The 57671-nt window shown below is 58.4% G+C and carries 47 protein-coding genes (1 of these 47 running past the window's edge); 16 read left to right on the forward strand and 31 right to left on the reverse strand.

What is annotated here, in order from left to right; translation table 11 throughout:
* Positions 1 to 119: 119 nt before the first annotated feature.
* The 3 genes from OKC27_RS09305 to OKC27_RS09315 all read right to left on the reverse strand — a co-directional run bounded on the left by OKC27_RS09305 (position 120) and on the right by OKC27_RS09315 (position 2048).
* The gene (locus OKC27_RS09305; protein WP_182970919.1) at positions 120 to 590 is read right to left on the reverse strand and encodes a GNAT family N-acetyltransferase; all 471 of its coding nucleotides are present in this window, start codon (positions 588 to 590) and stop codon (positions 120 to 122) included.
* 114 nt (positions 591 to 704) lie between these two features.
* Entirely contained in the window at positions 705 to 1145 is a 441-nt protein-coding gene (locus OKC27_RS09310; RefSeq protein ID WP_182970918.1) for an acetyltransferase, read from the reverse strand.
* A 57-nt stretch (positions 1146 to 1202) separates the two neighbouring features.
* A complete protein-coding gene (locus OKC27_RS09315; RefSeq protein WP_182970917.1) occupies positions 1203 to 2048 on the reverse strand; it encodes a DUF5718 family protein in 846 nt (281 codons plus the stop codon).
* A gap of 339 nt (positions 2049 to 2387) precedes the next feature.
* Here OKC27_RS09315 and OKC27_RS09320 point away from each other — a divergent pair, with 339 nt between their 5' ends.
* Complete coding sequence (locus OKC27_RS09320; RefSeq protein WP_270806183.1) at positions 2388 to 2780, forward strand: NUDIX hydrolase; 393 nt, start codon at positions 2388 to 2390, stop codon at positions 2778 to 2780.
* A 74-nt stretch (positions 2781 to 2854) separates the two neighbouring features.
* Here OKC27_RS09320 and pdxY read toward each other — a convergent pair whose 3' ends face one another.
* The 3 genes from pdxY to OKC27_RS09335 all read right to left on the reverse strand — a co-directional run bounded on the left by pdxY (position 2855) and on the right by OKC27_RS09335 (position 5334).
* Positions 2855 to 3718, reverse strand: a complete 864-nt coding sequence (gene pdxY, locus OKC27_RS09325) for a pyridoxal kinase PdxY (RefSeq protein WP_270806184.1) — start codon at positions 3716 to 3718, stop codon at positions 2855 to 2857.
* Positions 3719 to 3892: 174 nt separating this feature from the next.
* On the reverse strand, positions 3893 to 4669 hold the full coding sequence (locus tag OKC27_RS09330) for a DUF429 domain-containing protein (protein ID WP_234601666.1): 777 nt from the start codon (positions 4667 to 4669) through the stop codon (positions 3893 to 3895).
* Between the two features lie 83 nt (positions 4670 to 4752).
* Complete coding sequence (locus tag OKC27_RS09335) at positions 4753 to 5334, reverse strand: VC2662 family protein (RefSeq protein ID WP_270806185.1); 582 nt, start codon at positions 5332 to 5334, stop codon at positions 4753 to 4755.
* Positions 5335 to 5594: 260 nt separating this feature from the next.
* Here OKC27_RS09335 and ybcJ point away from each other — a divergent pair, with 260 nt between their 5' ends.
* Positions 5595 to 5828: a ribosome-associated protein YbcJ gene (gene ybcJ / locus OKC27_RS09340; protein WP_005361116.1), complete on the forward strand. Its 234-nt coding sequence runs from the start codon at positions 5595 to 5597 to the stop codon at positions 5826 to 5828.
* Between the two features lie 33 nt (positions 5829 to 5861).
* Here ybcJ and OKC27_RS09345 read toward each other — a convergent pair whose 3' ends face one another.
* The 4 genes from OKC27_RS09345 to OKC27_RS09360 all read right to left on the reverse strand — a co-directional run bounded on the left by OKC27_RS09345 (position 5862) and on the right by OKC27_RS09360 (position 12958).
* Positions 5862 to 6335, reverse strand: a complete 474-nt coding sequence (locus tag OKC27_RS09345; protein WP_270806186.1) for a DUF4442 domain-containing protein — start codon at positions 6333 to 6335, stop codon at positions 5862 to 5864.
* 166 nt (positions 6336 to 6501) lie between these two features.
* On the reverse strand, positions 6502 to 8253 hold the full coding sequence (locus tag OKC27_RS09350) for an ABC transporter transmembrane domain-containing protein (protein WP_182970913.1): 1752 nt from the start codon (positions 8251 to 8253) through the stop codon (positions 6502 to 6504).
* Entirely contained in the window at positions 8250 to 9986 is a 1737-nt protein-coding gene (locus OKC27_RS09355) for an ABC transporter transmembrane domain-containing protein (RefSeq protein WP_182970912.1), read from the reverse strand. The genes OKC27_RS09350 and OKC27_RS09355 overlap by 4 nt, the downstream gene beginning before the upstream one ends.
* Before the next feature lie 167 nt (positions 9987 to 10153).
* The gene (locus OKC27_RS09360) at positions 10154 to 12958 is read right to left on the reverse strand and encodes a hybrid sensor histidine kinase/response regulator (protein WP_182970911.1); all 2805 of its coding nucleotides are present in this window, start codon (positions 12956 to 12958) and stop codon (positions 10154 to 10156) included.
* A 188-nt stretch (positions 12959 to 13146) separates the two neighbouring features.
* On the opposite strand from OKC27_RS09360, the gene trxC reads away from it, so the two are divergent.
* Positions 13147 to 13581 (forward strand): thioredoxin TrxC, encoded by a 435-nt coding sequence (trxC, locus tag OKC27_RS09365; RefSeq protein WP_182970910.1) that lies wholly within the window; start codon positions 13147 to 13149, stop codon positions 13579 to 13581.
* A gap of 161 nt (positions 13582 to 13742) precedes the next feature.
* Positions 13743 to 15125 carry an SLC13 family permease gene (locus tag OKC27_RS09370; protein WP_270693897.1) on the forward strand — a complete coding sequence of 461 codons (1383 nt, stop codon included), beginning with the start codon at positions 13743 to 13745 and terminating at the stop codon, positions 15123 to 15125.
* A 66-nt stretch (positions 15126 to 15191) separates the two neighbouring features.
* On the opposite strand, the gene OKC27_RS09375 is transcribed toward OKC27_RS09370, so the two are convergent.
* Positions 15192 to 17666 carry a glycogen/starch/alpha-glucan phosphorylase gene (locus tag OKC27_RS09375; RefSeq protein ID WP_075112373.1) on the reverse strand — a complete coding sequence of 825 codons (2475 nt, stop codon included), beginning with the start codon at positions 17664 to 17666 and terminating at the stop codon, positions 15192 to 15194.
* 375 nt (positions 17667 to 18041) lie between these two features.
* On the reverse strand, positions 18042 to 18239 hold the full coding sequence (locus OKC27_RS09380; RefSeq protein ID WP_182970909.1) for a DUF4250 domain-containing protein: 198 nt from the start codon (positions 18237 to 18239) through the stop codon (positions 18042 to 18044).
* 229 nt (positions 18240 to 18468) lie between these two features.
* On the opposite strand from OKC27_RS09380, the gene OKC27_RS09385 reads away from it, so the two are divergent.
* Positions 18469 to 18954, forward strand: a complete 486-nt coding sequence (locus OKC27_RS09385; protein ID WP_182970908.1) for a cell division inhibitor — start codon at positions 18469 to 18471, stop codon at positions 18952 to 18954.
* Positions 18955 to 19125: 171 nt separating this feature from the next.
* Here OKC27_RS09385 and OKC27_RS09390 read toward each other — a convergent pair whose 3' ends face one another.
* The 3 genes from OKC27_RS09390 to sixA form a co-directional block, all read right to left on the reverse strand.
* On the reverse strand, positions 19126 to 20043 hold the full coding sequence (locus OKC27_RS09390) for a DMT family transporter (RefSeq protein ID WP_182937618.1): 918 nt from the start codon (positions 20041 to 20043) through the stop codon (positions 19126 to 19128).
* A 164-nt stretch (positions 20044 to 20207) separates the two neighbouring features.
* Positions 20208 to 20414 carry a DUF1107 domain-containing protein gene (locus tag OKC27_RS09395; protein WP_005336998.1) on the reverse strand — a complete coding sequence of 69 codons (207 nt, stop codon included), beginning with the start codon at positions 20412 to 20414 and terminating at the stop codon, positions 20208 to 20210.
* A 133-nt stretch (positions 20415 to 20547) separates the two neighbouring features.
* Positions 20548 to 21015, reverse strand: a complete 468-nt coding sequence (gene sixA, locus OKC27_RS09400) for a phosphohistidine phosphatase SixA (RefSeq protein ID WP_111808517.1) — start codon at positions 21013 to 21015, stop codon at positions 20548 to 20550.
* A gap of 162 nt (positions 21016 to 21177) precedes the next feature.
* Here sixA and OKC27_RS09405 point away from each other — a divergent pair, with 162 nt between their 5' ends.
* Positions 21178 to 23964, forward strand: a complete 2787-nt coding sequence (locus tag OKC27_RS09405) for an insulinase family protein (protein WP_270693894.1) — start codon at positions 21178 to 21180, stop codon at positions 23962 to 23964.
* Between the two features lie 331 nt (positions 23965 to 24295).
* Here OKC27_RS09405 and OKC27_RS09410 read toward each other — a convergent pair whose 3' ends face one another.
* From OKC27_RS09410 to guaB, 6 genes are all read right to left on the reverse strand, one after another.
* Positions 24296 to 24943: a thiopurine S-methyltransferase gene (locus OKC27_RS09410; protein ID WP_042062827.1), complete on the reverse strand. Its 648-nt coding sequence runs from the start codon at positions 24941 to 24943 to the stop codon at positions 24296 to 24298.
* 283 nt (positions 24944 to 25226) lie between these two features.
* Complete coding sequence (locus tag OKC27_RS09415) at positions 25227 to 26597, reverse strand: leucine-rich repeat-containing protein kinase family protein (protein ID WP_270806187.1); 1371 nt, start codon at positions 26595 to 26597, stop codon at positions 25227 to 25229.
* A 230-nt stretch (positions 26598 to 26827) separates the two neighbouring features.
* Positions 26828 to 29779: a KAP family NTPase gene (locus OKC27_RS09420; protein ID WP_270694441.1), complete on the reverse strand. Its 2952-nt coding sequence runs from the start codon at positions 29777 to 29779 to the stop codon at positions 26828 to 26830.
* Positions 29780 to 29939: 160 nt separating this feature from the next.
* Entirely contained in the window at positions 29940 to 30110 is a 171-nt protein-coding gene (locus OKC27_RS09425; protein ID WP_234662772.1) for a hypothetical protein, read from the reverse strand.
* A gap of 480 nt (positions 30111 to 30590) precedes the next feature.
* Positions 30591 to 32180, reverse strand: coding sequence for a glutamine-hydrolyzing GMP synthase (gene guaA, locus OKC27_RS09430; RefSeq protein ID WP_139409208.1), 1590 nt, complete (start codon positions 32178 to 32180; stop codon positions 30591 to 30593).
* An 84-nt stretch (positions 32181 to 32264) separates the two neighbouring features.
* Complete coding sequence (gene guaB / locus OKC27_RS09435; RefSeq protein ID WP_075112381.1) at positions 32265 to 33728, reverse strand: IMP dehydrogenase; 1464 nt, start codon at positions 33726 to 33728, stop codon at positions 32265 to 32267.
* A 644-nt stretch (positions 33729 to 34372) separates the two neighbouring features.
* Here guaB and OKC27_RS09440 point away from each other — a divergent pair.
* A complete protein-coding gene (locus OKC27_RS09440; protein ID WP_182970900.1) occupies positions 34373 to 35011 on the forward strand; it encodes a cold shock and DUF1294 domain-containing protein in 639 nt (212 codons plus the stop codon).
* A gap of 238 nt (positions 35012 to 35249) precedes the next feature.
* Positions 35250 to 36617, forward strand: coding sequence for an exodeoxyribonuclease VII large subunit (gene xseA / locus OKC27_RS09445; protein ID WP_182970899.1), 1368 nt, complete (start codon positions 35250 to 35252; stop codon positions 36615 to 36617).
* Between the two features lie 140 nt (positions 36618 to 36757).
* Here xseA and OKC27_RS09450 read toward each other — a convergent pair whose 3' ends face one another.
* Both OKC27_RS09450 and OKC27_RS09455 read right to left on the reverse strand, forming a co-directional pair.
* Complete coding sequence (locus tag OKC27_RS09450) at positions 36758 to 37747, reverse strand: D-alanine--D-alanine ligase (protein WP_182970898.1); 990 nt, start codon at positions 37745 to 37747, stop codon at positions 36758 to 36760.
* 204 nt (positions 37748 to 37951) lie between these two features.
* Positions 37952 to 38560: a 2OG-Fe(II) oxygenase gene (locus OKC27_RS09455; protein ID WP_270806188.1), complete on the reverse strand. Its 609-nt coding sequence runs from the start codon at positions 38558 to 38560 to the stop codon at positions 37952 to 37954.
* A 336-nt stretch (positions 38561 to 38896) separates the two neighbouring features.
* Between OKC27_RS09455 and OKC27_RS09460 the strand changes: the two genes are divergently transcribed.
* Positions 38897 to 39373 (forward strand): glutathione peroxidase, encoded by a 477-nt coding sequence (locus tag OKC27_RS09460; RefSeq protein ID WP_182970897.1) that lies wholly within the window; start codon positions 38897 to 38899, stop codon positions 39371 to 39373.
* A 182-nt stretch (positions 39374 to 39555) separates the two neighbouring features.
* Positions 39556 to 40956, forward strand: coding sequence for a DEAD/DEAH box helicase (locus tag OKC27_RS09465; protein ID WP_075112386.1), 1401 nt, complete (start codon positions 39556 to 39558; stop codon positions 40954 to 40956).
* Positions 40957 to 41056: 100 nt separating this feature from the next.
* Here OKC27_RS09465 and hutW read toward each other — a convergent pair whose 3' ends face one another.
* Positions 41057 to 42418 carry a heme anaerobic degradation radical SAM methyltransferase ChuW/HutW gene (gene hutW, locus OKC27_RS09470; RefSeq protein ID WP_182970896.1) on the reverse strand — a complete coding sequence of 454 codons (1362 nt, stop codon included), beginning with the start codon at positions 42416 to 42418 and terminating at the stop codon, positions 41057 to 41059.
* A 254-nt stretch (positions 42419 to 42672) separates the two neighbouring features.
* Between hutW and OKC27_RS09475 the strand changes: the two genes are divergently transcribed.
* Entirely contained in the window at positions 42673 to 44268 is a 1596-nt protein-coding gene (locus OKC27_RS09475) for a methyl-accepting chemotaxis protein (RefSeq protein WP_058051793.1), read from the forward strand.
* A 114-nt stretch (positions 44269 to 44382) separates the two neighbouring features.
* On the opposite strand, the gene aroG is transcribed toward OKC27_RS09475, so the two are convergent.
* The 5 genes from aroG to OKC27_RS09500 form a co-directional block, all read right to left on the reverse strand.
* On the reverse strand, positions 44383 to 45438 hold the full coding sequence (gene aroG, locus OKC27_RS09480; protein WP_139708301.1) for a 3-deoxy-7-phosphoheptulonate synthase AroG: 1056 nt from the start codon (positions 45436 to 45438) through the stop codon (positions 44383 to 44385).
* 220 nt (positions 45439 to 45658) lie between these two features.
* Entirely contained in the window at positions 45659 to 46942 is a 1284-nt protein-coding gene (gene aroA, locus OKC27_RS09485; RefSeq protein WP_182937634.1) for a 3-phosphoshikimate 1-carboxyvinyltransferase, read from the reverse strand.
* Between the two features lie 226 nt (positions 46943 to 47168).
* Positions 47169 to 48257 (reverse strand): 3-phosphoserine/phosphohydroxythreonine transaminase, encoded by a 1089-nt coding sequence (gene serC, locus OKC27_RS09490; RefSeq protein ID WP_270693381.1) that lies wholly within the window; start codon positions 48255 to 48257, stop codon positions 47169 to 47171.
* A gap of 225 nt (positions 48258 to 48482) precedes the next feature.
* Positions 48483 to 49409 carry an electron transfer flavoprotein subunit alpha/FixB family protein gene (locus OKC27_RS09495; RefSeq protein WP_270693380.1) on the reverse strand — a complete coding sequence of 309 codons (927 nt, stop codon included), beginning with the start codon at positions 49407 to 49409 and terminating at the stop codon, positions 48483 to 48485.
* Positions 49406 to 50158 carry an electron transfer flavoprotein subunit beta/FixA family protein gene (locus OKC27_RS09500; protein WP_270693379.1) on the reverse strand — a complete coding sequence of 251 codons (753 nt, stop codon included), beginning with the start codon at positions 50156 to 50158 and terminating at the stop codon, positions 49406 to 49408. Before OKC27_RS09500 ends, OKC27_RS09495 begins: the two co-directional genes overlap by 4 nt.
* Positions 50159 to 50327: 169 nt before the next feature.
* On the opposite strand from OKC27_RS09500, the gene OKC27_RS09505 reads away from it, so the two are divergent.
* Positions 50328 to 51971, forward strand: coding sequence for an electron transfer flavoprotein-ubiquinone oxidoreductase (locus OKC27_RS09505; RefSeq protein WP_182970892.1), 1644 nt, complete (start codon positions 50328 to 50330; stop codon positions 51969 to 51971).
* Positions 51972 to 52107: 136 nt separating this feature from the next.
* Here OKC27_RS09505 and OKC27_RS09510 read toward each other — a convergent pair whose 3' ends face one another.
* Positions 52108 to 52290 (reverse strand): hypothetical protein, encoded by a 183-nt coding sequence (locus OKC27_RS09510; RefSeq protein ID WP_075112394.1) that lies wholly within the window; start codon positions 52288 to 52290, stop codon positions 52108 to 52110.
* Between the two features lie 82 nt (positions 52291 to 52372).
* On the opposite strand from OKC27_RS09510, the gene corA reads away from it, so the two are divergent.
* The gene (gene corA, locus OKC27_RS09515; RefSeq protein ID WP_005337059.1) at positions 52373 to 53320 is read left to right on the forward strand and encodes a magnesium/cobalt transporter CorA; all 948 of its coding nucleotides are present in this window, start codon (positions 52373 to 52375) and stop codon (positions 53318 to 53320) included.
* Positions 53321 to 53468: 148 nt separating this feature from the next.
* Entirely contained in the window at positions 53469 to 53930 is a 462-nt protein-coding gene (locus OKC27_RS09520) for a DUF2919 domain-containing protein (RefSeq protein ID WP_182970891.1), read from the forward strand.
* 13 nt (positions 53931 to 53943) lie between these two features.
* On the opposite strand, the gene OKC27_RS09525 is transcribed toward OKC27_RS09520, so the two are convergent.
* The gene (locus OKC27_RS09525; protein WP_419370270.1) at positions 53944 to 54663 is read right to left on the reverse strand and encodes a hypothetical protein; all 720 of its coding nucleotides are present in this window, start codon (positions 54661 to 54663) and stop codon (positions 53944 to 53946) included.
* Positions 54664 to 54958: 295 nt separating this feature from the next.
* Here OKC27_RS09525 and OKC27_RS09530 point away from each other — a divergent pair, with 295 nt between their 5' ends.
* Positions 54959 to 55510 (forward strand): lipoprotein, encoded by a 552-nt coding sequence (locus OKC27_RS09530; RefSeq protein ID WP_139708309.1) that lies wholly within the window; start codon positions 54959 to 54961, stop codon positions 55508 to 55510.
* A gap of 199 nt (positions 55511 to 55709) precedes the next feature.
* Positions 55710 to 57671, forward strand: the 5' portion of a protein-coding gene (locus OKC27_RS09535) for a hypothetical protein (protein WP_182970889.1). The gene runs 36 nt beyond the window's last position; only the first 1962 of its 1998 coding nucleotides appear in the window; its start codon is at positions 55710 to 55712; the stop codon falls past the right edge of the window.

Genomic DNA, 57671 nt, shown 5'->3' on the forward strand with positions numbered 1-57671 from the left:
CGAAACCAATCAACAGGTTTCGGATTTTTACACATCAGGAGGATCGGTCAATGGATCCTTAACTGATCGGCATTAGGCCTTACGACCTCCCGTTTTTTCTAATTCACCCGCACCCAGTATCACACATCCGGGCATACGCTATTTTCCTGCGGCCGTTTGATCACGAATCCCCGCTCGATTCCGGCCTTGAATCCCAGCTTCTCGTAAAGCCGATGGGCAGCCTCGCGCCCCTCCCCCGAGAGCAGCATCACCTTGTAGCACCTCTGCTCCCACGCGAGGGACAACGCCTTCTCCAACACCCGCTGACTCAAACCACGACGGCGAAACCGCTTGGCGGTGATCACGTGCTCTATGATACCAAATGGCCTACCCTCGTTGGTCAGCGTCGGAACGATCCCCAGCTGACAGGTCGCTGCCAGCTGACCATCCACCTCGGCAACAATAAGCCGAATGCGGGGATCGCTCAGCAGTGACTCAAGGGTCGCGATAGCCATGTCGGCTGCCAGCGGAGGATCATCGGGTCGCAGCTCCCCGTAGAGCGCCAGCAACCCGGCCAGGTCAGTCACTCTGCACGTTCTGATCATCTCCATCCCTTCTCTCCATCCAGACCGACGATATCCACACGGTGTCAGCGCAGACACGAACGGGAGCATTCACGGCGATTCCCCGCTCGTTATATGGATCCTGCAACTCAACAGGAGCGATCAGCTCGGTGCCAGCGCCATATGCAGCAGCGGATAGGGCTTGCCCTGCCCATCCAGCGGTGAGCGGCCCGTCACGGTGAATCCCATCTTCAGATAGAAGCCCACCGCCTGTTCGTTCTGCTCGTTGACGTCAACCTGCGTCGCACCGCACTGGCCGATGGCATGTTCCACCAGCTGGCGACCGACGCCGTAGCCCCGCGTCTCGGGGGCCACAAACAGCATCTCCAGCTTGCCATCACATAGCCCGCAAAACCCGGCAATGCTCCCCTCTTCTGTGCAGGCACAGTGCAGTGCCACCGCATCGAAGTAGTGGTCGAAAATCAGCAGCTTGAGAGCGAGGATCTCGGCCTCGGGCAGGAAGTGGTGGGTCGCCCGCACCGAGGCCTCCCACAGCTCGATCAGGGCCGGATAATCGGCCCGGGATACAGGGACAATCTTCATTAAATGGCTCGATATGATAACCAGCGGGAAAAGATATCTCCCCGCTGACAAAGGTGATTAGCGTACCTGCACCGCCTGCAGCAGCACCGACACATCGGCGCCAAAACTGCGGCTGCGGATCGCTTCGCGGATATCCGCTTCGCTATAACGGCTGCCCGGGTAGACCACCACACAGGAGGTGTCGCCGGGTTTGAGGAAGTGGGTCTCGCCAAACGGGGTATAGCGGGTGGCACCGATGCTGATCAGCGCGTGTGGAGGATGCCCCGCCTGCGCCAGCAGCCCCTGAATATGCTCCGCCGGCCCCTCGTCCTGCTGATGGTTGAACTTGTCGATGGCCCAGTCGAGCAGCTGACCGTGGAAGTAGCTGTAATCGATGGCAGCGCTGTCTACCCCGTAAGCGTGCAGCTCACCATCGCGCTCCAGATAGCAGGCGATGCGATAGTCATCAAGCTCGCAACCGGCGGCAAAACCGGAGAGCGGCAGCAAGTTAGCCGCCAACCCCTTGCTCTCTTCGCCCCAGTTCTTCTTCTCGCTGATCTTCTTGGCGTTGGGACGACGGATGGAGCAGTCGTTGTAGGCACCAAAGGCGCGGGGATGGATCGCCACCACCTGCTTGCCGGCATACTCCAGCTCGCACCAGAGCGCCACTTCAGGCTCGATCTGCACCTTCTCGTCACCGCTGACCGCCGCCTCCGGCAAGAAGATCGCCTTGTCGCTCAACGGGAATACCCCGAGCTGACCCGGATGACCCGGCACGAAGAAGGGGAACAGCGCCTTGGGCGCCGTGGTATCGCGCACCACGACCGCCACGAAGTCCGACGCTTCGCCCGCCTGCTCCAGATGACCGGCGAAATTGCCCGCCACCCCGAGTCCGATAAACTTGCTCTCTGCTGTCACTTGCATCTTGCTCACCTGCATCTTGCCCACGCAAAGTAGCAGGCTCGTCGCCCACTACCGCTAAAGTGGCAAGATTAAACCACAAGGGCCCCGCCTTCGCCCAGTCCGACCCTGTCATGGTGTGCGCCAGTCCGCTTTTTTAGCGGTCGAAAAGTCTGTGGCGAACCAGCCCTTGTGCACTCTTTCAGCTACGCGCTCACCGCGCTGGAAACTGTGCGTTTCCGGCCTATCCCCTCTTTCTCCTTGGGACTCAACTTCATCTTTGTTAGGCTGCCTGCATGCAAAACAGCGGCGCGCTTGAGTGCGCCCCGGCTCATTACGGCAACCCCATCGGAGAGAAAACGGATGATCGACAAACTCGCTTGGCTCACCTTTAAAGATCAGCAACTGCTCTGCGCCCGCTCCCACGGCAAGGATATCTATTACATCCCAGGCGGCAAGCGCGAACCGGGCGAGAGCGATGAGGCGGCGCTGATCCGCGAGATTGAGGAGGAGCTGGCCGTCACCCTGCAGCCCGATACCCTGCGCTTTGCCTGTGAGTTCAGCTCCCAGGCAGATGGCAAACCGGCAGGGGTCGAGGTACGGCTGCGCTGCTACACCGGCGACGCGAGCGGTACTCCGGTCGCTTCGGCCGAAATTGCCGAGCTGTGCTGGCTCGACAGCAGTCAACTCGATGAGCTCTCCCCCGTCTCCCGTCTGCTGTTTGCCTGGCTGGTTGAGCAAGGGCTTATTCGCTAATCCCACAAACGAGAGCGGTGCAAACAAAAGAGGTGAGCCAATGGCTCACCTCTTTGCATCACACGTTGCACAACTCAGGGCAGTTGCACCGCTCGCGCCTGAACTTCCGGCAAAGCGAAGGCATCTTGCGCAGCGATCAGCTGCAACTCGTAAGCCTGCTGGCGCCAGGTCTCTTGCAGCACCGCATCTACCGAGGCGTTGGTACGCTCGAATGCGCTCACCGCATCGTGGCCTGCCAGCAAATTCGCCAGCATCAGGGCGCTGATAAGATCGCCCACACCCACCGGCTGACGGGCAAAGTCATAGAGCGGGCGGGCAATCAGGTAATCCCCTTCCGGGGTCGCCAGCAGCATCTCGAAACGGCTGGAGTCTTGCGCCGCACGACCCAGATGCTTGACCAGCACCAGCTTGACGCCGCGAGCCAGCAGCTGATGGGCAGCGGCGCGGGTTTGATCCAAATCCGCCAGATGGGTATCGCAGAGGGTCTCCAGCTCCAGCAGGTTGGGCGCCATCATATCGGCCACCGGCAGCGCCTGCTCGGTCAGGAAACGGGTGACGCCGGGGGCAACGATACACCCCTTCTCAGGATGGCCCATCACCGGGTCGCAGAAGTAGATGGCATCGGGGTTGGCCGCCTTGACGGCGTTGACCACGGTCAGGATCTCGTCACCCTGCTCGGCGGAGCCGAGATAGCCACTCAGCACGGCGTCACAGCCGCTCAACACCTCGATATTGCCCAATCCTTTCACCAGCGCGCTGATATGACCCGCTGGCATCGCCATCCCCTGCCACCCCTGGGCATATTGGGTATGATTGGAAAATTGCACCGTGTTGATGGGCCATACATCCATACCAAGGCGGCGCATGGGGAAGACAGCCGCGCTGTTGCCGGCACAACCAAAGACCACGTGGGACTGAATAGAGAGAACGGATTTCATCGGGAATACCACAGCAAAGGATCAGCAAGGTGGGCAATATATCGGATGAAGATAACGATGCGCCACCTTGTCACGGGATGAACAGGCAATTTCCTGACTAAAGACAGGTTTTTTGCTCCATTTGGCCAGCGTCGGCAGGGTGAGCGGCGCCATGATGCGCCGCGCCCCCATCCATCACATCCCGTTACGTTCAACAGCCTGACGGGCAAAGTGATAGACCCATCCCTCATCACGGGGCATGTCACTGGGTGGCTGAACCAGCTCGGGCAACGCCGTCACCTTGCCACCAGCGGCATATTGCAGCGCCATCAGGGCACAGAGCGCCGCATCGTAGCGATCGGTGCCAACCAGCAGATCCTCGGGCAGCAAGGTCGCCAGCTCGGGGCGTGCCGGGGAGGCCTTGCCACCGACTTTGGCCAGGGCCGGATAGACCTCCAGCACGGCGCGGCTGGCCTGCTCCTGCACCTTGGGCACCAGTTGCAGATCCGAGAGCTGCGGCAGCATGGAGAGTGCCAGGGTGGCGTTGTTGCCGAGCCGATCGAAGGTGGCCGACAGCGGCTTCTTGCCGTATTGCTGATACAGCCAGCGCTCGCAGTCGCGATATGCGTAGGGGTTGTCTATCTCCCGCTCGGGCACGGCGCAGCTGTGTGGCTGGCCGTTGAGCAGATCACGCAAGGCGCGGGGAAAGGCGAGTGGCGCATCGATACCGAGCGCCAGTTGCGGGCAGGCTTCTACCTGCATCAGGGTCAGCTCGTTTTGCAGGGCTGGACGCAACAGAGCGGCCAGATCCGGCGCCACCCGCGAGCTCAGGCGAAACAGCGGCGACACCCCGAGCCAGTGCAGGCAGTTGGAACCTACCTGCCAACCCACCACGGCCACCGCCTGGGCGCTGCCCTGCCAGCCACGCACATCCCAGCCGATCCCGATTGCACTCATCTGCCCTGCCGTCATCAATTACCTCTGTTCGCCTGTCACAAGTTGCAAGAGGCACAGGGTAATCAGCAGAGGCCCTTAACGCAAAGCGAACCGCCCACTCAGAACGATTTCTGGAAGTTCACCAGCGGCAAAATGGGGAACACGCCGTTGGCGGCATAGTTGGCCAGCCCGATCTGCAAGCCATCGAGATGCTGGGTGGCATTGATAAAGCCAATCTGGAAGGTGGTACGCTCGGCATAGTTGACGAAGCCGACGTTGGCCAGCGCATTGCCCTTGGCGATATTGACCGCCCCCCAGTTAAGCCCCTGCACATTGTTGGTCAGGTTGACCAGCCCCAGATTGACGCCGGTATCCTGCCCCTCATGCCAGTTGAGGGCGTTGATGGCGACCCCGCCAAACTGGTGGCGCACCCGACCGGCACCGAGGAAGATACCGACCTGCAGACCTGTGAGCTGATCCACATCGGAGAGGGCAAAGATCGGCAGATCAATGCCCTTCACCTGACCGGTCCGACCGTAGAGCAGCGAGGCGCGCGCCCCTTCCACCTGATGGGACGCGGGCAGGTTGACGCCGGGCAGAGAGACCTGCACCGGAGTACTGGCCTGCGCGACACCGCACAGAGTAAGGGCGCTGCACAGGGTAAGGGCGCTGCGCGTCAGCAGCAGGCGGGAGAGTGTCATGGGAAGTTCCTTGGGCCATTGAGAGTGACCCGATCCTAACAGTCAGGGGAGAGTGTGGGCACACCGGCGGGGACGAGGTGCGTCACGATACGTCACGGGTGGCCCTCTCACCTGCATGTCAGGTCTTTTAAATTCACCAACTCAAGGGCAATCGGCTACTTTTTCGCAGCGAGTGGCCCCTCTTCCTTTCTTTGCCTGAGCGAACTGCCTAAAATAGTCGCCCTGCTGTATCCGGCATTCATCCATCTAGAGGATTTCCCATGGAGACGTTTCTGCTCGAAGGTCACCCCTTCGTTGCCTTGTGTGACCTTATCAAACATCAGGGGTGGGCCGATTGTGGCGGCGCCGCCAAAGCCCTCGTTGCCGAAGGGCTGGTCGAGGTGGACGGTCAGGTCGAGACCCGCAAGCGCTGCAAGATCGTGGCCGAACAGGTGGTCAACTTCAACGGCATGAAGGTTGTGGTCAAAGAGGGCGTCAGCCCGGAGATTGGCTAAACCCGTCTTGGGGAGCCACGCTCTGGCAACCCGTTAGCTGGCCTTGATCGACAGGGTCAGCACAAAACGCGCCATCGCCTCATCCCCGTTCAATGACGGACAAGTGGCCACCACCTGGATGGGGCGATTGATGCGCTGACCGCTTGCCAGCGACTCGTCGATCATGGCATCGATCTCCTCCCCCGCTGCACAGTCGAACTGCACATCCCCCTCCGGTCGTTTCAAAAACTCCCCCTGCACATCCTTGAAGGCGAAGTGCACCTTCTTGCACCGCTGCCGCCCCTTCTCCATCACCAGCAGACCGCCCACCAGATCGGCGCCGGTCGCCAGCGCGCCAAAATACATGCTGCCCAGGTGGTTGCGGGTACGCCAGCCAAGGGGAATGCGAATGCGCAGCGCCTTGGCGTTCATCTCTTCGATGATCGGGGCACAAAACCCGATGACGGGAATGTAGCGCCAGGCAAACAGCCGAAGCGCCAGATTGGCTTTGAAGCGTTGCAAATCCATATGCGAACTGATCCGATGAGTTAATGTAAACAACATGTTGCCTGCATCTGTGGCATTCGACAAGCACAGGGATCACGGTTACGACCTTTTGATCGGCGCAAAAAAAGAGGGAACCGCACCGGTTCCCTCTTCTCGTTTATCTCACGGTTAACAGCAAATCTGCCGCTCAGGCGCGCTTCTCTTCCAGCCAGGCACCCTGACTCTGCATCTCGAACAGCTGGGCATAGTGACCACCGAGGGCCATCAGCTCGCTGTGGCTGCCCCGCTCGCTCACCTGACCGCGGGAGAGCAGCAGGATCTCGTCCGCATCGACGATGGTCGAGAGGCGGTGGGCGATGGCGATGGTAGTGCGGCCACGACGGGCGGCAGAGATCGCCTGCGACAGCGCCAGCTCGGTCTGGGAGTCCACGCTCGCCGTCGCTTCATCCAGAATGAGGATGCGCGGATCTCCCACCAGCGCACGGGCAAAGGAGAGCAGTTGCCGCTGCCCAGCGGAGAGGTTCTTGCCCCCCTCCTCCATCAGGGTGTTGATCCCCTGTGGCAGGCTGCGGACAAACTCGGCCAGCTGCACCTCGCTCAGCGCCTGCCAGAGCCGCGCTTCGTCTATTCCGGCGCGGCCGAGACGCAGGTTCTCCGCCAGGGTGCCGACGAAGATAAAGGGATCCTGCTGCACCAGCCCGATGCTGCGGCGCACCGCCGCCAGCGACAGGGTATCCAGTGCGTGATCATCGAAGCGGATCTGCCCCTGATCCAGCGGATAGAAGCCCATCAGCAGGCTGATGATGGTGGACTTGCCGCTGCCGGTATGGCCCACCAGCGCCAGCATCTGGCCCGGTTTTGCGGCAAAGCTGACCTCTCGCAGCACCTGTTGTTCGCCATCGTAGGAGAAGCTCACCCGCTCGAAACTGACCCGCCCTTCCAGCGGGAGAAGCTCGCCGTCGGTGCTCTCGCGGGTTTCATCGAGCAGGGCAAAGACCCGCTCCCCCGCCACCATCGCCTGCTGCAGCTGGTTGAGCTGGTTGGTCATCTCGATGAGCGGCTCGATCATCCGCCCCAGATAACTGATAAAGGCGTAGAGCACCCCCACCTGAATAGCACCCGCGCTGCTCAACCCCTCATGGGCAAACAGCGCCAACAGACCGATCAGCACCATCATGTAGAAGAGATCGATGAGCGGACGCAGCAAGATGCCGTTGATCTTGAGGCTCTTGATCCGTGCCGACCAGTGCTGCTGGTTCACCTCGGCAAAGGCGTTGGCAAAGTGGCGCTCCTGCACCATCGCCTGAATGACCGGCATCCCCTGCAGCGACTCGTTGAGGCGGCTGTTGATGTCGGAGAGCAGGCTGCGAGTCGCTCGCACCACCGGCACACTCAGTTTCTGGTAGAGCCACATAACCCCGCCCACTGCGGGCAGCAGCAGGGAGCAGACCAGCATCAGCCGCAGATCCAGCAGCGCCATGGAGATGAGGATGCCGCACAGCAGCACCACCTTTTGCACCAGCAAGCCGATCACCTGCACATAGAGGTTCATGATCGCCTCGGTGTCGTTGGTGATGCGGGAAATCAGCGAGCCGGAGCGATGCTTGTCAAAGTAGCGGGCCGGCAAACGGATGGCGGTAGCAAATACCTGCTCGCGCAGGGTTTGCACCACCGCCTGAGCAATGCGATTGAAGCGCAGGGATTGCAAATAGAAACCCGCCGCCGACAGCACCTGCAAACCCAGATAGCCCGCCGCAATCAGGGCAATGTTCGGCAGCACGATATTGCGTGGCGCCAGATAGTCATCGATAAAGAGCTTGATCAGCAGCGGCCCGGCTACTTCAGCGCCGGTGGCGAGCAGCAGGCAAATCCCCGCCTGAATCAGCCAGCGAGGATAGCGGGCGCAGTAGGCGAGCAGTCGTTTAATGGTCGGATTCACAGGCTCTCCTCCACCGCTTCTTCGAGACGCTGGTAACGCACCATATCTGCATACCAGCCATTGTGCGCCATCAGGGCACCGTGATGACCCCGCTCGCTGATGGCCCCCTGCTCCAGCACCAGGATCTCGTCGGCCTGCTCCACCGCTGTCATGCGATGGCTGACCAGGATCAGGGTGCGACGATGGGCCTTGAGGGCGTGCAGAATTTGCTGCTCGGTGTGGGCATCCACCGCCGAGAGCGCATCATCGAGCACCAGAATGGGCGCCTCCAGCAGCAAGGCGCGGGCAATGGCCAGCCGCTGTTTCTGGCCGCCTGATAGGGTCACCCCCTTCTCCCCGACCTCGGTCTCATAGCCCTTGGGGAAACGCACGATATCATCGTGGACACAGGCAATGCGCGCCACCCGCTCGACCTCCTCGCGGCTCGCATCGGGTTTGCCAAGGGCAATATTGGCGGCGATGGTGGTAGAAAACAGGAATGGCTCCTGCGGCACATAGGCAAACTGGCTGCGCAGAGTACCGAGCGGCAGCTGCTCAATCGGTACGCCCCCCATGGCAATCGAACCCTCCGTTGGATTGGCGAGGCGCATCAACAGCTTGAGCAGGGAACTCTTGCCTGCCCCGGTGCGTCCCACCACCCCGAGCATCCCCCCTTGCTTGAGGGTAACGTCGATATCCGCAAGCAGGGTGCGCTGCTCAAGTCGATAGCTCACCCCTTTGATCTGCAGCGGAAACGCAGAGGTAAACGCCGCTGGCTGGGCGGGCTCTTCGATATCGCTGCGCTCCCCAAGCAGGCTCTCGATACGGGAGTAGGCGGCGCTACCCCGCTCGATGATGTTGAACAGCCAGGCGATGGCAAACATCGGCCAGATCAGCTGACCGAGGTACATGGTGAAGCTGGTAAGCTCACCCAGGGTCAGCTCATCGCGCAGCACCAGCACGCTGCCCCCCGCCACCGCGAGGAAGTAGGAGCAACCGATGCAGAGATAGATGACCGGATCGAACTTGGCATCGATGCGGGCCACCGCCATATTGCGCTCCCCTGCCTGTCTGGTCAGCTCGGCAAAGCCCTCATCTTCCAGCGATTCAACCGCATAGGATTTCAACACCCGCACGCCGGAAAGGGCTTCCTGGGTCTTGTTGTTGAGCCTGGAGAAGGCTCCCTGCGCCGCCTTGAACTGGGTGTAGATCTGGGTGCCGAAGCGGTTCATGAAGTAGGCCATCACCGGCAGCGGCAGCAAGGAGACCAGCGTCAACTGCCAGGAGTACTGGCTGCACATGATGGAGAGCACCAGCACCCCGACCATGATGGAGTCCACCAGCGTCAGCACCCCTTCGCCAGCGGTCATCTCCACCGCCTGAATGTCGTTGGTGGCATGGGCCATCAGATCGCCGGTACGGTGACGCTGATAAAAATCGGGGCTCATCCGGGTGAAATGGCTGAACAGACGATTGCGCAAGACATAGGCCAGCCGGTAGGAGGCACCAAACAGCATCACCCGCCAGACATAGCGCAGCAGATAGATGAGCACGCCGAGCCCGAACAGCCCGGCCAGATAACGCATCAGGGTGCCATTGTCGAGACCGCCCTTGGCTATACCATCCACCACCCAGCCCACCACTTTGGGCGGAATAACGGTCAACAGGGCCACCATCAGCAGCAGCGCGATGGCGGCCAGATAGCGGGGCCACTGCTCCTTGAAAAACCAGCTCAATCGTAGAAATACGCTCACACCACCAACCTTTAGCGCTGTCTGCCCGTGACCGTTCCCTGGAGCAGCCATCAAACAGATCAAGCAGAATATAGAAGAATGAAAACAATCGCCTCCGGCTGGAGGCGATTCGAACGAAAGCTCATCATATCCCGAACAGGAATGGTTGAGAATAATTACTATTTAATTCACTGTGACATGCGATCATCCCCTAACGAATAGGGATTATACGAGTTTTCATGCTGCTCACCGGTCAGCAAGAAGTGTGACACCTCTTCCCGGGTCTGGCTGAAGACCTGCTGCAACTGCTCCAGATCCGTCTCGCTCAGCACCTCGTTTTGCCGCAGGCGCCACTCCAGCTCACCAGCCACCAGCTGCAGGCGGGCCGCCGAGATATTGGCCGATACCCCCTTGAGGGTGTGCAGCAGCTTGCTGGCCACCTCGGGTTGCTGGCGGCGCAGGGCTGAGCGGATCTCCCACAGATCGTCCTTGTGCTCCGACATGAACAGCTTGAACAGGATCTGCAGCGCCTCCTTGTCCTGCTCCAGCCGCTTGAGGGCATCCTGCAGATCGAGGATCCCCATCATATCCGGCGGTTTCACCTCCATGATCCCCGCCTGCTCAACCCCTTGCGGCTTCACCCATTGCAGCAGGTTGTTGTAGAGATCCAGCTTGCTCACCGGCTTGGTCACATAGCCATTCATCCCCACCCCCAGACAGCGATCCTTGTCGCCGGGCATGGCGCTGGCGGTGAGGGCAATGATGGGCACATCGTGCTTGTCGACCATTTTGCGGATCTGGCGGGTAGCATCGAGCCCGTCCAGCACCGGCATCTGCAAATCCATCAGGATCACGTCAAAAGGCTGCTCGGCGACCCGCTCCACCGCCTCCCGACCATTACTGACCACGCACACCACCGCATCGACCCGCCGCAGATACTCGATGATCAGCTGCTGATTGACCCGGTTGTCTTCGGCCAACAGCACTCGGGTACCCTGCAGCAGGGATTTGAAGTGTTGCTGATCCCCCTGCGCCTCGGCCTTGCGCAGGTTGAGTTCATAGGAGCTGCCGTTGAGCAGCTCATCCACCTTGGCCAACAGCGCGTTCTCGGTCATCGGCTTGGGCAGAAAGTGGGTCAGCCCCATGCTGTCCATCCGGGCGTGCAACCCCTCTCTGGCCCAGGCGCTGATCATCAGGATAGGGATCCGCCGCCACTGGCTGTGCTGATACATCTCCAGCGCCAGATCGAGCCCATCCTCCTGACCCATGCGCCAGTCGAGGATCGCCAGCCGCAAATTTGGCCCCTCTTCACGGAGCTGCTGACGGGCACGAGACAGGGAGTTGACCGGCAGCACCCGCACGCCCGCGCGAGTCAGGATGTCCCGGGCCAGATCCAGCACCAGCTCGTTATCATCCATCACCATCACCAACGGCTGGTTTTCGAAGAAGACCTTCCGACCTGCCACGCCGTAGACCGCCTGCGCCATCGGGATATCGAACTGGAACAGGGAACCCACACCGGGCTTGCTCTGGACAATGATCCTCCCCCCCATCAGTTCGACCAGCCGTTGGGAGATATTGAGACCCAGACCCGAGCCGCCATATTTGCGGGTATTACCCGCCTCCAGTTGGGTAAACGCCTGAAACAGCTGACTCTGCTTCTCTTCGGCAATGCCGATGCCGGTATCGCGCACACTGAAGCGGATCCGCATTGGATGGGGATTGGCCAGCTCGATGGAAACTTCAACTTCACCGCGCTCGGTAAACTTGATGGCGTTGTTCACCAGATTGACCAGCACCTGCCCCAGCCGCAGGGGATCCCCGCGCAAGAAGACCGGCACCTCAGGCGACTTGCGAATGATCACCTCCACATGTTTGCGCTCCGCCAGATCGGCAAACATCCCCGCCAGCGAATCGAGCTGCTCGCTGAGATCGAAGTCGATCTCCTCCAGGGTCAGCTTGCCGGACTCCACCTTGGTCAAATCGAGGATGTCGTTGATCAGCAGCAACAAGGTATCGGATGAGGATTTGATCTTGCCCAGATAGTCCCGTTGTTGCTGATCCAGTTCGGTCTGCAGCGCCAGCGAGCTAAAGCCGATGATGGCGTTCATGGGGGTGCGGATCTCGTGGCTCATGTTGGCCAGAAAATCGCTCTTGGCCTGGGCCAGCAAGCCGGTCTGGCGCGACAATTCACTCAGCTTCTGATTGCGGCGCCACAGTGTGAAGGCCACCAGCGCGAAGCAGATCAAGGCCCCGCACAGCGCCATCAAATAGAAGCGGTTCATCAGCGAGGAGGCGCGCTCCAGCTTGTCGATTTTCCAGCGCACCAGACTCTCGATCACATGCATGTCGATCAGCTGGTAACGCAAGGCGTGATAGGCGACCACCTGTTGGCTCATGTCCTTGCTCAGGCGGATCAGGGTAGCGATTTCCGGCAGGTGGCCGTAACGGGATACCATCTGTTGCTGCAACTGGGCCAGCGTAGTCTGCTCACGTTTGTCCCAACTGCGCTGCAGATAGTTGCTCAGCTGCGCCAGCTCCTCGACATCGCGATGCAGCGCACTGTCTGACGGGCTGAGCTCGCGCACCTTTTTAATCTGGGCCTGCAGGGGCGCATTGATATACTCGATGGCCATCTCCATGGCATGGAGGCTGGCCAGCGCCATCAGATAGGTATCCATATCCTCAAGCAGCGCCTGAGACAACTCGTCTTGCGCCAGCTCGGGATCACTGCGTACCTTGCGCACAAAACCGTCAAGGGTGATGGATAACTGGTTCAGACGCTGCTGGACATTGCTGTCATTGGCCTGCTCTCGCCCAAGCAGATAGACGGTATCGGCGTTGATCCGGTTCAGCACCACCTCGGCCGCTTCGTTCAGGTCGTGGGCCTGTTGCTGCTGACTGAGCGACTGCCAGCAGTAGCCCGAAAAGGCAAGCAGCAGGGCAACGATCAGCCCCGGCACAGCACGGTTTTTCCGTGATCCTTTTTTCATCCCGTCTCGACTCTCATCTGGTGGTCGCTGAATTATCCGGTTGGGCAATGAACCTTGGGGGGAATTATCCACTCCCGCCGGTCACTGTGTTACCGTTATTGCTCTGATATTTCGCTGTTGTTTCGCTATTGCGTCATTCTGGCCCCTCATCATATCTCCGGCCAGCGCAGATCGAGAAGGAACCAATTATGTCATTTGTCACTACTTATTGTAGCCACTGCTTTACCAGGAACCGCCTGCCCATTACCCATATCGATACATCCGCCAAGTGCGGGCACTGCAAGGCCCCCCTGTTCAGCCAGACCCCTTGCCTCGGGAAGGCGGATAACTTCGATACCCTGATCAACTCCGATATCCCGGTCGTGGTCGATTTCTGGGCCAGCTGGTGCGGCCCCTGCCAGCAGTTTGCCCCGGTATTTCATGATGTTGCCCATGAGCTCGAACCAAGAATGCGCTTTATCAAAGTCGATACCGAGCAGCAAAGCGCCATTGCCGCCCGTTACGCCATTCGCAGCATCCCCACCTTGATGGTCTTCAAACAGGGCAAACTGGTGAACCAGATAAATGGCTCCTTGCCCAAGAGCATGTTCAAGCAGTGGCTGGAGCAGTTCATGGATGTTTGATTTATATTTCAGACATGTTTTATTTATGTGTTCATTTCCTCATTTTTATCAATGCTTGTGTGAGTCGAGGCTGATTTTCAACATGTGAGCCTGTTTCAAACAAGTGAATGGATGTAATCTCGGCAACACAAAAACAACCATAAATTAACCGAGAGAACATTATGCACACATCGGCTGTACCCTCTGCTCCATCTCGCTGGCTGGACATCAAATCAGGGATCGTCATCCTGGATGTCCTGCTACTTTGTGCCATGCTCGCCTGGCTCCCGTTTGATCCCATGGTCAACAAGGGGCTGGGCATTCTGGTCTTTATCGCCATTCTCTGGCTGACCGAAGCACTGCACGTCACCATCACTGCCCTGCTGGTGCCCCTGCTGGCCACCGTGCTCGGGGTGTTTGACATGAGCAAATCCCTCACCGACTTCGCCAACCCGATCCTGTTCCTCTTTTTCGGCGGTTTCGCCCTCGCGGCCGCCCTTTCTAAACAGGGACTGGATACCCTGATGGCAGGCAAGGTGATGCACCTGGCCAATGGCCATCTGGGTTGGGGCATCATCCTGCTCTTTACCATCACAGCCGCCATGTCAATGTGGATCAGCAACACCGCCACTACTGCCATGATGCTGCCACTGGCGATCGGTATGCTGGCTCGCCTCGATAGCAAAAAAGATCGCACTACCTTCGAGTTCGTACTGCTGGGGATCGCCTATAGCGCCAGCATCGGCGGCATCGGTACCCTGGTGGGCAGCCCACCCAACGCCATCGCGGCCGCCCAGATGGGGATCGGTTTCACCGACTGGATGAAGTTCGGTATTCCGGTGGTGCTGATCCTGATGCCCTGCGGCATTGCCCTGCTCTATCTGGTGACCCGGCCACAGCTCAACCACCGCGTCGAGATCCAGGATGTCACCATCAACTGGACCCGCGAACGTAAAGTGACGCTGGCAATCTTCCTGACCACCGTTGTGCTGTGGATCGGCTCGCAGCCTATCTCCAACGCCTTTGGCGGTATCCCGCAACTCGACACTCTGATTGCCATGGGCGCCATCGTGGCCATCGTGGTCAGCCGCGTTGCCAGTTGGGATGATGTCAACCAGAACACCGACTGGGGCGTGTTGATGCTGTTTGGCGGCGGTTTGACCCTGAGCGCCATTCTCAAGGCCACCGGTACCAGCGCCTTCCTGGCCAGCCATCTGTCGGCCGTACTCTCCCACGCCAATATCTTCGTGATCCTGTTGATGCTGGCAGCATTCGTGGTGTTTTTGACCGAGCTGGTCTCCAACACCGCCACCGCAGCCCTGCTGATCCCGCTGTTCGCCGGTGTGGCAGAGGCGCTGGGTGTCTCCCCCATCGTGATGGCGGTGTTGATTGCGATCGGTGCCTCCTGCGCCTTTATGCTGCCGGTCGCCACCCCACCCAATGCCATCGTCTTTGCCAGCGGCCACATCCGCCAGAAGGAGATGATGAAAGCCGGTATGGCCCTCAACGTGGTCTTCACCGTGTTGCTCGCCCTGCTGGCCTACTTCGTTGGCGATATCCTCTGATCCACCTCCCCCCGATAAACAAAAACCCCCGCATGTTTGCGGGGGTTTTTTCATTTCTGCATCTTATTAGCCGATGTTGCAGGGCTTCAGCGCCCAGATCCGATCCACATAGTCCTGAATGGAGCGGTCGGAGTTGAACTTGCCCATGGTGGCCGAGTTGATGATAGCCTTCTTCGCCCACAGCGCCGGATCCCGATACCAGGTATCGATCAGCTTGTGTGCATCCGAGTAGGACTGGAAGTCCGCCAGGGTCAGGTAAGGGTCTCCCCCTTCCAGCAAGGAGCGCTTGATAGAGGCCAGCTCACCCGGACGACCCGGCGTGAAGTAGTCAGTATCAAACCAGTCCAGCACGGCTTTGAGCTCGGAGTTGGCATAGTAGAAGTCATACGGGTTGTAACCGCGCGCCTTCAGCGACTTCACCTCGTCCACGTTCAGACCGAAGATGGCACAGTTTTCGGCACCCGCCTCTTCAGCGATCTCGATGTTGGCGCCGTCCAGCGTACCGATGGTGATTGCACCGTTGAGCGCCATCTTCATGTTGCCGGTACCTGATGCTTCGTAACCTGCAGTGGAGATCTGCTCGGAGACATCTGCCGCCGGGATCAGCTTCTCGGCCAGGCTCACGCGGTAGTTCGGCATGAACACCACTTTCAGCTTGCCCTGGATGCGGGCGTCGTTATTGACCCGATCCGCCAGCTTGTTGATGGCGTAGATGATGTCTTTGGCCAGCTTGTAACCGGGCGCCGCTTTGGAACCGAAGATGAACACACGCGGGTGCATGTCATAATCCGGATTGGCCAGCAGACGACGATAGAGCGCCATGATGTGAATGAGGTTCAGCTGCTGACGCTTGTACTCGTGCAGACGCTTGATCTGAACGTCAAAGATCGCCTCGGCACTGACATCGATACCGGTTTCGTCCTTGATGACCTTGACCAGCTTCTCTTTGTTGTGACGCTTGATGGTCATGAACTGCTGCTGGAACGCCTTGTCGTCGGCAAACTTGGTGACGGCGCGCAGCTTGTCGAGCTGCAACGGCCACTCCTTGCCCACCACTTCGTTATAGAGCTCGGCCAACTCGGGGTTGCAGGCCAGCAGCCAGCGACGCGGAGTCACCCCGTTGGTCACGTTGCACATTTTTTCCGGCCACAGCTCGGCATACTCGGGGAAGAGATCTTCTTTCACCAGCTTGGAGTGGATTTCGGCCACACCATTCACTTTGGACGAACCGATCACGCACAGGTTGCCCATGCGCACCTTGCGCACATCTCCCTCTTCGATGATGGAGAGCTTGGCCTTGATGGCGTCGTTACCCGGCCACTTGGGCTCGACCAGCTCGCTCAGGAAACGGGCGTTGATCTCGTAAATCACTTCCAGATGGCGAGGCAACACCTTCTCGAACAGACTGACCGACCACTTCTCCAGCGCTTCCGGCAGCAGGGTGTGGTTGGTGTAGGAGAATACGTGATAGCAGATGGCCCAGGCGGCATCCCAGTTCAGATCTTCCTCGTCCACCAGCACCCGCATCAATTCGGGGATGGCGACAGTCGGGTGAGTATCGTTGAGCTGAATGGCAATTTGCGCGGCAAAGTTGCTGAAATCGGCACCATGGACCCGCTTGTAGCGGCGCATGATGTCCTTGATGGAGCAAGCACAGAAGAAGTACTGCTGGATCAGGCGCAGTTCTTTACCTGCATCGGTCTCATCGTTCGGATAGAGCACCTTGGAGATGGTCTCGGCCTGGGCTTTTTCAGCCTGGGAGTCGATGTAACCACCGGCGTTGAACACGTCCCAATCGAAAAACTCGGAGGCACGGGATTCCCACAGACGCAGGATGTTGACGGTGTGACCGCCAAAACCGACCACCGGAATATCCCAAGGCACCCCTTTGATCTTGCGACCGGCGTGCCACACCTTCTTCAGGCCGCCATTGTCACCAAACACGGTCTCGACGTAACCATAGAGCGGCACTTCTTGCACCGACTCGGGACGGCAGATCTCCCAGGGGTTGCCATATTCACGCCAGGAGTCCGGGCGCTCGATCTGGCGGCCATCCTGGATCTCCTGACGGAACAGACCGTGTTCGTAATGGATACCGTAGCCAACCGCCGGATAGTTCAGGGTGGCCAGCGAGTCGATAAAGCAGGCAGCCAGACGACCCAGGCCGCCGTTGCCGAGTGCCATGTCGGGCTCTTGTTCGCACAGATCGGTCAGTTCCAGACCGAGTTCGCCCAGTGCCTCTTCGCAAGTCTTGTAGAGGGAAAGGTTGTGCAGGTTGTTGGAGGTCAATCGTCCCATCAGGAATTCAGCAGAGAGATAGTGAATCGCACGAGTATCTTTCTTGAAGTGAGTCTGCTGAGTGCGGGTCAGGCGCTCGTACACCTGTTCATTGACGGCCGCCGCAGTGGCTTTCCACCACGCTTCGGGAGAGGCTTTCTGTTCGCTTGTTCCCAAGGTAGAACGCAGGTGACGCACGATACTCGCCTTGAGCTGATCTTTATCCAGTTGGAGATCCTGGTCTGTCTTCTTCTTGGTAGCCATAAACCATATTCCTTCGTTACAAATAAAATTGTTATCCCGCTTGCGGGACCGGCGCTGTTGTTATCTCAAAATATGTACCGGCGTGAGAATACTAACTAAAGCGGCAGAATTAAAAGTTAACGCAAGTCACACTTTAACCGATAAAAACAGCCTGAAAAGCTTGAAAACCCTTTCCTTTAACTGATTACAGAAAAACAAAAATTCCCTTTTTTATCAGCACGTTAATGGATAAATAAAAATAATATGACATGAATAGGTTTTCAGAGATTGCCAAGCCTTGAAAATCCCTGAAAATAGGCAGCAAGACGGCGCATTGAAACCGGTTTCAATGCGCCTGAAAAATTACCGTATAAATATGAAGCAATCATTGCACCCTCAGCGATGTGCCTTGAACTGATTGCTCAATGGATCGTAATGGTACCCAATCTGATCCAGACGCCCTGCCAACTGCTCTTCACTCATATCGTAATAGGCCAGCAACTCCTCCAGCCCGTCACACTCAAGCCTTAGCTTCTCATTGATGACGCCCAACAAGATGTTGGCATCCAGACGCTGCAAGGTACTGATATCCATGGCGGCACCTCCTTTAAATGACCTGTATAACCATGGGCGGTTACACAAGGTTTGTCCATAGTACGAAAAACACCCAGCCAGTTTTATATTAAATAACGTTTAAAAACATGATGTTATTAATGGCTCATGCCAACACCATCACATTTTTCAGCAAAAACACCTTGTCACTGCCTCAGGATAGAACTACTGTATGCGCATACAGCTTGGATATTCATACAGGAAACCGTATATGAACCAGCCCCTGCACTCACTGCCCTTTGCGATGAATCGTGCCATGAGCAACCCCTGGCCAACCAGAACCGCCTGCAAGGCAGAGTCGGCTCATTATGGTGTGACTATCCAGGCTGAGGATCAGTTTCTCAGCGAGCTGAGCAAGTTAGGTGACTCTCATACCGGCTGGATCTTGTTGATCGCCCCGCCGGGACGCCCCACAGCAAGCCACCTGGAAGAGCGAGGCATCGATCCCAACAGAGTGCTGGTAGTGCACAGCCCCAAAATCAAGAACTGGCAGCAAACCCTGGAACGCAGCCTGGGCAATGGTCACTGCGCCGCTGTGTTTACCTGGCTACCCGAGCAGATCGAGCTGGATCACGTCAAGCTGCAGCGTCTGGGGCAACAATCCGGTGTACTGACCCGCTTCTTTGGCGCGAAACGCGCTAACCCCAGCACGCCGCTGCTGGCCTATGCAGAGCAGGATATCTATCTCAATCACTAAGTTAAAATTTGGCCCATTGTTGGACATGGCTGCAACGACAAAGCCATTGCCATCATTACTCAGTAAAATCCCTGAAAAAACAAACAACATGAAAAAGCGCCTGCATTGCTGCAGGCGCTTTTTCATTGGCGACCAGCGGGCCATTGGGCCAACTTACGCGTTCGCGCAAGCTTACTCTTCGGGACAGGGCGCCATCGTCACCCGGCGGCGACCTACCACCACCGGACGCACCAGCAGCTGTGCCAGCAAGACACCCAGCAGAGTCAGACCGCCCCCGATCAGGTGATAGCTGGTCAGCCGCTCGCCCAGCAGGGTGATGGCAAGGCCAGCCGTCATCACCGGCAACAGGTTCATAAAGATGGCGGTACGGTTGGCGCCGAGCAGGGTGATCCCCTGCATCCAGAGCCAGGGACAGAGTGCCGACGCGGGGATCCCCGCATAAAAGATCAGCCAGAGCGCCCGCCCCTCGGGCAGCTGACCATCCACCAGCAGAAAAAAGGGGGTCAGGATCACCACGCTGCAGAGCACCTGACCGTAGAGCAGCGACCAGTTGTCGAGCCCCAGATCCCACTTCTTGAGCAGCACGCTGTAGAGGGCATAAGTGCCCGCCGAGAGCAGCATGTAGACCGAGCCGATATGAATACCCTGGGTAAACAGCCGGGTCGGATCCCCCTGCCCCAGCAAGATAGACAAGCCAAAGATGGAGAGCAGCGCCCCCAGCACGGCACCCCAGGTGGGCCGCTCGCGCAGCAGCCAGATGCTGAGCAACACCGTCAACAGTGGCGTCAGCCCCATCATCAACCCCATCTCGGTGGCCCCCATGGTTTGCGCCGCGTAGTAACCAAAAGTCTGGTTGAGCACCATGCCCAGCAGCGCCAGCATGGCGATCTGCCAAAGACCAGCACGAAGACGAGCGCGTACACGCCATACCCGACGGACCAGAAACGGGCTTAATACCAACGCTGCCACCACCCAACGTGACCAGGCCAAGGCCGCGGGGGACAACACGCCGACCGCCAGTTTGCTGACGATGCCATTGCCAGCCCAGATGGCAATGCAGGAGAAGGGAAACAGAAAGGCAAGGGGCATGAGACGATCCAGACCGAAGAGACAACAGCGAGCCAGTATAGGGGGCGACGGGAGATAAACAAAGGTGCGGAGCTGGCCGTGCATCGCGCGAAAGCCCGTGGCCAGAAACAAATATGCCCGCAAAAGTGCGGGCATATCAGTGCAGAAACACGTTCAGAAGCGCATCACGCGGCATCCATGTGCAGTCTGGAGATCAGCTCGTTGACCTCGGTGACTGTCTGGCGGTGGGGAATATCCGCCGGATTCGGCATCAGCAACAAACCGGATTGGAAATCAAACCGCCCCCGACCATGGATGTAAATCCGACCTTTAAAGAAGGTTTTGACATGCTTTGCCACCATCAGTGGCAGGTACTTCTTGAACACTCTCATCGTTTGCAACCTCTTGCAGTTGTATCCGTATGACAGCAGCTTCTGCGAATTAATTCCGTAAAATATTTATAAAAATCCGGAAAACTCGCCCATCTCTTCCCAAAAAATTCAATCTATAACTTTTTATTAACTTTTAGCCTATTGTATGCGGCCCTTCGAGCCAGAGCAAGGCTCCTTTGCCATGGTGCCACTCGATACAGGCGATGCCTGAGGTGGCGAACATGGGTGCTCCTGCGGCCGGGCAGAGGCTTTGCACCAGATAACCCACCAGCGGCAGATGGCTGACCATCAGGATCTGGTCATGTTGCTCAGCCAGAGTGGTGAGGTAGCTGGCCACGAAAGCGGGATCACCATAAGGGGTAATGTCGCCACTCTCTTCAACGGCTGCTGCGTCAGGTAATTCACTGCATATGGCTTGCCAGGTCTGGCGTGCCCGCAGATAGTTGCTGTGGATCACCCGATCCAGCGGGCCAATCAGCTGAGGCGCCAGCCAGCGGGCCATCTGGATAGACTCTTCAATACCCTGCTCGGTCAATGGACGCTGTTCATCTGTTTTCGCATTCATGCCAGCCTGGCCATGACGCATGATATAGATCTTCATTACAACCTCGCCCAACGGGCCTGTTTTGATAGCCGGGGGATCTTACCCCGCTACGGGTGTGGAAACAATTGCGCTACCTCTCAGAAAAGGGTTTGCCTGACGGGATAGCGGGGTCGATAATCATGTTTAAATTCAAATAAATCCAACGTGAGTCACACGCCAATGAGCCCATATGCCAGTCCCAATGACCATCGGCAATACCATTTTCTGGAGCTGGCCAACCGGCTCAGGGTCTTGTTGATTTGTGATCCCGAAACCGACAAATCCGCCGCTTCTCTGGCGGTCAATACCGGCCATTTTGACGATCCTGCCGACCGCCAGGGGATGGCCCATTTTCTGGAACACATGCTGTTTCTCGGCACCGCCACTTACCCCAAGCCAGGTGAATACCAGCAATTTATGAGCCGTCATGGCGGCAGCAACAATGCCTGGACCGGTACGGAATTCACCAACTTCTTCTTCGAGATCGACAACGGCTTCTTCGAAGCGGGGCTGGATCGCTTCGCCCAGTTCTTTATCTGCCCCACGTTTGATCCGGAGTGGGTGGACAAGGAGCGCAACGCAGTCGACTCCGAGTATCGCCTCAAGCTGCAAGACGACATGCGCCGCAGTTATCAGGTGCATAAAGAGACGGTCAACCCGGCGCACCCCTTCTCCAAATTCTCGGTAGGCAACCTCGATACCCTGGCCGATCTGCCGGGGCGGGATCTGCGCTCCGACCTTATCCGGTTTTACGAAAGCCACTACAGCGCGGATCGCATGGCGCTGGTGATGATCTCGCCGGAATCCATCGATACCCAGTTGCAGTGGTGCTGTCGCTATTTTGCTCCCATTTTGAATCGCAATTTGGGAACCCCGACCCTCACCATGCCGCTCTATCGGCTCGATGATCTCGGCGTGCGCATCCACATCAATCCGGTCAAGGAGACTCGCAAGCTGTCGCTCAGCTTCCCCTTGCCCAATGTGGACGAGTTTTACGACAAAAAGCCCCTCACCTTCCTGAGCCATCTGATTGGTTACGAGGGGGATGGCAGCCTGCTCTCCCTGCTCAAGGCGAAAGGCTGGGTCAACCAGCTCTCGGCGGGCGGTGGCATCAGCGGCGCCAACTTCAAGGATTTTGGCGTCAACTTCGGCCTCACTCCCCTGGGCCTTGAACATGTGGACGACATCCTCGCCGCCCTGTTTGGCTATCTGAAACTGATTGGCCGCGAAGGGCTGCAGAGCTGGCGCTATGACGAAAAACGGACCGTGCTCGAATCGGCGTTTCGCTTTCAGGAGCGCGGCCGCCCCCTCGATACGGTGTCGGGGCTGGTGCTCAATCTCTTTAGCTACAAGCCTGAGGATCTGCTCTACGGCGACTACATGATGCGCGAATATGACGAGGTGCTGATCCGCCGCTTCCTCGCCAAGCTCACCCCGCACAATCTGCGCATCACCATCACCGCGCCGGAAGTGGCGACCGAGCGGCTGGCCCGCTGGTATCAGACCCCCTACAGCGTGGCGACCATTACTGAAGCCGAGAAAATTCGCTGGCAGCAGAGCGAACCGGATCCGGCGCTGGCGCTGCCCAAGCCCAACCCCTTTATCAGTAACCGGCTCGATCCGCGCACGCCCGAGCTTGCTGCCGACATGCCTGCATGCCTTATCGATCGCCCGGGTTTTCGCCTCTGGCACCTCCATGAGCACCTGTTCAACGTGCCCAAGGGCAATCTCTATATCTCCATCGACAGCGAACATGCGGTCAAAAATCCGCGCAATATCGCCATGGCGCGCCTCGCCGTGGAGCTCTTGGCCGATCACCTCAACGCCCTCACCTATCCGGCGGAGCTGGCGGGGCTGGGCTACCAGATTTATGCCCATCAGGGGGGCTTTACCATCAACCTGAGCGGTTTTGCCGACAAGCAGCCGCTCTTGCTCGACATGATCCTCGGCAACCGCACACTGGGATATCCGGATCCGGGCCGCTTTAGCGAGATCAAGGAGCAGCTCATTCGCAACTGGGACAACCAGTCCAAGGCGCGCCCCATCTCCCAGCTGTTCAACCAGCTCACCAGCCTGTTGCAACCAAACAACCCGCCGTTCGAGCAGCTGCTGCGCCACCTGCGCACCGTCGAGCTATCCGAGATGCCCGCCTTCGTGGCCCAACTGTTTGGCGAGGTGCATGTCGAGGCGCTGGTGCATGGCGACTGGACTGCCGCCGAAGCGCTGGAGCTGGCCGCCCTGATGGAGCGCCACCTGAGCGATATCAATGGTACCAGCAGCAAGCCGAGCGGCGAGACCCGCCGCCCGCTCATCTCCATTCAGGACAGGGGCACCCTTATTCGCGAGCAGGGTTGCGATCACGAAGACTCGGCACTGCTGGTCTACTACCAGTCCCGCACCACCCGGGCGCGGGATCTCGCCTGCTTTACCCTGGCGAACCACATCATGTCCTCCACCTTCTTCCATGAGCTGCGCACCCGCCAGCAACTGGGGTATGTGGTGGGCGCCGGCAACCTGCCCCTCAATCGCCACCCGGGCCTGATCTTCTATATCCAGTCACCGGTGGCGGGGCCGCAGATCCTGCTCGATGCGGTGGAGGAGTTTATCGACCTCTTCCCGCTCGCCATGCTCGAATTTACCGAGCAGCAGTGGCAGGAGAGCAAGGCGGGGCTGCAAGCCCAGCTGAGCGAGCGGGATGCCAACCTGCGCAGTCGCGGCCAGCGGCTGTGGGTCAGCATCGGCAACAAGGATCTGGGGTTCGATCAACGGGAACGGGTCTGCGATGAGGTGGGCAAATTGAGTCGTGCCGATCTGGTGCGCTTTATCACCCAGCTGCGCTCGCGCACCTCAGATCGACTGATCCTCTGTAGCTATGGCCTGGGGCACGAACATGACGAGCGGATCACCGGCCAGTTTATCGATGATCCACGGGCATTTCGGCTCAATGCCGCCACCTTCGAGGCCTGATCAGGCCTCGCTATTCCCCGTTTTTCCTTCCCACGGCAAATCGCAGGCAATAAAAAGCCGACCCATCAGGGTCGGCTGGAAAAACCATAACAATTGCGACCAAAGCCGCCAAAAGTGAACATGAGCGTGAAAATCAGACACTGAGTTGCTGATCAGCAAGCGGGACGGACCCGATACTCGCTTTGCAATGCCAACAGTGATTGAGAAACAGCCTCATATTAGGCACTCCCCCCGACAGTCACGTTGATCTATGTCAAAGGAGGTAGCGAAGAGCGCGCGGCCCGATGATTTGTCGGCGCAAATCACCCTTTGCCCACCCGTTAGCTGCCCGTTAGCCACGGCGAACCAGCCGGTAGGCAACCTCATCGAAGTAGGAGAGCTGACCCGACAACACCCGCGGGTGATCCACCTCGGCGGCGCGCCCCAACACCTCGATGCGAAAATCGCGCTCGAACAGGGCTCGCACCTCCATCTCCCCCACCGAGAAGGGGGGCTGACTCTGCTGCTCAGGCTGATATTCGAGGGTCACCAGCAGGATCTGGCCACCAGTCTCGACCAGCGAACTGATAAGGGCCGCATACTGGCGGCGCATCGCGGTCGGCAGGGCGATCAGCGCCGCGCGGTCATAGACCAGCCGGTAACGGCGACCCAGACTGGGTGCGGCGAAAAAATCCCCCTGAAAAATGCGCAGGCTATCCACTTGATGGCACTGATAAGGGCCCACTTCGCTGACGGTCGCGGCGAGCTGGTTTTCACTGAAGAACTGGCTGACGGCAAGGCTCGATAGCTCGAAACCGTCGATTGGATGGCCCTGACCGCTGAGCCAGAGCATGTCGCGGGACTTGCCGCACAGGGGAACCAGCACCGGCTCGTCCGCTTGCTGGGCCGACCACCAGGATTGCAGCCAGTGGTTGAAGTCCGCCTGATGAAAGCCAATCCGGTTCTCTTCCCAACGCTGATGCCAAAACGCAGCTTCCATCGTTATTACCCTTCTGTACTAAAGATGCATCAATATCACAACTTAACCGGCACCGCGCAACCCTCTGCCCTCCCCTTTTTGCCACGTAGCCTCTGCCTGTTATCAGGTGAATGACGGGACGTCCCCTTGCCGCACACCTCGCAGTCGCAATGGGCACTATCGGGTGTGTTGATGACGGGCAGAGGCGCGCCAATCCATGCGAACGAGTCATGCATTGATAGCCATTAATGAGAGAAGGGAATGACGTTGGCAGGCCAAACAGCGCCTGCCAACGTCAATTAGATCACGACAGCGTGGCACGAGCGGCCGCCAGCTGGCGCTCGATATAAGCAAAATCGGGACGATCGGCGGGGAGTTCCGAGAGGCAGGCCGCTTTGAGCTGATGCAACCCATCGAGCGGTGAGCCTTGCGTATCGCAATGGGCCAACAGCTCTTCCAGCAGGCAGCCAAAGGCACGCACTTCCAGTCGCTCAAGGCCCACGGCCCGCTCGCGGTTGCTGCGCTCATACAAAGAGGCGGCACCGAAATCCCCCAGCAGGGCGCGAGCCGGGGTATCAGGCCCGCGGGCAAACAGAATATTGTGGCCGTAAAGATCCCCATGCATGATGCCCGCGCGGTGCAGATGGCCCGCCACCGAGGCAATGCCGTGGGCCATTGCCAGCGCATCCGGCACACTCAGGCGCAGCCCCTCTGGATAGATATCGCGGGTGCAGGAGGCCAGGCTCGGCGGCCCGGCCAGATTGGCAAAGGCCGGATCGATCAGCTCCATCACCAGCGCCGGAATGCCGGAGGGGTGATCCGCCACCTTGCCCACCACCTTGATAAGGTTGGGATGGCTGCCCGCCGCCAGCGATGCCGCCATCTCGCAGCGGGGCAGCCCGTCGCTGGTCACCGCCCCCTTGAACAGCTTGACCGCCACCTGACTGGCATCAGCTCTGTCGCTCGCTTGAGTCACTGCATCAGCAGGATTACCCACAAGGGTGGCGCGATGGATAACGCCAGATGCTCCCTGCCCCAGCAGTTCGCCGAGCGCCAGCGTCTCCCAGGCAAGGGGAGCGACATGGGCATCATCGATGGCCCGCGCCTCCGTCCCTTCGCTAAAGGGGTTGCCGGAGTAGGCGAGCCATGAAAGGCGCGGCAGCGAGAGCAGCCACTCGGGGAAGCGTTCGATACGGTTGGCGGCGATGCGCAGCAGCTCCAGATTGCGGCAGTTGGCAAGACTTGCCGGCAACTCGCGCAGGCGGTTGCCCGCCAGCATCAACTTTTGCAGGGCGTCGCACTGGCCCAGCTCATCCGGCAACTGCTGCACCGCATTGTCGGTCAGGATCAGCCAGCGCAAACCGGCGGGCAGCGCCTTGGCCGAGACGGTGGCAATCCGGTTGGCCTTAAAGCCCACCATGGTGAGCGCCGGGCAGCGCCCCAACACCTCGGGCAGCTCGGTAAAGCGGTTCTCGGAGCAGAAGATGATGCGCAGTTTGCCAAACCCGGCCAGCTCGTCAGGGAGCGCGCTTAGCTGGTTGCCGGTCAAATCCAGCACCTCCAACGTCTCTTTCAGGCTCAAAATCTCGTGGGGGAAAACCGCGAGATTTTCAGAGAGCTTCAAATGGCGGGCACCGCACAGTTCACCCGCACGCAGCTGTTCCAGAGTATGCATAACCGTTTCTCAATCCTGATGATCTGCCTGATGGCGTAGCCCGCCATCAGCTCGCGCCGAACCTGCGTCCGGTGGTTTTAAAGGGGGGGCATTATAAAGAATTCGGGGCGCAGATCGCCCCTTTTGTTGCCTTGGCAAGGCATGGCGCTTAGCCACACCACCCCAGCGAATGGACGAAACAGGTAGGGTGCAAATTCATTGCACCCTACGGTACTGTAACGAGTAATCAATCATGACGTAGAACATTCAGCCGCCAGTTCATCAAGCACTGCGAATACTCCATCAAGATCATCACGATAGAAGGCTGTATAATTTGATGTAAAAACACATCTCTCGCTAGTATTTAACTTAAGTCCTCGGATCAGCTCGCGATTTTTAACCCAATAATTCCCCATCGCTATTGGATCCAAACCACCTGAAATTGTTTCTCTGGTTGCAATATAGCCATCGTCATCCCTACCCAAGAAAAAAGTACTGCTTAGGTGTGACAAACAGTGATCAAGGAATAAGAATATATTTCTTTCATCGTTATCAGGATTGAAGCATATATCAAATACGTAGTTGTTCACTAACCGAGCTATTCCACCATTATCCCCACTCCCGCTCTCATCATAATACCCACAACCTACGCCTGAACCATCAGGAGGATTTGAGTTACTAAGTTGATATATAACGAATATTTTTACGATATTACGTGTAATAGCAACTCTTCGAGCGAGTGAGTTCTCTTCTGCTAATGTTGGGTCTTGTAATGCCTCTTCTATAAATTTATAGTAAGCCGAACCAAGATAAACATCCACTGGCACATCATTGACTTCTGAAAAGAAGTTTTTCTGTTGATCGATATAAGTCTGCTTGAAGAGAAAGAAGACCTCCTGTGATAATTTTCTCATTTCCATCAAAGCAAGATCTCTTACAACCCCTGATGTAGGTGCATTATTATCCTGATGAACAATAAGTGCTTTTTGCAAATTATATAATTGGCCACCACGATCAGATGAGCACTCTAGCCTAAATATCATAAGGTCATACCAACCAAGAGCACCACGTTCAGAACTTATAAGCTTCCGCAGTATGCCATTACCTTGATAGCTATTTTCCCCAAATAATCGCCACGCAATCTCTATGACATTTTCAGAAGTATTTGATAGCCGCCGTCCAGACCCACTGCCCCAACCGACACTATCTAGCAATCGCAATAAAGAGTAAATTGAACGCTGACGCAAGCCCTGATCATTATTATTGAACATTGAGTAATGTGGTATGTACGCAATAAGCGTACTTATCGCATCTGCTGCCTGCGTGTTTGTGAGTTCATGAGATTGGTTGACTAAAACACGCCAAAATTGATCATGAGAATATTCTCCATTGGTCAACTCAAAATCCGGTAGTGTTAGTATTGACGTAATCAACGAACCATTTTTAACCCGTGCAACTGCTTTTTGGTAAAGAATAAATGTCTGTTGTGGTTCGGGTGTTGCAAACCGAACAATGAGTTTTAGATATGCCTCTAAATTTCTAAAGCCACTACTATTAAAACATGCTCTGGTTCGGCGTTCAGCTTCATCGATATCACTGCTAAAACCAATGTCCACATTACTCACATCAAATAACTGCGATAATAAAAATCGAGCAGACCTTGGCAAGTTCTCTTTCAATTCTGAAAAAGCACTTGAATTTATAAAGCCTTTGTTTTTGGGATCTTGCTGAACTGAAAATGAGCCACTTCTACCTTCAGTCTCTTCTACATAAATACGTCTAAACAAACCAGGATAATTAAGGTGTAACAATATAAGATTGATAAGATCCTTGTTATTGAAATCTGTTCTCCCCAAGTCTGTTTTCTCAATTTGCATTAAGATCATTGCATTAACGAATCGTTTTAACTTTCGTAAATTGCCAACCAAAGGCATATAGTCAGAAGCGAGAACACCATCAAAAATATCTGCAAGCTCATTAAGAATGGTGCCGAGCTTGAACATGGTATCAGAAGGAACGAGGCTAAGCTGTTCATTACTATCTTGCCAATTTCGCCGCAAAAAATTACTGAGACTAGAGCTATCTACGAACAGGCTTAACTTTACCGTTACAAACTTTTCTAAAAACTCGCGAGCTCTTTCACCTTCTTCATTATTCCCAGTAAGCACTTCGGTGTCATAGCAAAGAACATATGTTGCCTGAGACAGCTTGAAAGTTCTCCTCGTTGCAAATAAAACACTGTTTATTGTTTTCGCGTCCAGACGGTCTAGATCATCAATTACAATAATTACACGCCGATGGATACGGCGCAAAACCTCATCAATACCATCGAGAAGTTCATCGATCGTTTCCTGAGAAGGCTCTAGCGAAAGCTTGAACCCCAAGAATGAAACGTCTGCTTTTCCTTTGATGAGACGGGAATATCTCGAAGCGGCGGGCCTAAATTCTGGCGCAAATACCTTGTCTTGAATCACCGCAGATAAATCGCGAATTAGGCGATCAGCAAGGTCAGGTTCGGATGCATAACGTATCGGTTCGAATCGACAAACAAGAACTTTGTCAGCAGCATCTTCCCAATAACGCTCAACCAGATTAATAAAACTTGTTTTACCTACACCCCATGGACCATCAACCCCAAAGATCAACCCAGGATGAGAGTCAGATGCAAGCACAGTCTCAGCAAACGACTTAGCCTGAAGTTCGTTTGTCAGAAGATCGTCCATTTTATCATCAATTTCTTCATCTGCTATGAAATAGAGCTGTGAAGTCTGTTTTTTAGAACGTGTTCTACTTTGCAAAATTGGTGATAGAAACATAACACAGAAAAAAATGAGAATAGCAGGCGCCCAATGTGGATCAGCAGATTTAAACGCTGCATGTAGCTTTGCAAGCCAAGGTGAGGCTAATTTGCTTGACCAAGCGCCAATAACTACACCTGCAAGTAAATCAATACGATAACTACGAACTATACGCATAACTGCCAAGTGAGCATTTCGCTTGACAGCGTAAAGCAGACAAATACCTAAACCAGTTATTATTCCAATTGCCTTTAGGTATAGAGAAACGTCAACAACTTGCAGTGCAAAGCTAGTTCCCAAGAGGAAAAAGAGACGTGCGACTTCAGCTCCAACAAAGCCAATAAAGAGCATCCTCGCGAAAACCAATAACTCGGGCATCTTCATCGCTGAAGGTTTACTCGCCATCGACTTCTCCTTTCTATATGACTTGCAGTTTTAGGAAAGACACTTTAACACACGAACAATTGGAAAAAGAAAAGACACCCTAAGGCGTCTTTCTTTTATCTGGAGTCTGGAGCCAACCGGTTAGGAGATCTCCCCCTCCCCACCTTGCCCTGCAACCCAATCAAATCGGGGTAATGGAGGTGATATGGGCATCCCCGTCCAGTGATTTGAAGATCTGCACCACGGCTTCGCCATGGATCGGTTTGGCAAGCGGCACTGTGCTCTTGCACTTGAAGCGGTAGTTGGTGCCAGCCACCACTTGAGTGGAGACTTCAAAGGGTACGTACTGCACCCCGACAAAACCTTTCAGCGCCCGGTCAAATACCGCCTGATCCTCGGCGGTCAGCTTGTGATATGGGTCTATCCACCCACCAACACGGCTTGTTCTGACATATCAAACTCTCCGTGCTCTATGACCCCGACTCGTTTGGCCGATCGGGCTGCGCCCCGTTGATTCAAGTGGTTTCCGGTCTCCACCGGGGTGTCATCACTGCCGGTTGGCGCGATGACGATGGGCCCGTTTACGCGGCTGTCAACGCGTTGATCTGCCCTCCCCCCAACCACGAGCCGCTGTTAACAGCAGGCTCAATTGGCATGAGAGAGCCTGGTGCGGGATCGCAAAAATGCCCCTGTCACATATGACCGGGGCAAGGTGGCGAAAAAGCGGATCGAAAAAAGAAGATGTGTAGCGCAAACGATTGAAAAAAGAAAAGACGCCTCAAGGGCGTCTTTTTGCATTTTTATGCTCGAAGGGTAGAAGGGCGCGAGCCGCTTATTCCCATTCGATGGTTGCGGGCGGCTTGCCGGAGACGTCGTACACCACGCGGGAGATACCGTTGATCTCGTTGATGATGCGATTCGATACGTGACCGAGGAAGTCGTACGGCAGGTGAGCCCAATGGGCGGTCATAAAGTCGATGGTTTCGACGGCGCGCAGCGCAATCACCCAGTCGTACTTGCGACCATCGCCCATGACGCCAACAGAGCGCACCGGCAGGAACACGGCAAACGCCTGGCTGACCTGGTTGTAGAGGTCGGCTTTGCGCAGCTCTTCGATAAAGACAGCATCGGCCTTGCGCAGCAGATCGCAGTACTCTTTCTTCACTTCGCCAAGCACGCGCACGCCCAGACCCGGGCCCGGGAACGGGTGACGGTAGAGCATGTCGTAGGGCAGACCCAGTTCGAGACCAACGCGGCGCACTTCGTCTTTGAACAGCTCGCGCAGCGGCTCGACCAGACCCATCTTCATTTCGTCCGGCAGGCCGCCGACGTTGTGGTGAGATTTGATGACATGGGCTTTGCCGGTCTTGCTGGCAGCGGATTCGATGACATCCGGATAGATGGTGCCCTGGGCCAGCCAGCGAGCATTTTTCAGCTTCTTGGCTTCGTCGTCGAACACTTCGACGAAGACGCGGCCGATGATCTTGCGCTTGGCTTCCGGCTCGTCTTCACCCGCCAGGGCTGAGAGGAAGCGCTCTTCCGCTTCAACCTTGATGATGTTCAGACCAAAGTGGTCACCAAACATCTCCATCACCTGCTCGCCTTCGTTCAGACGCAGCAGACCGTTGTCAACGAAGACGCAGGTCAAGCGATCGCCGATGGCGCGGTGCACCAGCATGGCGACCACGGAGGAGTCGACACCACCGGAGAGGCCGAGGATCACTTCGTCGTCACCTACCTGCTCGCGGATGCGGGCTACGGCGTCGTCGATGATGGTGGCCGGAGTCCACAGGCATTCGCAGCCACAGATGTCCTTGACGAAGTGCTCCAGCATGCGAGCACCCTGACGGGTGTGGGTCACTTCCGGGTGGAACTGCACGCCGTAGAAGCGCTTGGCTTCGTTGGCCATGGCCGCGTGGGGGCAGGTCGGGGTGCTGGCGATGGTGGTGAAGTCAGCCGGGATGGAGGTGACCTTGTCACCGTGGCTCATCCAGACATCCAGCAGGGCATTGCCGTTGTCGGCGATGGCATCTTCGATGTTGCGCAAGAGGGCGCTGGTCTTGCCGGAGTCGCCCAGCACTTCGACCTTGGCGTAACCGAATTCACGCTCGGTGGAGGATTGCACTTTGCCACCCAGCTGCTCGGCCATGGTCTGCATGCCGTAGCAGATGCCAAACACCGGCACACCGGCGTTGAACACGTACTCGGGAGCGCGCGGGCTGCCCGCTTCGGTGACGGACTCCGGACCGCCGGAGAGGATGATGCCGTTGGGGTTGAATTCGCGGATCTGCTCTTCGGTCACATCCCAGGCCCACAGTTCGCAGTAAACACCGATCTCGCGCACACGGCGGGCAATCAGCTGGGTGTACTGGGAACCGAAGTCGAGGATAAGGATACGGTGCTGGTGAATGTCTTTAGTCATTTTATTCCTGCATCAGGCTGATGTTTTAACAAAAAGCATGGGGATAAAAACGGTGTCAAAACGGGGCCGTAGCCCCGTCTTGTATCAGCCCATCCGATAGTTGGGGGCTTCTTTGGTAATGGTCACATCGTGGACGTGGGACTCTTTCATCCCGGCGCCGGAGATGCGCACGAACTCTGCCTTGGTGCGCATGTCGTCGATGGTGGCGCTGCCGGTCAACCCCATGGAGGAGCGCAGGCCGCCCATCTGCTGGTGGATGATCTCTTTGAGGCGGCCCTTGTACGGCACGCGACCTTCGATGCCTTCCGGCACCAGCTTGTCAGCGGCGTTGTCGGTCTGGAAGTAGCGGTCGCTGGAACCTTTGGACATGGCGCCCAGGGAACCCATACCACGGTAGGATTTGAAGGAGCGACCCTGATAGAGCTCGATCTCGCCCGGCGCTTCTTCAGTACCGGCGAACATGGAGCCGACCATGACGCAGCTGGCGCCCGCGGCGATGGCCTTGGCGATGTCGCCGGAGAAGCGGATACCGCCATCGGCAATCACCGGAATACCGGTGCCTTCCAGCGCATCAACGGCGTCGGAGATGGCAGTGATCTGGGGGACACCGACACCGGTGACGATACGGGTAGTACAGATGGAGCCCGGGCCGATACCGACCTTGACTGCGTTGACACCGGCAGCAGCCAGCGCCTTGGCGCCGGCACCGGTCGCCACGTTGCCACCGATGATCTGCAGATCCGGATAGGCGTCGCGAGTGGCCTTGATGCGATCCAGCACGCCCTGGGAGTGGCCGTGGGAGGAGTCGATCAGCAGCACGTCAACACCGGCTTCCACCAGCGCAGCAACGCGCTCTTCGTTACCGGCACCGGCACCGACCGCGGCACCGACGCGCAGACGACCCTTGTCATCTTTACAGGCGTGCGGCTTGCGCTCGGCTTTCTGGAAATCTTTAACGGTGATCATGCCCTTGAGTTTGAAGTCGGCGTTCACCACCAGCACTTTTTCGATACGGTGCTTTTGCATCAGGGCAACCACCTCTTCGCGAGGGGCCCCTTCACGCACGGTGACCAGACGATCTTTCTGGGTCATGATCTGTTCAACGGTCTGGGAGAGGTCAATCACGAAGCGCACGTCACGGCCGGTGATGATACCGACCAGCTTGTTGCCATCAGTCACCACAGGGTAACCGGCGAAGCCATTCTTGTGGCTCAGCTCCTTGATTTGGGCAATGGTCATGTCAGGGCGTACGGTGACGGGGTCAGTGACCACGCCGCTTTCGTACTTCTTGACCTTGCGCACTTCGGCAGCCTGCTGCTCGATGGACATGTTCTTGTGGATAAAGCCGATACCGCCTTCCTGGGCCAGAGCGATAGCCAAACGGGCATCAGTCACTGTGTCCATGGCAGCGGAGATCATGGGGATGTTCAGGCTGATGGTGGAGGTCAGCTTGGTACGCAGATCGGCAGTATTGGGAAGAACTTCGGAGTGGGCGGGAACCAACAGTACATCGTCGAAGGTTAACGCTTCTTTGGCAATCCTGAGCATGGCAATATCTCACCGTTGAGGAAGTGGGGGTGTAAAATATTGCCGACGAAGTTTACTCACCGATTGGTCACTGGTAAAGAAGTTTTTTGAATTTTTTATGGCGTAGCCCTCTTTTAGGCGGCCAAGAGGCTAAAAAACCAAGACTTTCTCTTCAAAAATGGCCGTTTTGTGGCAAAAGAGTTGAGCGAATGGAGTTTTATGCAAAATGCCCCTGATGAATTTCCCCCGGCGGCAGATTGGCAACCCCCTGCCCTCTTCCCCATCCTGCAGCAAAACAGACCCAGATAACCCAGCATTCCATTGCATCGCAATGCACTCGTTAACACGCGAGGCAAGTCGCCATGTTGGCAGTTGTTGCGCTGGCGCAACAAATCAAACAATTCCTGTCACACACACGCAAAAGTTGTGGCAGCCGGAAGAGGTGGTCTCGTAAGATACCCTGCAGCGCCATGATGTGACCATGCTCGTATTGGCCCACCCGGGCCACCAACAAGAGAGGTCAAGCACCGGAAAACGGGGCAACAGCGAATATATTCTGCGGTGAAACAAAACCCGGCAGAATAACGAGTTTGCCACCCTAACATGCTTATTTCAGTGCATGGAAAACAATCCACACATATCAATCAACCATCGCGGGAATATATATGAGATTTCAAGGAAAGATTTCTGAGTGGAACGATGACAAGGGATATGGATTCGTCGAACCTAATGGCGGAGGTGAACGCACATTTATTCATATCAAGTCATTCAAATCGAGAGCACGAAGACCCGCCAATGGCGATCTGGTTATTTATGAAGTAGAGAAAGATAGTCGGCAACGCAGCAATGCAGTCAATGTCTCGTTTCCCCATGAACGATCACAGCAAAGAAAGAGAGGGGGCAGTAACGTCAGTCTGATATGGCCACTACTGTTTATATCAAGCATATTTGCACTCACCCTGTTTCAGCGTATTCCGGCTCTCATCCTCATCGTCTATATATCCCTGAGCATTATTACGTTTATTGCCTATGCCATTGACAAACATGCCGCCCAAAATAACCACTGGCGTACTCAAGAGAGCACCCTGCATCTGCTGGCCCTGCTCGGTGGTTGGCCTGGCGCCCTCTCTGCCCAACAGCTGCTCAGGCATAAATCAGCCAAAGTGGAATTTCGCCAGGTGTTCTGGGTAACGGTTTTCATGAATCTGCTTCTGCTGTGCGGGTTAACCATGAGCGATCCGGGTCGTGCCATGCTTGGCACTGTCACCACAGAGATCCTCCATCTGATCGCCCCCTGGGCTTGAGTCCGTGTTCGGCATAACTTATCGCCATCAGATTTTGCCCTTGCATCAATTTAACCGGTGGCCTGATTGATACCCGCATCAAACGCCACCGGTTTGCGCCCTTCAACGCGACAGCGCAGAGTCACTCTCTGACAAGCTAGCCAAACAAGATGTCCGGGCTCGGCTCCTGCCGCGCGCTGGGGTAAGATAGCGGCCATCGTTTTATTCCGGCCCGCCGGAGCAGACCACAGGTACGCCCTTGAACCGATTTACCCCATCTAGTGCGGCGAGTGGCCGCGAGCAGCAGGTCTTTACCGTCACCCGCCTCAACAGCGCCGTGCGCATGATCCTGGAGCAGGATCTGGGGCTGGTGTGGCTGACCGGCGAGCTCTCCAACTTGGCGATGCCTAGCTCCGGCCACTGGTACTTTTCGCTCAAAGATCTGGGGGCGCAGGTGCGCTGCGCCATGTTCAAGGGCAACAACCGGCGGGTGACGTTTCGCCCGCAGGATGGCATGCAAGTGCTGGTGCAGGCGCGAGTTTCCCTCTATGAGCCGCGCGGCGACTACCAGCTGATCATCGAGTCGATGCAACCCGCTGGCGACGGCGTGCTGGCGCTGCGTTTTGAAGAGCTCAAGCGCCGCCTCGGGGCCGAAGGGCTGTTTGACGAGAGCCGCAAGCGGCCGCTGCCCCGCGAACCGCGCGCGGTGGGCCTCATCACCTCCGCCACTGGCGCGGCTTTGCACGATATGCTGACGGTGCTTAAACGCCGCGCCCCGGATCTGCCGGTCTTTATCTACCCGACCCAGGTGCAGGGGAGCGCCGCCATCAGCCAGATCGTCGCGGCGATCGCCAAAGCGAACCAGCGCGCCGAGGTGGATGTGCTGATCGTCGGCCGCGGTGGCGGATCGCTCGAAGATCTCTGGTGCTTTAACGAAGAGGCGGTAGCGCGCGCCATTGCCCACTCCGCCATTCCGGTTATCAGCGCGGTGGGCCACGAGGTGGATGTCACCATCAGCGACTTTGCCGCCGACTTGCGCGCCCCAACCCCGTCGGCGGCCGCCGAACTGGTGGCGCCGGACAATCAGGCCCGCATCCAGCGCCTCGCCCATCTCAAGCAGCGACTGCTGCAGGCGATGAACCGCCAGCAGACCGCCGCCCGCCACGATTTCATCCTGCTGCAAAAGCGGCTCGACCATCAGGATCCGAAGCGGCGGCTGGAGCAGCAGTCCCAGCGCCTCGACGAACTTTCTGCCCGTTTGCAGCAGCTGCTTCGCCAGCGGCTGCATCAGGGAGAGCGGCGCCTCGCCAATCTTGAGCTGCGCCTGCAGGGCAAGAGCCCGGAGCGCTTGCTGGCCGCCGGCAAGCGCCGCCACCAGCTGGCCGAGGAGCGGCTCCATGCCCTGATTGCCAAACGCCAGGATCTGGCCAGCCACCGCCTCGCCATGCTCACCGCCCGCCTCGACGGAGTGAGCCCGCTTGCTACTCTGGGTCGCGGTTACTCCATCACCCGCACCCCGCGCGGCGAAGTCATCAGCCGCGCCGATCAGGTCAGCAGTGGCGACCAGCTTATCACCACCCTAGCGCAAGGGAGCCTGCAGGTGCGGGTCGAGGGAATTAAGCCGTAACCCGCGCTCTTGAGCCGCGACCCGGCGCTGCGCCTCACTGGCAGCTGGTGCCCCGGTCATACCTGTATAAAAAAATCCCCGCCGGTTGGCGGGGATTTTTATTGGAACGGTATTAACACCTGTCAGCGAGAGCGACCCGCTTAACTGGCCTTGCGCAGGATCTGCTCAAGGTAGTCGGCGAAGTTGTGACCGTTATGCTCCAGCAGTTTCGGGAACATGGATATAGAGGTCATGCCCGGGAAGGTGTTGATCTCGTTGAGCAGGATCTCGCCCTCATCGGTCAGGAAAAAGTCGATGCGCGAGAGGTGGGTCAGTTTCAGCTGACGGAACGCCTTGAGGGCATACTCGTGGATCGCGTCGGCCTGGGCCTGGGTCAGCCCCTCGGCACGCAACGCAGTCTCGGTGTGGCTGGCACTGCTGTACTTCTCTTCATAGGTGTAGAACTTGTCCTGCGGCACGCAGATCTCGCCCGGATAAGTCGCCACCAGCTCGTCACCGTACTGGTAAACCGCCACTTCCAGCTCGCGCGGCTTGACCGCTTTCTCGATCAATACCTGCTCGGAGTAACCGAAGGCATCGGCAATGCCCTTCACCAGATCCGCTTCGTTGCTGGCGGAGTAGCAGCCAACGGAAGAGCCCTGGGAGGCCGCCTTGATAAAGACCTTGCCCCACTTGGCCAGCGCGGCTTTGGCATCGCTCAGCGCCGCGTCGTTTTGCTCGGTCAGGAACAGATAAGGGGTGTTGGGAATGCCGATGGCGGAGAGCCACAGCTTGGTGCTGATCTTGTTGAAGCAGATCTTGCTCGCCTCGGCATCGCAACCGAGATAAGGCAATCCGGCCAGTTCGAGGAAGGATTGCAGATCGCCGGTCTCACCCGGGTAGCCGTGGATGCAGGGCACCACGTAATCCACCGGACGGGCCACGCTGTCAAACGAGAGCAGCTTGTCGAGCCCCAGCTTGCACTCGCGGCCATCGGCACTGAGCCAGCGATCGGCGAACATCTCGACGCGGGTCACTTCGACACCGGGCAGGAGGCCCAGTTGTTGCTCGAGGAAATTGGCGCTGCGCAGAGAAACTTCGTGCTCGGAGCCACCGCCGCCGCACAGCAGCAAGACATGCATGTTCTTCATTAGATGTGATCCCTTGGGAAAAGCGGCCTCGTCATGACCATTTGATAAGCTAACCACCATAAAAACCGGACGAAGCCAGATACGAACATAAGTGCGCGCCAGTGTAGCAAGGGAGATCAACCCTTGTCAGCTGATGGGAGACCCATGACCCCACTTCTTGCAGTGAAAAGTCTCCCCTGTGTCAAAATCGGGACACATTGTCCCTCAGCGCGGGGGATCGACCCTTCCCATCCCGTTGCCATTGACCCGAAACCAGCCGGCGATGCTGTAGCGCTCGCGGTTGGCAGGCAGCACCTCGTGGGGAAAATCTTCGGAGAGAAACAGCACCAGCCGCCCGCCCTTGGGGCTGACATCCATCAGAAACTGCTCGTCGTTGTCATAGAAGCGCAGCAGGCCACCGGCTTCCGGTTGCCAGTCGTTGTTGAGGTAGAAGACCGAGGTGAGGCGGCGGTTGGAGCGACCGGCAAAGGCATCGCGATGGGTAGCGTAAAAATCGCCGCTGCGATAGCGGGCAAAGTGGGCCTCGTAGTCAAACAGCCCCAGCATCAGCATCCGGTTGGCGGCAAGACGCAGGGACTCCATCCGCGCAAGGTAGTCGGCCACCGGCGCCCCGAGGGAGGGCTCCAGCCAGTGGATCTGGTCACGGCGAATGTCGGGATTGCCCTGATGCAGGGCGTCACGGCCGATCCCGGCCGGTTGCCATTCGCCTGGCAAACAGGCTTTGAGGGCATCCACCTCTGCGGCGGTCAAAAAATCATCCACTATCACCCATCCCCGGGTGTAAATGGCATCCATGGCAGCTTGATAGTCCAAGATTGGCTCACAATGAGTGGAGAGAGGGCGCTTTTTAGCGACTTACCGGCCAAGTCACAAACCGGTTTGCTTCTCTTGAGAAGTCCCACCATCAATACGCGATTTGTCGCCCGCTTCCCCGCTTTTTGTCGCCAGTTGTGATCCCGCCCCACCGGACGGCGTATTGGCTGTCGAAACTGTGATGGCCCTTGCAATCAAGGGGAAGAGAGAGTGCGGGTCTCTTGCCGCCAAAAGAGCCAACCGATACCGTACTCCAGTACCATTACGCTATTCATCCGACATCTATCGCCACAACCGACCGAACACCTCACGGACAACCAATAGAAGGATCTGCTTATGCCTCTGCCCGATCTCACTTTGCAACGACTGGATGGCACCCCCTATCCGCTGGCCCAACTGGCGGGCAAGGTGGTGCTGGTAGTCAATGTCGCCAGTCGCTGCGGCTTTACTCCCCAATATGAAGGACTGGAAGCCCTCTATCGGGAACTCGGCCCCAAGGGGCTGGTGATCCTGGGCTTCCCCTGCAACCAGTTTGGCAATCAGGAGCCGGGGGATGCGGACGAAATTGCCCGCTTCTGCTCCCTCGACTATCCGGTCACCTTCCCCATCATGGCCAAGTGCGATGTCAACGGCGAGCATGCCCACCCCTTCTACCAGTGGCTTAAAAAACAGAAGCCGGGTTTTCTGGGGCTGGAAAACGTCAAATGGAACTTCACCAAGTTCCTGATCGACCAGGAGGGTAATGTGGTGGACCGCTTCGCCCCCCAGGCCAAACCGGAGAACCTGGCCGAGCAGATCCGCGAGATGTTCTGAATCGCCCGACGCGTGTTGCGCCACTGCGTTGAACGATTGTGTGGCGGCCGGTGCGACAGCTACTGCGCAGCGGCCGCTATTTTGCTATATTACGGCCCCACTATCTTTTCCATATCGTGGCTGGCCCCAAAGTGCTGGCTGCCCGTTGAGCCAAAGGCTCATCTCAGGAGTGTCTCTCGAACATGTCATTCAACGAACTGGGTCTGTCTCCGCATATTCTGCGGGCCGTCAAGGAGCTGGGTTACGAACAGCCAACCCCCATCCAGCAGCAAGCGATTCCGGCCATTCTGGCTGGTCAGGATGTGCTCGGCGGCGCTCAGACAGGCACAGGCAAAACGGCCGGTTTCACCCTGCCGATGTTGCAGCGTCTGCTGGCCAACCATGGCCGTGGCCGTCGTCAGGTACGCGCCCTGGTGCTGACCCCGACCCGCGAACTGGCGGCACAGGTGGGCGAGAGCATCATCAAGTATGCCCACCACCTACCGTTCAAGACGCTGATCGCCTACGGCGGCGTCAGCATCAAGCCCAATCTGGATGCCATCAAGCTGGGTGTGGACATTCTGGTCGCCACCCCGGGCCGACTGCTGGATCTGCTGACCCAGGGCGCCCTGACCCTGAGCGAGCTGGAAGTGCTGGTGCTGGATGAAGCGGATCGCATGCTCGACATGGGCTTCATCGTCGACATCCGCCGCATCATGAAGGCGTTGCCTGCAGAGCGGCAGACCCTGCTCTTCTCCGCCACCTTCTCCAACGAGATCAAGGCGCTGGCCGATGATCTGCTCAACGATCCCACCCTGATCGAGGTGGATCCGAGCAACACCGCCGCCGAGCAGGTCTCCCAACGCATCATTCAGGTGGATCGGGAACGCCGCCGCGAGTTGCTCTCCCACATGATTGGCCGTGGCAACTGGCAGCGGGTGCTGGTGTTTGTCCGCACCAAGCAGATCGCCGACCGCCTCGCCCAGCAGATGCAAAAAGATGGCCTCAACACCGTGGCGATCCACGGTGACAAGAGCCAGGGTGCCCGCAACCGTGCGCTGGCCGATTTTCGCAGCGGCGCCGTGCGGGTGCTGGTGGCGACCGATATCGCCGCCCGCGGCCTCGATATCGATCAACTGCCCTACGTGATCAACTTCGAACTGCCCCAGATGGCGGAGGATTACATCCACCGTATCGGCCGTACCGGTCGTGCTGGTCGCGGCGGCGAGGCGATCTCGCTGGTCAGCCATGACGAACTGGGTCAGCTCAAGGCCATCGAAGCATTGATCGGCCAATCCCTGACCGTGGAGATCCTGGAAGGGTACGAGCCCAGCGGCAAGCCGAGCCGTCAGACCCTGCCGGGCAGCAAACCGGTGCAGAACCCGCCCCGTGAGCGCGGCCATGCCAACGCCAAGAGCAATGCCAAAGGCAAGCCTGCCGCAGGTAAGGGCAAAGCCAAGGGTGATACCGCCAAGAAGCCAGCCCAGTCTCCTCAAAACAAGTCCCGCAAGCGGGAAGTGGTAGGCGAGGATATCGGCTTTACTCCGATGCGCCGCCTGCCCAAGGCGATGCGCGACAGCTATCAGGACAGCAGCGACGAGTAAGCTCGCGCGCGACGCTAACTGCCAAACCCAAAGAGGGAGCCTGCAAGGCTCCCTCTTTCGTTATGAATGGTGCGAGCTGGCGCAAGTGATCCACTCAGGATCAGACCAGCGAATGGCGCACCGCTGCGGCGCCATGGCTGGGCGGCGCTGAACCATCGAGCGGATTGAGTTGCAAGAACTCGAACAGGCCTGCCTGCATATTGACGTTCCAGAAGCGCCCGGCGAGGGTGAGTTGCAGCCGTGCGCTCTCTATCTCGGCCAGCCCATGCTGCTGCCAGGCGGCAAAGAGCGGCATCAGATGGGTCAGCAAAGGTGCAGGCAGACGATCCAGCGCCAGCACGCCGCTGTCGAGGGCGCCGCGCAGCAGACCATCCATCCGCGCATTGGGGTTGCGCCCCATCACCATCCCAGGCGCCCGCTTGCCGTTGGCCAGTGCGTCGTGCCAAGGGGCCAGATCCCGGCCATACATCAAGCCGTGACCAAGAATACTGCCCCCCGCACCGGCGCCAAAGGGGAGGATCTCGGCGCCGCGCTTGGCCATCTGGTTATAGCGGCTCTGCTCGGCCGGACTGCGCCGCCAGTGGCTGCAAGAGAGGCGCTCCCAGCCGTGGGCTTCCAGTTGCGCTCCGCCATAGGCATACATGGCCGCCCGCTGCTGGCCATCGGCGAGCCAATACTGGGTGCCCTTCTCCTGCGCCCGCTCCAGATTGGTGCCCTGCATGGCGATCAGCTGGTAGAGATCGACCCCGTGTACACCGCTCGCCATCACATCACGGATATCCTGCTGCCACACGGCATCATCCTGACCGGGCAGGCCAAAGATGAGGTCCGCCACGATCACAGCCGCATCATCCCGGGTCAGCTCGCCAAGGCGGGCCAGCAGCGTCTCCCTGTCATCGAAGCGGGCTGCCTGCTGGCGCACCCGGCTATCAAAGCTCTGCACCCCGAACGAGAAACGGTTGAACCCACCCGCCAGCGCCGCCTGCCATTTCTCATCGTCAAAACCGTTGAGCCGTCCCTCCAGCGTCACCTCGGCATCGGCCGCCAGCGGAAAACGGCGGATCACTGCGGCCAGCATGGCCAACTCGCCGGCGCTCATGTCGGTCGGTGTGCCGCCCCCTACATAGACGGCTGAAAACGGCATGCTCTGCGCCAGCGGGGTGTCCGCCGCCTGCGCAAGGGAGGCGCAGAGGGCGTTGACGTAGCGGTTGATCCGCGCCGGATTGGCGCCATTTTCAAAGAAATTGCAGAAACTGCAGCGCTTGCGGCAAAACGGAATATGGATGTAGAGGGCGCGCTCCTCAGCTTCACTCTCTCGCTGCCACCAGCTCTGCCAGCCAGCCTCATCGAGCGGGAAGGGGCGCATCCCTCCCCGACTGGCATGAGCCGAGGTCTTGGCGCTAAAGGCAAACTTGAGGGGATCCGGCGAGGCAATGCCGGTCATTGAAGGGGTCAGAATCATGGTGGTCACTATTCAGAAAATAATGACAATGATAACGATTATCGTTACTTGCAATTTGTTCTGGATCAACCCGCAGAGCCGCGCACCTCGCCGAGGTCATTTTGGCAACCTGCATTACCGATCTGCTTAACAGATTATTTACTAAAGAGCGGTTATGGTGTGCCGATAGAGAACCATCTCCCGCCATTTCCTCGTCTACGATCAAGACGATACGGGATCACATAACAACACCGAGCGCATGGAACTTGCCCAAAATGCATAACCTCTCCCTGAACTGGAAAATCTTCCTCCCCCTTGCGCTGGTCATCAGCACCACCTTTGGCCTCTGCTTCGAACTTTCCGCCTGGCTGCAACGGGATCTCGCCATCCGGCTGGCGGGCGAAAAAGTGGAGAGCGCCGCCAACACCTACATGGATCAGCTCAACGTCCTGATGATGACCGGTGGCATGGCCAACCGGCAAATCGTGCAGACCAAGCTCAAGAGTGAAGCGGGCATCGTCGAGGCTCGCCTGATCCGCGCCCCGGCCGTCAGCAACCTGTTTGGCCCGGGTCACCCGGATCAGAAAGCGCAGGATCCCCTCGATGAGCGCGCCATCAATCAGGGAGAGACCATTATGGAGCAGCAGGGTAACCGGCTCACCCTGATCAAACCGTTCAAAGCCTACAAGGAGTATCGCGGTACCCAGTGCACAACCTGTCATCAGGTCAATGAAGGGACCGTGATGGGCGCAGTGCGGATCAGTTACGACCTCAGCCACACCTTTGGCGAGATCCGCCACAACAACCTGATCCTGAGCGGCAGTCTGGCCGCCGTCTTCAGCATCGGCTTTGGCTTGCTCTGGTGGGTGTTGCAACGCTACGTAAAACGCCCGCTGCGCCAATTGCAGCTCACCATGATCCAGATGGCCAAGGAGCGCAACCTCGCCCTCCCCCTGGTCAATCACAGCCGGGATGAACTGGGCCAGATGACCCGCGCCGTCAATGACATGGTGCAGGGCTTCCGCCACAGTCTGCAGGAGGTGGAAGGAGCAACCCACCAGCTCTATCAGGAGTCGAACCAGATCCGTCAGGTGGCGACCCAGACCGAAAACTCGGCCCGTCAGCAAGAGGGGATGACCACCCAGGTGGCCGCCGCCGTGAGCGAGCTGGCCGCCAGCTCTCATGAGGTGCGCGAACATGCCCGCCACAGCGCCGAGCTCTCCGCCCTCACCAATCAGGATGCCGCCGACACCAGCCGCCTCGCCCAGCACTCCATCACCGACATGGGCGAGATGTCGGCAGAGATTGATCGGGTAGATCAGGTGATCCAGCAGCTCGACAGCCGCTGCCTGGCGGTTGACGGTGTGCTCGAGGTGATCAAGGGGATTGCCGATCAGACCAACCTGCTGGCCCTCAACGCCGCCATTGAAGCGGCCCGGGCGGGCGAGCAAGGTCGCGGCTTTGCGGTAGTAGCCGATGAAGTGCGGGCCCTCTCCAACCGCAGCCGCGCCGCCAGCGAAGAGATATCCCAGATGATCGCCGCCCTGCAAAAAGAGGCTCAGAGCGCGGTTACGGTGATCGGGGATGCAAAAAGCAAAGCCGGTGAGAGCATCAGCAAGACCGAGGCGACCTTGGCGGCCATGCAGAACATCATCGAGCGCATCGCCCGCATCAACGACCTCAACGCCCAGATGGCCCAGTCCGCCGAAGAGCAGGACCGGGTCTGCAGTGAGGTGGACAGCTCGGTGAGCGACATCCGCAACACCTCCAACGACACCCTGGGTCAGGCACACGCCGCCAACCTCGCCAGCATCCAGTTGGTGGAGCAGTGCCAGAAACTGGAGGCACTGCTGAAAACCTATCGCTGGTAATCCACTTCACCAACGAAAAAGCGCGACCCGAGGGTCGCGCTTCTGTTTTCTGGATTTGGCTTCGCTCAACTGCGGCCTTGCGTGTTCACTATCAACAACGCCGCAGAGCATGCTTTAACGGGCGTTGCGGGTTGCTACGGCATCCGCCAGATTGCGCAGCAGCACTTCGGTATCGGCCCAACCGATGCAGGCATCTGTTATGCTCTGGCCAACGGTGAGTTCACACCCTTCCACCAGATCCTGACGCCCTTCCACCAGATGGCTCTCCACCATCACACCAAACACCGCCTTGCTGCCAGCACGCAGTTGATCGGCCACATCTTCGGCCACCACCATCTGGTTCTTGAACTGCTTGCTGCTGTTGGCGTGGCTAAAGTCGATCATCACCTTCTGCGGCAGACCGGCTTTCTCCAGTCCCTTCACTACCTCGCTGACATGGGCCGCGCTGTAGTTCGGCTCACGGCCGCCGCGCAGGATGATGTGACAGTCCGGGTTGCCGCGGGTCGCCACGATGGCGGAGTGACCGTATTTGGTGACCGACAGGAAGTGGTGCGGCGCACTGGCGGCACCAATGGCATCGATGGCGACCTTGATGGTGCCGTCGGTGCCGTTCTTGAAGCCCACCGGGCAGGAGAGACCGGAGGCCAACTCGCGGTGTACCTGGGATTCGGTGGTTCGGGCACCGATCGCGCCCCAGCTCATCAGATCCGCCACATATTGCGGGGTGATCATGTCGAGGAATTCGGAGGCCGTCGGCAGCCCCATGTCGTTGAGATCCAGCAACAGCTTGCGACCAATGCGCAGACCGTCGTTGATCTTGCAGCTGTTGTCGAGGTACGGATCGTTGATCAGCCCTTTCCAGCCCACTGTGGTGCGCGGTTTTTCGAAGTAGACCCGCATCACGATTTCCAGCTGACCTTTCAGCTCGTCACGCAACGCCTTGAGGCGCTTGCCGTACTCCAGCGCGGCCACCGGATCGTGGATGGAGCAAGGACCAATCACCACCAGCAGACGATCATCTTCGCCAGCCAGGATATTGTGAATGGCCTGACGGGATTCAAACACGGTGGACGAGGCCACCTCGGTAGCCGGAAACTTCTCAAGCACCGCAACCGGGGGTAATAACTCTTTGATTTCACTGATACGAACGTCGTCGGTTTGATGCTGCATGACAAGGCTTCCTGCTAGATGACTGCGATTAAGAAATCTCAACATAGCCCGCGACAGCGCGCGTGTAAATAGGAAATTACAGCAACCACAAAACTATTTTGCGCGACAACCTTGCAAGTTATTTAAATGATGCTATACGAAATGGCGATACAGGCGAGGAAGGCAAAAAGGCCCGCTCAGCGCGGGCCCGAAGCGTCGGTGATGACGGGTTTGTCAGTGATCAGCCACGCTGGCTGATACTGGCCAGCTTGTCGAAGTAATCCGGGAAGGTCTTCGAGGTGCACTTGGGATCATTAATGGTGACCGGGGTATCCGACAGCGCCACCAGCGAGAAGCACATGGCGATCCGGTGATCGTTGTAGGTATCGATCTCGGCGTGCTTGAGCTGGGTCGGCGGGGTCACGGTGATGAAGTCATTCCCCTCTTCCACCTCGACGCCCAGCTTGCGCAGCTCGGTTGCCATGGCGTGCAGACGATCGGTCTCCTTTACCCGCCAGTTGTAGATGTTACGAATGGAGGTCGGCCCCTCGGCAAACAGCGCGGCAACGGCGATGGTCATGGCTGCATCGGGAATATGGTTCATGTCCATATCCACCCCGTGCAGCGGCGCCTGCTCAGCCTCGATGAAATCATCGCCCCAGGTGATGCGTGCGCCCATCTTCTCCAGCACGTCGGCGAAGTGGATATCCCCCTGAATGCTGTGCTTGCCGATGCCGGTGACCCGCACCTTGCCCTTGATGGCGCCCGCCGCGAGGAAGTAGGAGGCGCTGGAGGCATCCCCTTCCACCAGAAAGTCACCCGGGCTGATATAGGTCTGGTTGCCCTTGATGTAGAACAGCTTGTAGTTGTCGTGTTCGATGACCACCCCGAACTGCTTCATGATGTGCAGGGTGATGTCGATGTAGGGCTTGGAGACCAGCTCTCCCTTGATGTGGATCCGGGTATCACCGGCCGCCATCGGCGCCGCCATCAGGAAGGCAGTCAGGAACTGGCTGGAAACGGAGCCATCGACGTGCACATCGCCGCCCCACAGCCCCTTGGCATCCACCACCAGCGGCGGATAGCCATCTTTTTTCAGGTACTGGATATGGGCACCCGCTTCACGCAGGGCATCCACCAGATGGCCGATGGGACGCTCTTCCATGCGCGGCTCGCCGCCCAGAGTATATTCACCGGAGCCGAGACACAGCGCGGCGCAGAGCGGACGCATGGCGGTACCGGCGTTGCCGAGGAACAGATTGACCGGATCTTTCACCGCAAAGCTGCGGCCCAGACCGTGCACGGTGCACTCGGTCTTGTCGGCGGAGAGCTTGTACTTGACCCCGAGCTGGGTCAGCGCAGCCAGCATATGACGAATGTCATCGCTGTCGAGCAGGTTGGTCAGACGGGTGGTGCCACGGGCCAGCGCCGCCAGCAGCAGCGCACGGTTAGAGACACTCTTGGAGCCGGGCAGATTGACCTCACCGGCCACACGAGAAATGGGTTCCAAACGCAACGAATTCATAGACTTCCTGTGCTATCTCAAAATAAACGCCTGTCCGGACGTTAACAGCCTGCGTCCCGCTCGGCAAGGGCACTTTCAGGGGAAATCGCACGGCAAACGCCAGCGCGCTGGTTCTGTTGAAAAAAAGACGCCGGGGTATCCCCGGCGTCTTGAATCACTGCAATAGCTGGAAGCGGCTCACGAGTTGTCACGAGAGGCCGCCAGCAAACACATAGGGGCTCTCTTCTCAGCCGTTGCGCTTGGCAAAGCCATCCATAAAGCTGACCAGGGCCTTCACCCCCTCCAGCGGCATGGCGTTATAGAGGCTGGCGCGCATGCCGCCGACAATGCGGTGTCCTTTGAGGGCCAGCAGGCCAGCCGCTTCCGATTCGGCCAGGAACTGCTTGTCCAGCTCGGCATTCTTCAGCTGGAACGGGATGTTCATTCGCGAACGGCAGCTGACATCCACCTGATTGCCATAGAAACTCGACTGATCGAGATAGTCATACAGGAAGTCCGCCTTCTCCTTGTTGCGCGCTTCCATCGCCTCGAGGCCACCCTGCTCCTTGAGCCACTCGAACACCAGGCCGGCCAGATACCAGGCGTAGGTGGGCGGCGTGTTGAACATGGAGTCGTTCTTGGCGGTGAGTTTGTAATCGAAAATCGAGGGCACATCGGCTCTCGCCTGATCCAGCAAGTCATCGCGCACGATGGCGATGGCAAGCCCGGACGGCCCGATATTCTTCTGGGCACCGGCATAGATGATGCCAAAGCGGCTCACGTCGATAGGACGGGAGAGAATGGTGGAGGAGAGATCCGCCACCAGCGGCACCTCGCCGGTGGCCGGGATGTCGAACATCTCGATGCCGTCGATGGTTTCGTTCGGGCAGTAGTGCACATAGGCCGCATCGGCGCGAAACGCCGGGGTCGGCAGCAGGTGGGAGATCCCCTGCTCGTTCTTGGCAACCCCCTGGAAGGTCTGGATATCGCCATACTTTTTGGCTTCATCCACCGCGCTCTGGGACCAGACACCGGTCAGCAGGAAGTCCGCCTTCTTGTTGGCGCCACCCAGCAGGTTCATGGGCACGGCGGAGAACTGGCCGCGACCACCACCGTGCATAAACAGCACCTTGTAGTTATCCGGCACAGCCAGCAGCTCGCGCAGATCCGCTTCAGCCTTCTCGGCCACCGCCATGTAGGGCTTGCCGCGATGGGAAAGCTCCATGACCGAGGCTCCCAGCCCCTGAAAATTACAAAATTCGCGCTGGGCGCGCTCCATGACTTCAACCGGCAGCATGGCGGGGCCGGCGCAGAAGTTGTAAATCTGTTTGCTCATGACGCTTTCCGTGAGTGGATGAGAGTAATCGATGACTTGTCAGGTTTTACACAAGAGCCGCCACAGGATCAAAGGCTTTTTGGGAGCTGGCTCAACCTTTTACCGTCACTCTGCATCCCCCTTGCAGCAGAAAAAGCCCTGAACGGGTCAGGGCTTGCAGGGAACATGCACAGAAATGGCGGGCAGCGCGCATAAACGACCACAGCTGCGCCGTTTCTGACAAATTTACAGTTTGGCGGTGAGCTCCGGCAGCAGGGTGAAGAGATCCCCCACCAGCCCGTAGTCCGCTACCTGAAAGATCGGTGCCTCGCTGTCCTTGTTGATGGCCACGATCACCTTCGACTCCTTCATCCCCGCCAGATGCTGGATAGCCCCCGAAATACCGACCGCGATATAGAGCTCCGGCGCCACCACCTTGCCGGTCTGCCCCACTTGCAGATCGTTGGCGACATATCCCGCATCAACGGCAGCTCGCGACGCCCCCACCGCGCCACCCAGCTTGTCGGCCAGCGCCTCAATCAGGGCAAATTGCGCCTTGGAGCCAAGCGCGCGCCCACCGGAGACCACCACCCGGGCGGCGGTCAGTTCGGGCCTGCTGGAGCGCACCGCGCGGCGCTCGACCAGCCGGGTACGGCCCGCGAATTCGGGCACAGCCAAGCGTTCGATGAGCGCCTGCCCGCCCGTCGCCGCCTTGGCAAACGCGGTGGCCCGCACCGTCATCATCTTGACGGGCGCCGAGCTTGCCACTCTGGCAATGGCATTACCCGCATAGATGGGGCGCAGGAAGGTATCGCTGCTCTCGATAGCCATCACCTCGGAGAGCATCTCCACCCCGAGCCGCGCCGCCACCTGTGGCAGCAGCGCCTTGCCCATGGCGCTCGCCGCCATCAGGCAGTGGCTGTAACCCTGACACCAGCTGGCCAGCAGCTTGTCGACCCCATCCAGCAGCCCGTCGGCCAGCAGGGGATGCTCGGCAAGCAACACCTTGTCGACACCGCCGATGGCCGCCGCCTGTTCACCCGCCTCGGTCAGCCCCTGACCCAGCAACAGCAGATCGACCTGACCGCCGATGGATGCGGCGGCGGTGACCAGTTGTGTCACGTTATCGGCCAGATGGCCCTGATGATGTTCGGCAATGATCAGCACGCTCATGGCAGCACCTTCGCTTCGTGTTTGAGTTTGTCCACCAGCTCGTCCACCGAGCCCACCTTGATCCCGGCGCTGCGAGCTGGCGGCGCCATCACCCCGAGCAAACGGGTCTGATTGGCCACCTCAACGGCGAGTGTCGAGAACGGGGCGCTATCAAGCGGCTTGCGCTTGGCCTTCATGATGTTGGGCAGCGAAGCAAAACGCGGTTCATTCAAACGCAGATCGGCGCTCACCACCGCAGGCAGCGGCATGCCTAGGGTCTCGAGGCCACCGTCGATTTCGCGGGTCACCAGCAGCTCTCCAGCTTCCACCTTGATGGCTGACGCGCAGGTCGCCAGCGGCCACTCATTGAGGGCCGCCAGCATCTGGGCTACCTGATTGTTGTCAGAATCGATGGATTGCTTGCCGAGCAGTACCAGATCCGGCTGCTCCTGCTCACACACCTTGAACAAGGCGCGGGCGACGGTCAGCGGTGCAAGCGCTTCGTCAGTCACATAATGGCGCGCCCGATCCGCTCCCAGTGCCAGCGCATGGCGCAGTTGCTCGGCGGCCGCGTCCGGGCCGAAGGTCACCACCACCAGCTCGCTGGCGATACCCGCTTCCCGCAGCCTGACCCCCTCCTCCACCGCAATTTCACAAAAGGGGTTGATCCCCATCTTCACATTGGCGAGCTCCACGTCGGAGCCGTCTCCTTTCACCCGGATCTTGACGTTGTAGTCGACTACCCGTTTGATCGCGACCAGCAGCTTCATGGGGTCATGCCTCGTCTGTTTGGATTGAATTCATTCGTTTGCCTCTGCGTTTGTTGCAGTACGCTTTTGCCTGATTTTTTGCTTTTTCTTGCTCAGTTTTACTTACAACAGCTTTACGTTTACGTAAACTACCAGCATTACCCTAGGCCAACCAGAGCGCAGAGGCAAGATGGAACGGGAAGCAATGGAATTTGATGTCGTCATCGTCGGCGGCGGTCCGGCGGGGCTCACTGCCGCCATCGCCCTGAAACAGCAGGATGCCACTCTCTCTGTCTGTCTGCTGGAGAAAGGAGCGGAAATTGGCGCCCACCTGCTCTCCGGCGCCCTGTTTGATCACGTCGCCCTGCAAGAGCTGCTGCCGGATTGCTGGCAGCAAGCGCCGCTCGGCGTGCCGGTCAGCGACGATCAGGTGCATCTGCTGCAAAGCGAGCAACGCTCCTTGCAACTGCCCCCCTGGGCGGTGCCGCCCCGGATGCATAATCAGGGTTGTCATGTGGTCAGTCTTGGCAATCTCTGCCGCTGGCTCGGCCAGCAGGCGGAAAAACTGGGAGTCGAAATATACCCGGGATTTACCGCTAGCGAACTTATCATGGAGGCGGGCCGGGTCAAGGGGGTGATCACCGGCGATCTGGGGCTGGATCGCGCTGGCAACCCGAAACCGGATCATGTGCCCGGCATGGCGCTCTATGGCCGCTATACCCTCTTTGCAGAAGGGGCTCGCGGCCATCTGGGCAAACAGCTGATCGCCAACTTCAATCTGGAAAACCCCGCCCAGCCCCAACACTACGCCATCGGCTTCAAAGAGTTGTGGCAACTGCCTGCTGGTCGGGGCAACGCGGGACAAGTGCTGCACGGCAGTGGCTGGCCCCTTGGCAAGCAGGGGGGTGGCAATAGCCAGGGTGGTTTCTATCTCTATCAGATGGAAGGGGATCAGGTCGCGGTCGGGCTGATTGTCGATCTCAACTACCAGAATCCCTGGCTCAGCCCGTTCGACGAATTCCAGCGCCTCAAGCATCACCCGCTCATCGCCGGCCTGTTGCAAGATGGGGAGCGTATCAGCTATGGCGCCCGCGCCATCACCAAGGGGGGCTGGCACGCCCTGCCCCGCATGCACTTCCCGGGCGGCCTGCTCATCGGTTGTGATGCGGGCACCCTCGACTTTTCCCGCATCAAGGGGATCCACACCGCCATGAAATCGGGGATGCTGGCGGCAAAAACCGTCGCGATGGCACTGCGGGGTGGCGATGAGGGGGGCCGGGATCTGGCCCAGTATGGCGACGAGCTGCAACAGAGCTGGCTGGCTCGCGAGCTCAAGGCGGCGCGCAACTTCGGCGTGGCTCTTCACCGCTATGGTCCCTGGTTGGGCGGTGCCTTCAACTGGCTGGAGCAGCAGCTGTTTGGCACAAACTCGCCCTTCAAACTGCTCGATAAGGCTCCCGATTACCGTCAGCTACGCGTGGCCAGCCGCTGCGAGCCCATCCATTACCCCAAACCCGATGGCATGCTGAGCTTTGACAAGCTCTCGTCTGTGTATCTCGCCAACACCAGTCACGACGAGGATCAGCCCTGCCACCTCAAGCTGCAGGACGAGCGCATTCCGGTAGAGGTCAATCTGCCCACCTGGGCCGAACCTGCCCAACGCTACTGCCCGGCCGGGGTGTTTGAAGTACTGGACACGGAAGGTGCGGCCAAACTGCAGATCAACGCCGCCAACTGCATTCACTGCAAGACCTGTGACATTAAAGATCCCAGTCAAAATATCGTCTGGACACCGCCCCAAGGGGGCTCAGGGCCGAACTATCCGAATATGTGATGGAATACGGCGATACCAAGACGCGGTGACATCAAGGATGCTCAGCCCCAAAACATCGTCTGGACGCCGCCACAGGGGGGATCCGGGCCCTACTATCCCAATATGTGATGAAGCGGGACGATAGCAAAAGGCAGCCTCAGAAATCCTTCCCCCCTGCCAAAGGCGGGTTCTCCCCCGCATGGCCGCTCAGGTGATCCGACCTCGCTGTTTTTTTGAACAAACAGGCTGGATCCCTGATGAATAGCCCCTGACAAGCGCGGCCCGCCCCTGTATAGTTCGCCGCATTCAGGTTTTCCATCGGCCCGATCTGCTTATCCACGGGATCGCCTTCTGCAGCGATCTAAGGCCGCATGACCTGTGCAACCATCCCTGATTACCCATGACTTTTTAAGGGGGGACAGATGATCACCGCCTACATTCTCAATAACAAGGTGCTGGACATAGTCACGCTCGGGCCTGACGACATAGTACCTGACAACACGGTCTGGCTGGATGCCTACAAGCCGGACACGGCAGAGCGAGAATGGTTGACGGGCCTGTTCCTGGAAGAGGTTCCCGACAAGGAAGAGCTCGACGACATCGAAGCATCCGCCCGTTTCTACTGGGATACCGATGGTCTGCACATTCACTCCCTGTTTCCCCAGCGGATCGGTCGTGACACCAAGGGTGTCCACGTCTCCTTTACCCTGCGCAACAACCTGCTGATCAGCATTCGTGAAGATGACATCGGGCTGGTACGCCTGCTGCGCCACTATATGCGCCAGGATCGGCTGGAAGTGGAGGATGCCCTCGATATCCTGCTGGAGGTGCAAAACCTCAAGGTGGAGTACCTCTCCGACCTTATCGAAGATGGTTACAAGACGTTGGAAAACACCGCCGATCAGATCTTCGAGCCGGATCAGATCAACCCCATGCTCAAAGAGTTGATGGCACAGGAAGAGGCCAACGGCCAGATCCGTCTCTCCCTGCACGATACCCGCCGTGCCCTGCGTTTCCTCAAGCGCAGCCTGCGCCAGCGCATGAGCCTGGAGCAGAACAAGTGGATCGACGAGATGCTGCATGACGTAGAATCGCTGTTGCCCCACACCCAGTTCCTGTTCGACAAGATCAACTTCCAGCTGGAGGCCTCCATGGGGGTGACCAATCTGGAGCAGAACAAGGTGATCAAGATCTTCTCGGTAGCCGCCGTGATCTTCCTGCCGCCGACCCTGATCGCCAGCATCTACGGCATGAACTTCGGCCGCATGCCGGAGCTCGCCTGGGAGTATGGTTATCCCATGTCACTGGTGCTGATGGTGATGTCATCGCTCGGCACCGGCCTCTTCTTCAAGCGCAAAGGCTGGTTGTAACGCCGCCGATGCGCGCTGCGATATCTGAAGAAATGGATTGGGGGGCATGGCCCCCCGATTAATTTGCGCTGATCCCAACGCCTTGCAAAGGGCGCTTCGTCGCCCCATATCGCCTCTATCACTCCATTCAAGTGGCTAACGGGCAACCATGACCCTCTACCCCGAACACCGATATGACGATCACGGCCAGTTGCGCCCGCCCCTCTGGTTCTGGCCCATCGCCCTGTTGCTGACCCGCTCGGTCTGGCTCTTTCTGATGGCTGGCGTCACCCGCGAGAGCGGCAGCGAGATCCTGATCCTCTTTTATCCGGACAAGATCACCCTCTACATCAGCCTGCTGACCGATGTACCCGCCATGCTGGCGCTGCTCGCCTGTGGGGGCACCTATCAGCAGACCCAGAGCATTCGCGCCAGACTCCGGCGCCACAGCCCGCTGCTGCTGCTCTGCTCTGCCGTCAGCGGTGTGCTGATGCAACTGCACAGCCTCAATCTGCAGAAGTGGTCATTCAGCTGGCCCACCGCACTGGTGCTGGTCGCCAGCCTCTGGTCCCTCTGGTATCTGCTGCGCAGCCGCCAACTGCGGGAATATGCCGCAGACCAGCCCCACTGACGGGGCTGACACCCTATTGGCGAGTGACCCGGATCTGCAGGGTCTGGCGCTCGCTCTGGCTGCCTCGCGCTCCCTGTAGCTGGGTGCCGAGGCGGCTCCCCTGATCCGCAGAGCTGGTGGATAGCTCCCCCACCGTCAGCCACTGGCCCGGGGCTCCACTGACCTCGGTGGCACTCTGCCCACGATTGATAGTTCCCTGCTCCAGCCTCGCCTGTTCGCTGCTCAGCGCAATCTGCACCCGATCGCCAATCAAGGTGGCCGTGGCATAGAGGCCGTTCACCAGCGGCATCATCCCCACCACGGCGCCCCCGTGCCACTGATAGAAGGTCACCGGCTGATAGGAGCCCATCTGCAGCAGCACGGGACGACCCGAAAGTCCACGCACCTGCCAGCTGTCGTTCTGGCTGCGCTGGTACTGTTGGGCGTTGCCATCGAGCAGCCACTGCCGCTTGGCCTCGTCGCGGCTGATTGAGCCCCCCAGTTGCTGACCGCTGGCAGCCCCATCCACCCGCCACTCGATAAGCAGGCTTTGCGGCGGCTGGTTGATCTGCGCCAACGTCGCTTCGGCCTCCTGCAGCTGGGCTGGCGTCCCGCTCAGCACCAGTTGGTTACCCATGGCGCTTACCCCCAGCTGGGGATAGATCTCCTTGAGAGTCTGCACCGCCGCCTGCGCCTCGAAGACCGGGATCACCTTCACCTCGGCCCACAGCGACGGGCTCCAGAGCCCCATCATGCAGCCAAGCCACAGCAGCACCCTGCGGCCAACCTTGCCCATCCGAACCATTGCGCTCTCCTCGTTCTCTGTGCTCTTCTCGCTCTCTGTTCTCTTCTCTCTGCTCAGGCGTAGACCCATGCCCGCAGCAAACAGATCTGCCTTATTCCGCTCACCCGTCGATGATGAACCCGGCGGTTGCCAAAAAACAATCGGGAATGCAGCAAGACCGTGATTTCCCACGGTATGAGGCTCTCATTCCACGCCCGTTATCGCGTAAGATAGCGCCATCATATTTGCCCACGCGGAATCCATCATGTTGAAACAGCTGTTGTTACTCCCCCTCGCCCTACTGCTGGGGGCCTGCTCCCTGACCCAGTACAATGTCAGCGAGGCCGAAATCAACCAGTACCTCAAAGATCAGGTCTCTTTTGAAAAACAGCTGGGGATCCCCGGCATCATGTCGAGCAAGATCCGTCTGGATGAGATGCAGAGCCGTATCGGCCGCAAACAAGCGGATCGCATCGAGCTGGACGCCGCTGGCGACCTGCAGGTGAGCAGCCCCCTTGGCAGCCAGCAGATGAAGATCCGCTTTGCCCTGAGTGCCCGCCCCGACTATGTGGCCGATCAGGGCGCCATCTATCTGCGCGACCTTGAACTGATCTCGGTCAAGACCGAGCCGGCCGATATCGGGGCCGCCCTCACCCCACTGCTGCCCACCTTCAATCAGTCGCTCTCCCTGTTCCTGTCGCAGACCCCGGTCTACCGCCTCGACAGCAGCCGCAAGAACGAAGCCAGGATCAAGGACAAGGTTGAAGCCCTCAAGGTAGAGCCGGGCCGTCTGGTCATCCCGTTCAAGGTGCTCTGATCACCGCCGCACTGGCACTTTCATCGCAATAAACAGATAACCGCCCTCTTCGACAACGCACATCCGGTTTAACGTGCAGCCGAATGGGGCGGTTTTTTACTTCTCAAGTCCCCTCCAACACAGCATAATGCAGACCATTCTCATTTAGATTCGTCATGAGAAGCGTCAATAATAAAACCAACCAATGGTGAGAAGGGACATGAGAAAAACCGTACTGGTTCAGGCGATCGCCTGCGCACTGATCAGCGGCGCCGCACACGCTGCCGTCAAGGTCGAAGACAAGACATTCAATACCGCCGCCAACATGCTGGCCTATACCGAATTCGAGCTCTCCGGTGAGCCGCTGGCCGAAGCGCTGGGGCTGGATCTGGACGTGCTGGATGCCAACCGTGCCGATGAGCCAACCCCGTTCGACTTCGCTGCCGGCATCGAATCCTACGAGTACTCCGAAGAGGCGATGTACGCCCTCAACTACCAATCCGGCATGGGCCCACATCTGGTGAACGGGCCGCAAAACCTGGCCCGTGGTGGCACCATGGCCTCTCTGGGGCAACGGGTGCTGGCCATGGCCGATGCGGTTGGCTTCCCGGCCGATGAAGTGCCGCAGGGCATGTATCCCCTCTCCCTGCCCTACGCCTCCGCCAATCCGGAGTTTGCCCAGGCTGTTAACACCACTCCGGTCAATGGCGACCAGATCACCATCAAGACCGCCAAAGGCACCGAGAAGAGCGTCAAGACCCAGGTGCCCGCTTACTTCCGTGACTACAGCACCCTGCGCTGGAGCGGCAGTGACAACCTGCTGGTGCCCGCAGCCGTGGGCGGCATCCTGCTCAAAGAGGTGATGTGGTCGCAAGACTTCCTCGGCGGCATGCACGTGGCCGAGAGCGATGAAGAGGTAGAAGCCGCCTCCGCCACCATGGATCAGGATGGCAAGCACAAGCTGGGCGTCTCTGCCGCTGACGGCTTCAACGGCATGATGCTGACCGAGCAATCCATCGACAAGCTGGCCATCATGCAGAACCAGCTCGGCTTCGATGGCAAGCAACTGGGCGCCAAAATCACCCCGCAGTACGATCCGGCCAAAGGCGTGATCTACTTCCCCCATCAGGTGAAAGTGACCGAAACCAGCAACAACGATGCCGGTGCCATCGGCAAGCTGGAGGTGGTGGATGGCTCCGCCCAGCTGCGCGATGCCTGGATGATGCTGTGGCCGCTCTCCGAGTTCTATGCCTTCAGCGATCAGCGCAGCGCCAACACCAACCAGAACCCAGCCTTCCACGCCGTGTTTGACGGCGCGCCGTTTGCCGCCGCACCGACTGCCAACCAGGCCAATGACCTGGGCAAAGCCATCGCGGGCAGCGATGCCTTCTCGCTGGCGATCAATCTCTCTAACCTCACCTTCAAGAACCTGGCCGCCCTGCACTTTGATGCCAAGAGCGGCACCCTGGTCGACAGCTGGCAGGCAGGCAAACAGGGCAAGCACGTCACGACCTTTGACGCTGCTTACGCACTGGTCGCCCTGCAGATCTTCCAGCGCGCTCAGGACGCACTGCCGGTCGGTTATGCCGCCGGTGACAATGGCGAGCTGAACCTCAAGACCCAGCAGGGTCAGCAGGCGCTTGAGCTTATTCGCAAACAGGCCGATTTCATCCTTGCCAATCTCAAGGGCAAGAATGGCCTGGTGCATGACGGCATCACCCTGGGTGGCAAGCTCGATGCTGGCTATTCCATCGATGCGCAGTTCGCAGCCATCCGTGGTCTGACCGCTGCATTCCTCGCTACCTCCGATGCCAAGTACCGCACTGCCGCCCGCGAGCTGTTCATCGCCACCGACAAGGCCTACTTCAATGCCAAAGCGGGCACCTGGCTGGCGGGTAAACAGGGTGAATACACCCCCTGGACCCAGGCTGCCATCTCCGGCGCCCTGCGCTCTGCCATGCTGAACCTGCGCAACGAAGGGGCCGAGAAGGCGCCCGAGCTGGAGCTGGCCAAACTGACCGGTCAGTACGTCAGCTGGTTCCGTGGCACCGTCAACGGTGGCATGCAGATGGCCGAGTGGATCGGTGACTCCGGCGAGAACATCATCGAAGGTGCCGGCAGCGACACCGACGAAGATGGCGTACCGCAAGTGACCGCCGCCGGTGGCAAGCACGGCACCGCC

The organism is Aeromonas sp. QDB62 (genome assembly GCF_027705695.1).
In the GTDB taxonomy this organism is placed as follows: domain Bacteria; phylum Pseudomonadota; class Gammaproteobacteria; order Enterobacterales; family Aeromonadaceae; genus Aeromonas; species Aeromonas allosaccharophila.

Bases quoted from the DNA above. Each gene is read 5' to 3' on its own strand.
- OKC27_RS09305 (WP_182970919.1), bottom strand. From the start codon at position 590: ATGGAGATGATCAGAACGTGCAGAGTGACTGACCTGGCCGGGTTGCTG.
- OKC27_RS09310 (WP_182970918.1), bottom strand. From the start codon at position 1,145: ATGAAGATTGTCCCTGTATCCCGGGCCGATTATCCGGCCCTGATCGAG.
- OKC27_RS09315 (WP_182970917.1), bottom strand. From the start codon at position 2,048: ATGCAAGTGACAGCAGAGAGCAAGTTTATCGGACTCGGGGTGGCGGGC.
- OKC27_RS09320 (WP_270806183.1), top strand. From the start codon at position 2,388: ATGATCGACAAACTCGCTTGGCTCACCTTTAAAGATCAGCAACTGCTC.
- pdxY (WP_270806184.1), bottom strand. From the start codon at position 3,718: ATGAAATCCGTTCTCTCTATTCAGTCCCACGTGGTCTTTGGTTGTGCC.
- OKC27_RS09330 (WP_234601666.1), bottom strand. From the start codon at position 4,669: ATGACGGCAGGGCAGATGAGTGCAATCGGGATCGGCTGGGATGTGCGT.
- OKC27_RS09335 (WP_270806185.1), bottom strand. From the start codon at position 5,334: ATGACACTCTCCCGCCTGCTGCTGACGCGCAGCGCCCTTACCCTGTGC.
- ybcJ (WP_005361116.1), top strand. From the start codon at position 5,595: ATGGAGACGTTTCTGCTCGAAGGTCACCCCTTCGTTGCCTTGTGTGAC.
- OKC27_RS09345 (WP_270806186.1), bottom strand. From the start codon at position 6,335: ATGGATTTGCAACGCTTCAAAGCCAATCTGGCGCTTCGGCTGTTTGCC.
- OKC27_RS09360 (WP_182970911.1), bottom strand. From the start codon at position 12,958: ATGAAAAAAGGATCACGGAAAAACCGTGCTGTGCCGGGGCTGATCGTT.
- trxC (WP_182970910.1), top strand. From the start codon at position 13,147: ATGTCATTTGTCACTACTTATTGTAGCCACTGCTTTACCAGGAACCGC.
- OKC27_RS09370 (WP_270693897.1), top strand. From the start codon at position 13,743: ATGCACACATCGGCTGTACCCTCTGCTCCATCTCGCTGGCTGGACATC.
- OKC27_RS09375 (WP_075112373.1), bottom strand. From the start codon at position 17,666: ATGGCTACCAAGAAGAAGACAGACCAGGATCTCCAACTGGATAAAGAT.
- OKC27_RS09380 (WP_182970909.1), bottom strand. From the start codon at position 18,239: ATGGATATCAGTACCTTGCAGCGTCTGGATGCCAACATCTTGTTGGGC.
- OKC27_RS09385 (WP_182970908.1), top strand. From the start codon at position 18,469: ATGAACCAGCCCCTGCACTCACTGCCCTTTGCGATGAATCGTGCCATG.
- OKC27_RS09390 (WP_182937618.1), bottom strand. From the start codon at position 20,043: ATGCCCCTTGCCTTTCTGTTTCCCTTCTCCTGCATTGCCATCTGGGCT.
- OKC27_RS09395 (WP_005336998.1), bottom strand. From the start codon at position 20,414: ATGAGAGTGTTCAAGAAGTACCTGCCACTGATGGTGGCAAAGCATGTC.
- sixA (WP_111808517.1), bottom strand. From the start codon at position 21,015: ATGAAGATCTATATCATGCGTCATGGCCAGGCTGGCATGAATGCGAAA.
- OKC27_RS09405 (WP_270693894.1), top strand. From the start codon at position 21,178: ATGAGCCCATATGCCAGTCCCAATGACCATCGGCAATACCATTTTCTG.
- OKC27_RS09410 (WP_042062827.1), bottom strand. From the start codon at position 24,943: ATGGAAGCTGCGTTTTGGCATCAGCGTTGGGAAGAGAACCGGATTGGC.
- OKC27_RS09415 (WP_270806187.1), bottom strand. From the start codon at position 26,597: ATGCATACTCTGGAACAGCTGCGTGCGGGTGAACTGTGCGGTGCCCGC.
- OKC27_RS09420 (WP_270694441.1), bottom strand. From the start codon at position 29,779: ATGGCGAGTAAACCTTCAGCGATGAAGATGCCCGAGTTATTGGTTTTC.
- guaA (WP_139409208.1), bottom strand. From the start codon at position 32,180: ATGACTAAAGACATTCACCAGCACCGTATCCTTATCCTCGACTTCGGT.
- guaB (WP_075112381.1), bottom strand. From the start codon at position 33,728: ATGCTCAGGATTGCCAAAGAAGCGTTAACCTTCGACGATGTACTGTTG.
- OKC27_RS09440 (WP_182970900.1), top strand. From the start codon at position 34,373: ATGAGATTTCAAGGAAAGATTTCTGAGTGGAACGATGACAAGGGATAT.
- OKC27_RS09450 (WP_182970898.1), bottom strand. From the start codon at position 37,747: ATGAAGAACATGCATGTCTTGCTGCTGTGCGGCGGCGGTGGCTCCGAG.
- OKC27_RS09460 (WP_182970897.1), top strand. From the start codon at position 38,897: ATGCCTCTGCCCGATCTCACTTTGCAACGACTGGATGGCACCCCCTAT.
- OKC27_RS09465 (WP_075112386.1), top strand. From the start codon at position 39,556: ATGTCATTCAACGAACTGGGTCTGTCTCCGCATATTCTGCGGGCCGTC.
- hutW (WP_182970896.1), bottom strand. From the start codon at position 42,418: ATGATTCTGACCCCTTCAATGACCGGCATTGCCTCGCCGGATCCCCTC.
- OKC27_RS09475 (WP_058051793.1), top strand. From the start codon at position 42,673: ATGCATAACCTCTCCCTGAACTGGAAAATCTTCCTCCCCCTTGCGCTG.
- aroG (WP_139708301.1), bottom strand. From the start codon at position 45,438: ATGCAGCATCAAACCGACGACGTTCGTATCAGTGAAATCAAAGAGTTA.
- aroA (WP_182937634.1), bottom strand. From the start codon at position 46,942: ATGAATTCGTTGCGTTTGGAACCCATTTCTCGTGTGGCCGGTGAGGTC.
- serC (WP_270693381.1), bottom strand. From the start codon at position 48,257: ATGAGCAAACAGATTTACAACTTCTGCGCCGGCCCCGCCATGCTGCCG.
- OKC27_RS09495 (WP_270693380.1), bottom strand. From the start codon at position 49,409: ATGAGCGTGCTGATCATTGCCGAACATCATCAGGGCCATCTGGCCGAT.
- OKC27_RS09500 (WP_270693379.1), bottom strand. From the start codon at position 50,158: ATGAAGCTGCTGGTCGCGATCAAACGGGTAGTCGACTACAACGTCAAG.
- OKC27_RS09505 (WP_182970892.1), top strand. From the start codon at position 50,328: ATGGAACGGGAAGCAATGGAATTTGATGTCGTCATCGTCGGCGGCGGT.
- corA (WP_005337059.1), top strand. From the start codon at position 52,373: ATGATCACCGCCTACATTCTCAATAACAAGGTGCTGGACATAGTCACG.
- OKC27_RS09520 (WP_182970891.1), top strand. From the start codon at position 53,469: ATGACCCTCTACCCCGAACACCGATATGACGATCACGGCCAGTTGCGC.
- OKC27_RS09525 (WP_419370270.1), bottom strand. From the start codon at position 54,663: ATGATGGGGCTCTGGAGCCCGTCGCTGTGGGCCGAGGTGAAGGTGATC.
- OKC27_RS09530 (WP_139708309.1), top strand. From the start codon at position 54,959: ATGTTGAAACAGCTGTTGTTACTCCCCCTCGCCCTACTGCTGGGGGCC.